This window comes from Chitinivibrionales bacterium (genome assembly GCA_035516255.1).
GTDB lineage: Bacteria > Fibrobacterota > Chitinivibrionia > Chitinivibrionales > FEN-1185 > FEN-1185.
On sequence record DATJAL010000017.1, the window covers coordinates 1 to 57,671 of the forward strand.

Sequence of the window (57,671 nt, forward strand, 5' to 3'; positions counted from 1 at the left end):
CAAGGGCGCGAAGGAGGCTCAAAACGTTCCTGAATTCCAGGCCAAGCTCCAAAAAATAACCGCCGTGGTCGACACGTTGCACGCCACCGAGCCCGGGTACTCGATCGGGGTGGTGCCGATTGACACGCTGGTGGGCTATCACGATTTCGTGCTGACCAAGACCACCACATGGACCGGCGACAAGGCCGCGTTCGATGCGTTCTGGGGCGACACAAGCACCTATCCCAAGAAAGGTTCAACGCCCCAGTATATAATCCTGAACAGGACCAATGGCGTATGGCCCGACGGCAAGATTTACTGGAGCCATGAACAGAACGGCGCAAAGATTCCACTTACGCAGACGAACATGAAAGTGCTCGAGAGCGAGCGGCTGTATATTTACATCGCGCCCCTGGATTCCAATTCCCGGTATTTCGATTTTCTCGAAGTCAATTCGAACGGCGTCAACTGGGCCGGCAATACCACCAGGGTTGACGGATGGAGGCTTCCGATCGCTTTCAGGCTGAAGACCACCGACGGCAAGGACACCATCATGGGCGACGAGTATGAAACGTTCTTTCAATCGCGCCAGGCGAAATTCGACGAATTCCTGAACGAGGTGCCCAAGGAATTCACCCCGCTTGCCAAAGTGAACTTCGCCAATATTTATTCGCCCCAGATGATGGCGGTCAACTACTACAACACCGGCGGCGTGTACGCGACGTATTTCGACGAGTATCAGGACTCGGTCATCGCCAAAAACCCGGGCGCGCCGGCAAAAACCACGCCCTGGAACATTCTGGCCTGCGCCGGCCCGCTGGGCGCTTCGCCCGATTATTGCGCCGCCTACAACAGGCATATTGGAACCTTGCCGCAAGGAGCGAATTTCGTGAACTGGCGCACCAACGACTCCGCGATGTATTATCAGACTGCGCCGTGCAATTATTTTTCAAGGTGGTGCCACCGCCGGGCGATAGACAATTTAACCTACGGGTTTGCTTATGATGACGATGGTGGCCATGAGTCATACATGAATCCTAACAATGTCCAGTGGATAGCGGTGGCGATCGGGTGGTAGACGCACGGAGTTCGCGCATAAATTATATAGGAAAAGACGCATTTACCGCCGGTCAATAATTTTCGGGCTTTTAAGCGGCGAAAATGGTTTCATCCGGTTGACCATTATATTACGTTAGATCTCAACATTCAAAAAAAAGGGGGGGGGGTCCATGAAGAGAACAGCGGTAACATGCCTGATGCTTGCGTTTTTCACGGGGTCGGTTTTTTCCCAGGCCGTCAGCATTTGCGGAACGGTCACGGACCAGAACGGACAACCCCTGACCAACACGGTGGTCAGGCTGGGCCAGACAACGTATGACAATGGGTATTGGGCGCAAGCCCCGTACTTGGCTAAAACCGACGGCGCCGGTCATTACCAGCTTGGGACCGGAGTCTGCCCGCCCGTCAACGTCATTTCGGGCGCCGCAATGCGGGGCGAAACCTTTTCGCGGCCGATGTATGTCGGCGGCAAAGTCCTGTTCAGCCTGCCGGCGGGCGATGCAATGGTGAGGATGAGCATCTACGACCTGGCGGGCAGGTTCGTGCGCGACGTGATGAACAAAAGTCTTTCCAGGGGCAGCTATTCGGTGTCAATCGACACACGCGGTATTTCCTGCCAGTTCTACCTGCTTCGGGTGACCATCAACGGCAGCGCGTATGTCATGAAATTGCAGCCTAGCTCGCACGTGGCGGGAGGGGCAGTTGTCCGGAGCGCTTCCGGATTTCAGACCCGGCTGGAAAAACTCGCGGCGATAGTGGACACGGTGCATGCCACCCAGCCCGGCTATTCGATCGGCGCCGAGACGGTCTCCTCCCTGACCGGGAACGTCAACTTCACCCTCACCAGAGTCACCACCTGGGACGGCACCAAGGCAGCGTTCGACGCCTTCTGGGGCGACACGAGCACCTACCCGAAGACCGGCTCGTACGTCATACTCAACAGAACAAACGGCAAATGGCCGGACAGTAAAATAGGCGTGACCACCAACAGAGGAGGCGCAACCACCCCCCTTTCACAAACCAACCTGAGACCGATCGGGGCGCTGTTCATTTACATAGCTCCCACCGATTCGAATATGAGATATTACGATTTCCTTGAAGTAAATGGCGGCGGCACCACCTTCTTGGGCAACACCACCCGTGTTGACGGATGGCGACTTCCCATCACCTTCCGGATAAAAACCTCCGACGGCAAAGACACGGTCATGGGCGACTCCTACGAACTCTTTTACCAATCGCGCGAATCGAAATTCGCCGAATTTATCAATGAGGTTCCGAAGGAGTTCACCTGGGAGGCCACACACGATTTCGCGAATATCTGGGCCCCGCATAAAATGGACCCCTTCCCTTTCCGGTCCACAGGACCCTATGGCAATTACTACGAACGGTATCAGGATTCGGTCATTAAAAACTATGTCAAAGATCCGGCATGGGTGAATAAGCCGGGCTACGGCGCTCCCGCCAATGATCCCGGCCCCTATCCGGCAGCGACGCAAGCCGACGATGTTTTCGCCTGCGCGGGTGTCCTGGGCAATTTACCCATTTGGGCGGCTGCCCTGAACCGGCATGTCTCCCATCTGCCGCAAGGTGTTGACTGTTATAATTGGAGCTACGTAGACACCGCTTATTATTATACGGACGCACCTGCCAATTTCTATTCCCGCTGGTGTCATCGGCGAGCCATCAACAACTACTGCTACGGCTTTCCCTACGATGACAATGGAGATCATGAGGCATATATTTCCATCGGCAACATCCAGTGGATGGCGGTGGCGATAGGATGGTAGCTGGAGATTCCGTTAAAAGTTGCCTTGCTTTCCCGAAAGATGAGGGAAGGTAAGGCAATTTTTTATACTGTTATTTAGTCATCCAACCTTACGTAAATAAAAGGATTTTTTTTGATCCTTTTCATGCAAAATCACGACTTTATATCCGGATAATACCGGAAAGGAGAATGGCATGAAGCAAATCCTGAAAAGGTCTATTTTTTCTTTTTTTACGGTTGCGGCGTTAGTAGCCCCTCAAGCATTCGGCCAGCAGACCTTTGACGGCTGGGCCATAACCCCGGCCCAGGACGCCAGGGCCGCCACCATGACATACGCGAACCCGTCAACATACCTTAAAATAGAATCGGACTTTGTCATTTCAGTGGATGCCGCGGGCGCACCCGCAAGCGGCATCATCCATTTCAAGAACGGCTTCCAGCGTGCCATGACCGCCGAGGAAATAGCATATTACTACCCGGAATATGGCGGAATAAACGCCTACTGGGACTTTCGCGATAAACAGGGGACCATTTCAACTTTTGACTTCGCCACCGATGCCATCCCGCAGACGTTCGTCGGCCGCCAGGTGCGGGTGATTTCCAAGGCTGGAAAACAGTATATCGGCCTGCTGAACCTGCAGCCGAGTACGCCCGGCTGGTTCTCGCTCAATGTCCGTGGCAATTCGGTAATGTTCGAGAAGAATGCGGTAAAGGAAATACAGGCATTCAAATAACTGTTATAACGGAACAAAGAGCGCGGCGACCCCCGACGCCGCCTATCCTGTTTATTTGATCCGTTGAATCTCCCGGATAAGCGACTTGTCTATTTGCAGCGGCTGCGCGCCGCCGGTGTTGAGCAAAACGCTTTCCGGATGGGATGCGGACATCGACAATATTCCAAAATAATCCGTCAAATGCGCCGCGGATTGGTCCTTGAGAAAGAGACGGACTTTCTTTCCGAAAACATCCTGCGGAAGGCCGTCGATTGAAGCGTAAGAAATTATTTTGCCGTTTTTCTCAGCGTTGTCCCAATACTCTTGCGGCCCGCCGAACTGTTCCCATAAAAGCCGAAGCTCTCCCCGGTTAAGCTCGCGTTCGACTTCTCCGTAATAGGTGCTTCTCTTGAACTTGACTACCCCTCTGGTCGGATTACCCTGGTTGTCCACAAAAAAGTCAAATTGCTGCTCAATTTGCAGCGAGGTCAGGGGATTGGTGACGGTCATTGAGGTCATGACGCCGTTTGCGTCCGCATGCGCCGCGCAGACATTGTTTTGGCAAAAACCCCGTTGAGACCACACTGCGATGAAAATGACAGCCGCAATGGAAAGTCCGCGCCGTTTCATGATGTCGATTTTCCTTCCCATGGTTTTCATGCCTACCTCCTTCAAGCGTCGTTAAAACCGCCCGCTCATTGCCGTCCAAATTTATTTGGCAAGCCCGCCCTCGCGTCATCTATGCTCCGCTCATAGCGTTTGACTTGGTTTTCAAATAAAGGTTGGTAAAAAAATCAGGCCTGTCGAAATAATACGGTCCGTTTTCCGCGCCGGCCTATGATGCGGCGGGGAAGAGGACGGCTTCGAAACAAGCCGCGGGAATATATCTTTACCGTCTTGATGTAAAAAGATAACCAGACCGCCCCGACCGTTCCTTCCGGAAGCTCTCTCGCGACGGAATAAATTCCGATTGCCTCATCACGGGAGAACCCGACCATAATTAATTTTCCCGTTACATTCTCATGTAACGAAAAATCCCCTTCCCGCCACTTTCCCCGTCTTCAAAAGCGTTTCCCTTCCTATATTATCATCAAATAAAAAATCCCCACATTTATTCTTTTGTAAAGGAGGGCACATTTCATGAATCTCCGCATCAAACTTGGTCTATCATCAACATTATGCATTCTTTTCGCATCAGTCGCGCTGGCGGCGCTGCCGCCCGGCTACAACGGCAAGATTTACGGCGGCGACACGCTGCTGGGCAAGCCCCAGGGCATCCCGGGCGTGATTAAAGGCATGTTCGTGGACAGCGGCGGCGAAGGATCGTCATGGCACTCCTGCTGCGCGCTGCAGGGTTATGCCGGTTACGATTACGACATCATCGGGTGGGGGACCAACGGCCAGAACGATTCGTCGGTCAACGCGACGCACCCCACGTCGCACCTTTCGTACATGGTGGCCGGGCAATGGATGAAATACACGGTGCACGTCAACATCAAGGGGACCTACTATGTCGATTTCAAACTGGCCACGGTCGGCTATCCAAACCTTCAGGTGCTTACCTATTACGACGGCGCGTCGATGAAGAGCGATTCCGTGCAGAACCTGCCCGTGTGCCAGACGCCGCCCGGCTGTCCTGAGCCGTGGCACGCCTGGAACTGCAACATGGCGGTCGACTCGGTCGATCTTGACACCGGGCTGCAGGTGGTCGGGATCACGTTCGCCCAGGGTAGCTGGAATTACGATTGGACAAGGTTCAGGCTCAAGGAAGAAGCGGGAACGCAGGTATCGGGCGGTTCCATGCATAGCGCCGGGCCGGCGGGCCTTGCTACAAGGCTGACCGGCAACCGGCTCGCGATTGGTTATAAGGGCGGCACTTCATGCTCAAGAATTTCAGTGGTGGATTGCACGGGGAGAACGATGCTATCGTCCATTGATGCGAACACGGCAAATGGATACCACAGCGCCTGTCTTGACATTAGCAAATTACGTCAAGGCATATATTTTGTCAATGTTGAGCGGAAAGAAAGCAAGGAAACGACGTCTGTCACGGTTACCCGCTGATTAGCAACAAAATTCAAGCTGATGACATCGAGCCCTCCCGGCTTCAAATAAAATGGGGGCCTTATTCTTTTCCCGCTTATGCCGCCCTCCATTTCAGGTCCACCACCTTCTTGCCCTCGTATTCGGGGCACCGTACGGCGATACCTTGTTGCGCCAGGTTCTTCATCAGGCACCAGTAGGCGATCCTGGCCTCGATTTTCCACTGGCTGTGTTCCTTGAACGGATACCTGCGCATCAAGTCGTGCAGGGACACCGGCCCGCTTTTGAGCAGTGCAAGCGCGGTCGCATTCATGTCATCTAGAAACTGCAACGAATGGCGCAGCACGGCGTCGCACCGGTCTTCTCCGACAATGGTACCGTAATGGCCGTTGGCCATCACCGCGGGGTGCTTGCCAAGCATCCATTCCAGCGTTTCGCGCATGTCGGTCACGTTCGACAGCGGGGTGTTGATGATCGGGTGGCCTTTGTGTTCCTGCAGCAGCGCGTCGCCCGCAATCAGTATCCGCTTCGACGGCACCCAAAAGGCGACGCTATCGGGCGAGTGGCCGGGGGCGAATTTCACTTCAACCGGGAACCCGGGGTCGAGCACTTGGCCGTCGGAAAACGTGCCCGCGACGGTGAGCTTCTGCTTCTTCAGGAACAATCCGGAAAATGCGCGCAGCAGGCCCGCGCTGAACCCGGTCACCACGTCACAGTCTTCGCCGAGGGAATCGACCATGTCCTTTTCGTTGTTCTTCGGATCGCAGAGGAGCCGCACGGCCGCCGGGTGCGCGTAAATGAACGCGCCGGTGGCGGCCTGGAGAAAACCGTCGGCGCCGACGTGGTCGGGATGCGAGTGGGTGTTCCAGATTTCGCAAATGTCAAAGGGATTCAGGCCGTCGCGCTTCATTTGTGGTACAACCGATTTCTCAAACACGTCGGTAAATTCTCCGGTGTCGATCATGACCGTTTTTTTCGGCCCCCGCAGTACGTGGATGGTCCTGGCGTGGGCGCACGTAAAGGAGGGCCGGTCTGGCTCCACATAGGTGAAGAGCTCCTCGCAGATCCTGGTTTGCTCGCCTCCGGCTCCCTGGTCGCCCACGTCGGGCTCCCCGCCGATTAATTTGGAAGTGCCGCAGCAGCCCGGGACAAACAGCCCCGCGGCGGCGGCGGCGCCGAGCTTGACAAATGTGCGTCTGTGCATTTTTACCTTTCTTCGGCGGGCCTGGATGTGGGCATGGAGCAGCGCCATTCGGCCGCATGCCGATAGTAATCACATCAGGAGGCAATCAAACTCTGCTTGCGACCGGTGGGTTAACTTGGAGAAGACGTGTCTCTCGGATAAAAACGATGACCGAAGAAAGCGGTCTCCGGGTTACCGCGGGTTGATCATTCCTGCCGATTCATACGAGAACAAATACGCATTGACCTTCATGAATATTTTTTAGCGTGATCGGAATTTAAAAATAGTATTAAAGTGTTCAAACGATCCACCATCAATAGCTGTCACGGGCCGCATTCCCCCCAGTACGGCCGTCACCGGCGAAGCATGGCAATATCATTCTCATCTATGGCCGGCTCGCTTAAATGATATGTATAATTATACTATTGAAAAGGGAGGTGCCTATGAAACCTGCCGGTTCAGCCCTTATTGCTTCATTATCCACGATCATGATTTTTACACCACTTCAGCCCAACGCCGCGACCTACTGCGTTGACAACGGCAACAGTCAGGCGAGTGACGCCAACGCGGGAACAGCCGTCCTTCCCTGGAAAACGATCCAGAAAGGCGCCAACACCGCGGTCGCGGGCGACAGCGTTATCGTCAAGACCGGCACCTACGCGGAGCGGATCACCTTTTCCGCCGGACATGCGGGAAGCGCGGGAAAGCGGGTGGTTTTTTTTGCGCAGCCGCGGCGCACGGTGTACATGCAGGGATTCAACACCGACGGCGCCGACTGGCTGAGGATCGAGGGGTTCGACATTACCAACAGTCAAGGCGGCTGGCTCAACGGCGGGATATGGCTCTCCAGCAGCCACGTGGAGGTCGTGGACAATTACCTGCACGATATCCCCGGCACCGCGATACAGGCGAGCTGGAGCGGCGGCATGTGGGACAGCGTTTACATCGCCAGCAACAGGATCTACTGCGTGAACGAGGGGATCGTCGCCTCCGGCAACGACTGGCTGGTGGAAAACAACGAGGTGGAGCGGCTCAAATATCCCGACGCGGGCGACTGCGACTATTCGCGGTTTTTCGGCAACAGGATCACGTTCCGCGGCAATTACTTTCACGGCGCGCTTCCCTCGGAGATCGGCTCCTCGCACACCGACGGGTTCCAGACCTTCGACGACAACGGCGAAAAGGCGAACAACATCACCATCGAAAACAACGTCGTGGTGAGCTTCCACGAAGGCATGATGCTGGGCATGAACAACGTCGGCGACGCGGTGAATTACACGATCCGCAACAACATCTTTCACGGCGGCGACCTCGGCGGCGCGTGGGGACTCTGCGTTGTCAACATCACCAACCTCAGGGCCGTGAACAACGCGTTCTGCAACATGATATACCACGGCATCGGGTTCAACGGAAGCAACGGCACCGGCGGCTCGACCGGCATGGTGAAGAACAACATCTTCTACAACAGCGGCAGCAACTACTGGGCCGATTCCGTGTCGACCGTGCAGGGCGGTTACAACATTATTTACGACACGGCCGGCGGCCTGAACGCCGGCGACTATGACCCGAAGGATTTGGTGAATGTCAACCCCAAGTTCGTCAATCCGCGGCCGCTGGTCAGGGACGATTTCAAATTGCAGGCTTCAAGCCCGGCCATCAATGCCGGGACCGCTCTGGCCGGCCTGGTGGACAGCGACATGGTCGGAACTCCTCGGCCGCAGGGTGCCGGGTGGGACATCGGCCCGTTCGAATACTTCCCCGCCGCGATCTGGAACAAGCCCGCAAGCCGTAACGGGGCGGGGGAGCCCATGCCTTTTGTAAAGCCGCTCCTCACGCGCGATGCGGTGCTGGCGCTGCGATCGAAGTTCCCGCAAATGAAGGTGTTCGGATTGAACGGCAATGCACTAAGGGACGGCGCGGTACGGTGCGACGGAATGTATCTGGTGATATTGACAAAAGGGGAGCAATGCTGGAAGGTGAGGGTGGTGCGATAGACCGACCAAGGAGGACAGTTCATGTCATTGGAAATCAAGCGGACCATGAAGATAACCATCAACGGTAGGGAATACCATTCACTTGATGAAGTTCTGGAACAGTTCAAGCACCTGATCAACGATGGGCTCAAGTCCGGTTTGGAAAAGGCCGCCGAGGGCGACGCGGCCGTGGCCGGGGAATTCCTGGGGTCCGACGTGTGCTCCTGCCTCCAACGCATCAGGAGATTCGGCGCGGCAATCCTTATTGTCAATATATGATCCCCATAAGCATAACCCGTGAAGAGGGAATGCACGGCGGGAATGAAGAAAGGATGGTTCCCATGAAAGGAATCCCTTGGCCGGCGGTTTTCTCTTTGGCGGCAATATTGACAAATACGCATGCCGCCCCGTATCCGGCAAATCCTCCGGTCACGATCTGCACCGACCAGGCCCTTTACTTCTCGAACTTGTGTTACACGTCCCGATAATAAAAATCCTGAAATATTGCGATTTTTCTCTGCAATAACCACCCCAAATACCTTATATTATATTTAGGGTGATCGGGTAGGCTGTAGTCTCAGTGATAGCGCTTAAATAGAACCGGGCAATATCGCAGGAAGCAGGCACGGCAGGGAACAAACAAAAACCATAAGGGGGGATCGATTATGAGACGGATGTTTTTGTATCTATTAGGGGCGGCTTTTCTCGTTAATGTCTGCATGGCTTCAGCGGCCACTTGTCCGGCATATGTCAAAAGATTGAATATCACGACGTATCTGGATTCCGGGTACGTTCTACCCGTAAAAGGCACGGTGGTCACCGCGGCGACATACGGGAATGGACTGTACAAGGCTGATTTGGGCACGATCACTCCGACGCTCATTCCGAATACCAATACCGGCAACTGCAACAGCACCCAGATAACCGAAGACGGACAATGGATTCTTTTCAACCAGGGCGGGCCCAACATTATTCGCATCGACGGCCAGTTCAAGACCAAGGTCCCGGTTACGTCCAGCGGCAGCGAGGGATGCTGCACTTTCTGGTGGAACGCTCCCAGCGGTAAATTGGAAATTGTCTATAGAGCCACCGACAGCGACGTGCATTCGATCCCGGTCACCCTTTCGGCGAACGCCGCTCCAACGTTCGGCACCGACCGTGAAATCATCAACGCCGGCGGGACAATCCAGTTTTCAATGGGTTGCGCCGCCAATCATTTTTTCACCAGGATCAACGCCGCCGGTTATGATGGCCCGAAGATGGTCACCATTCCCGCCACCGGCGTTGCCACCACCGCCGATTTCTGGACGCCCAGCAGCGATCCGGTAATAGGGTGCAAATGCACGATGTCGCATGACGGCCGTCTCTGCTGCTACAATCCCGGGTACGACCAACTTCAGTGCTGTCTGGCTGATGAATTTTACCTGCTGAGGCACAAATCGTTTGCGCTCCTTCCTTTTCAGGAAAAGACCGCGCCTTCGGTGGGGTGGGATGCCGGTATGCTGGGGCAGATGGCGGCCAGCATAAATTGGTGTCCGAAAAAATATTTGTTCCTTAGCGCCACGGATTCCTGCAAGGGCGCAAGCGCGGGCACCAGCAATTTCTGGTCCGATTTCAAAGGCTGGTGCTACACGAACGATACGAATTATATCGTCGGCGACCTGAGCTCGCTTCCCTATAACGGGGGCGGGAAAGATTCAAGCGCCCACGCCAATAATCCGGACTCGGGCACGATATGGCTTGTCCATTATCCCACCAACACGTGGACGTGCATTCTCAAGCCTCCGGCTCCGGTGAGCAGGACCACGCTCCTGGCCTTCCCGTCGGTATGGATTGACACCTCTTATAAAACAGGTACCATAACCCCGCAGCATGGTAACCGTCTGCAATACCGCGGTATTCCGCTGGAGGGTATAAGCTATTATTATGATATCAGAGGCCGCCGTATCGTGGTAAACGCCAGAACAACGCAAAAACTGTACTCGGGTGTCTATTATACCGTTTCCCCGGATGGAGTCATGAAGCGCATCGTGATTGGCAAATAAGAAATTGACATTTTCCATTTGGGGGATTTATTATGATGAGAAATGGTCTTGATGTGGTGGGCACGCGCCGGCGTTACAGCCGGCGCGTCCTTTGGACGGGCGTTTTTTTTGCAAGCATTCTTTGTTGTTGCAGCAAACCCACGGGGCCGTCTGGAGCACCGGCAATCACCACGCAGCCGGCCTCACAAACGGAACCCTACGGCCAGCAGGTCACTTTCACCGTTGTTGCCACCGGCAACCCGACCCTCGCCTATCAGTGGCACAAGGACAGCGCCAACATTCCCGGCGCCATCTATTCAAGCTTTACCATTGCGGCGGTGACATTTGAGGACTCCGGCTACTACGACGTGGTGGTCACCAACTCGGCGGGAAAGGTTATCTCGAATGCCGCGAAACTATCGGTCAATTCTGCCCTGGTAGCCCCAAACTTCACCTTGCAGCCGCTGTCGCAAGAGAAAACCATTGGTGAGCCGGTCACGTTCACGGCTTCGGCCGACGGTAATCCGAGTCCCACCTACCAGTGGCGCAAGGACGGCGCGAATATCGCCGGAGCGACCGCCGCAAGCTATACCATTTCCTCGGTCGTTCTGAACAGTGCAGGCTCCTACAGCGTGGTGGCAGCCAACTCCCAGGGGAGCCTTGCGTCAAACGCCGCTTTACTTTTGGTAACGGCCGGATGCCCCTTTCCGGACACGGCGCAGCACCTTGATCCGCTTGATCCGGCGTACCACATCATCACTCCGAACGGCGGAGAGACGTTTCATGTGGGCCAGCCGTGCACGTTGATCGTGTGGTCACGGCTCTCCGGTTCGGCGGAAATCGCCTTGGTTATCGGGCCGTCCAGTCTGACCCCGCCGGAGGATTTCGGCGCATGGGGCACGACCTTTTCGGCAGACTCATCCTACGACACCGTGGTCTTTACGGTTCCCGATTCCCTGTGGGACAAATATTCCTTTCAGAATGTCAGCAGCATCACCGATTCATGTTTGTTTAATGTCACCTACTATAAATATCCGCAATTCGGTGATTACTCGGATTGCTATTTCAGGATAGCGAAATAACGGATGAAAAACGGCGATGAATAGAAAAAGAGATGTTCGGCAACTCGGCACGGTCCTTTTTACCGCGGGCCTTGCCTTTCTGGTCTCGCATGCGCAGGCGCAGATCAAGGCGAGGATAGTTGCCACTCAAGACCAGGTCGCCGCGGCGTGCGGCACCACCAATGTCAAGCTCGTGTTTGGGTGCCAGAGCGGACTTTATTTTGTTGACTTTTCGGAAACTTCTCCGCAGATCAGCAGCATTTCTCTCGCCGATCCCGCCTATGTGCCCGACATTTCTTCGGACGGCAACTGGGTGGCGTACCAGACCGGCTCCAACGCCGAAGGCGGCCCTTCCACGGCCGTGGCAACCGCATGGATAAGGGCGCTTGCGGCAAGCGGTACGCCGGTGAAGGTGGCCGACACCGGTTATGTGCCGCGGTTCGTGCAGAACGCCCCGCCCGATACTCCGGAGGTCATCTACGCGACGAGCGTCGCGTGCCCTCAGGACACCTGTTACGCGCTCGGGCAGACGCTGCTAAAAAAAATCGCCGGCGGCGCGGCGGGACCGGCGGAAGTCGTTTTTGACAAGGGGAGCTATTACGGCGGGCTCTCATGGGACAACCGGTACCTGAATTCGGCCTGGGAAGGCGGACCGAACGCCTTCATGCTCGACCTGCAGGGCGGCAACGGCGTCCCCGCCGCGCTCCATACCATGCGGGTCAAGAAAAACGTCACGAACGCCGATACCTTCGTCACCGTCAAGACGTGCAACCCTTCGCGTTCCGCAAGCAGGATTTTCACCAATACCATGATGTTTTACGACTTCTCCTCCGCGGCCATCACGCTGGCCAAGTGCTATCACCCGATTCTCAAGACCTGGGGCACGCACCAGCTGCTGTTTATTTCCCGCAGCGATTCCGAAGATCTGAGGGTATACGATACACCGTATATGTCGCTGGTGCCCTTGAGCATTGCCCAGGGAAACGGCGAGCCCGTGGCAAAGGAATGGAACACCCCGGAATGGTCGAACCATCCGTATTTTGCCGTATCAGGCATGGTGGTCGACCGCCTCTTTTCCGCCGGCGCCGGCAGCTATGACCATACCCTCAACAGCGAGGCCGTATATCTTGTCAATCTGAAGGATTCCCTGTATGTGCGGCTCGTTGAAACCACCGACACCTCGCACGCTTCCATGGTATCCCTGGAGAATCCGTTTGTCTGGGTGCAGGTGCCTGCAGGATTCCAGGAAGACTCCACTTGGCTCAAGCAGACCATTTGGGAGCGGGCCGCCGGCGTCATCAACCCGTACAATCCTTCCGCGGACTACCTGCGCCGCTCCGCGGGCTCTCCTGTTGAGATCGTCATTTATTCGGTATCGGGGAGGAAAATCGCCAGCATCAGCGGCGTGCAGAATGCTTCGGTTGTCATACGGGAAAAACTGCGCGCCCTGAATCCGGGAACGTACCTGGTGGCCAGCAGAGACGGGGAAGGATTGCTTCATACGAGCAGGTGGGTGAACGTCAGATAACCAAGGCCAACGGATATTTCTTTTTAGTTGATTGACCCTTGCTTCCGAAAAGAGGCGGGGTTTTTTATTGCGTGGTAAGAATGACATCCGGCATGATATCTGTTCGTCGGAATCTTCATGAAATTCGCCCCCGAACGACGACCTTTTTTTTACTCGTTTACGAGGATAAACAAAATATGGCTGTGCGCCTTCTGCTGCGACTGCGCCGCTGAGAAAAACAAGAGTGGTAGTTGACTTATGCCAAGCGTTAGGCCGGACTGGAGGCCGCGCCAAAGCGCGGTGCTGCCCGGACACCGGCGGTCTTCCGCCTTCGGGCCGTGGCAGCCCGAGCCGAAGGCGAGACCATCCGGGTCTTAACCCCGCCCAATAGGAAGGGCGGGTTACACGGCCGCCGCGGCGGAGCCGCGGAACGCCCAGACTTATTTAGCGTGCGGGGCTTGGACAGCTCGAGCAGCTTAAAAAACACAGTATGCTTTACAAAAGAAAAACCTCCGCGCGACTGCGCGGAGGTTTTGTCAATTAGCCGTTCCTCAATATGATTAGTGCGTCGGCAGCGTCCAATACAAATTGTCGATAACAACGGTCTCACCTGCACCGTTATACGGGTTCATGCTGACGCCGAGGAAGTAGTCGACGTCCGACAAGTCACAGGTCGCGGCCCAAGCCGAAAGCGGAATGGCCACGTCATGCCATTGGCCATCGGGCTGAAATCCGTAATTTCCTGCGGATACCCACGTTTGGTTGCCCGTACTTTGCGTTCCCTTCTTATCCAAGTTTTCCACAAGAAGGTTGAAACCGGCGCCGGCCGACGAGCACTTTATTGACACGTGCAGCGTGCAGGCCGCATAGGACGTCATGTTTGCGGACAATAGGGTGCCGTTGTATGCCGCCCATCCAAACCCTTCCCAACCTCCAGAACTGGTTATCGCCCATGCTTTTGATTGTCCGTCCTCTCCGACTGAGTCCACTGAATCAACAGTACCGCCGTTCCAGAGCAGAAGCGGGACCGGCAGGTTGGGATTAATTGCCGTGTAACTTGTGGCCCTGGTCCCGACAATGCCGAACGCGGGAATCAATCCTTGGTAATACACGGCGGTCTTCGTCACCGTGGTGACCGGGACAAGGTCGTTGTAAATTACCGTGACCGTGTCGCTGTCCGCCGCGGCGATGGCGCCGGCGGTCGATGCGCCGTAGGAGAATCCGACCTTGCCGGTGAATTTGCCCGCGTTGGCCTTGAGCGTGACCGTGATGCCTGCGGTGTCCTTCGTGCTCTTGACCTTCACCGTAACAGTGCTGTCAAGCACGTCTGCATCGTCGACGGTGATGGTCATCTTGCTCTGGCCCGTGTACGAGGCGGAATCGAGGGTGACGGTGCCAGCGATGCCGTTCCACTTGGCGGTTTTCGTGATCGTGGCGGCCGGGGCGCCGTCTTTATACGCCACCGTGACATTGTCGTTGTCCGAGACCTCGATGCTGGTGCCGGCGACCGATGGCTTCAAGGTGAAGGCAACGGTGCCGCTGTAGGTCGCGGTTTTGCCTGCCACGGGATTCAATACCGCGGTGATCCCCGTGGTGTCGGTGGTGCTCTTGACCGTGACCGCGGCGGTGGCGGTGGTAAGGTCCGAATCGACGAGCGTAACCGTCATGGGCGCGGCAAAGGCCACGTAATTCGCCTTGTCAAGCGTGACCACGCCGGCAACGCCGTTCCACACCGCTTTGGCGATGGAAGATTTTACCGGATCGTTATCCGCGTAGGTCACCATGACCGTGTCCTTGTCCTTGACAAGAAGCGTATCGGCGTTGTTCACCCGCGTCGAGAAGATAATTTTGCCAGAATATTCGCCGTAATTCCCCGTTGACTTCAGCGTGACCAGGATCGTCGCGGGGCTGCTGCTGGTGCTGAGCGTGACTAGCACCGAAGGGTCGCTCACATCATTGTCGCGCACGGTGATGGTCATCGGCTTGATGACGGAGGTGTACGATGCGGCGTCGAGGGAAATGGAGCCCATGGCGCCTTTCCATATCAGCGTCTGCGTACGGTCGGCGGCGGGAAAAGCGTCTTTATAGGTTATCGTGACCAGGCTGAAATTGTCAACCAGGATGGTGTCCTTGTCCGAGGCCGAAACCGAGAACTTGAGGGTGCCGGTAAAAACGCCGCTGCTTCCTAAAAGGGTGAGCGAGGTGCCTACCGGGTCTGCCGTGCTGGTCACTTTCACCGTTGCGGTGGTGCCGGTGAGGTCAGCGTCTTTAAGGGTGACGGTCACCGACCCGCTTGTCCCTGTGAAAACGGTGTCACTCAAGGTTATCTTGCCCGCATGTCCGATCGGCTCGGTGCCACAGCCGCTCATGCATACGAGGGCGCACAATACGCCCGCTGCCAGAACTAAACCTAGAACCTTTTTCATCGTACCCCCTTATGGTTAAGAGTATTTGATAAATTGTTTGACGTTATTGACGTGGATATGATATATCCTTTGATTCAGTCTCAATGGAATTATGAGGCGCTTTAATGAGGGAACCCAACCCTGTACAAGGTAATATAATAAAATTTACCCGAAGGAAAAAATAGAAATATCTTCATAAAGGATAATCAGGTGACAGGTGAAAACCGGCTTTGCACGCTTGGCTCTCCCGATGGCCGGCGGCTGTTGACAAAAACGGCAGGAAACCTTATATTCACAAAAGGGCTGGCACAACGGATGCGACACCGATTGAAGGAATATAAAAATGAAACCTTTGCGGTTCATGCAAAACAATATCCATTCTGTATTACTTTTGTTAATCGTAATAGTATTTACCACTCCGTCACCCGCCGCGGTCCCCGACCCAACGCCGCAATGCCCGGCAGTCGCAGCCGGCGACCACGAGCAGTACCATCTGCCGCCGGTCGCCCCTGCCGCAGGTGTCTCGAGTCAAATCGACTGGGGCCAGATTCCCGCGACCGGCGGCTGGTACGGCGCGCAGGTCATGGACTCATGCCGGTATCGCGCCGATGGGTTTACGACATGGCACGGCAAGGCAGCCGCGCGTATCGAGGTCCAGCCCGGCGACGATCCGCTTGACCTTGGCGAAGGCACGGAGCGCGCCGAAATGGCGTTTCTGCAGGATTCAACGGGCAAACAGATCAACGAGACATCGGCGAGCGGCACGGTGTATTACGCGACGAGCTATTACTTTCCGTCAACCTGGGACGGGACGTTCATCAGGGGCAACAGCAATTCATGGTCGTTCGTGTGGCAGTTTTACGGATGGCAGGGGCTCGCGGCCGGCCGCGGCTACGACGCCGACCCCGCGGCGCAGAAATACTGGTTCGGCGGCATAAGCGCGCGGTTTTCAGACGGCGGAAACATCATCAAGGGAAAATGGACCGACTTCGTGTTCACGGTGAACTGGGGAACCGGGCGCCTGACCGTCTGGCGAAGGGACGAGGGCCAGACCGCGTTCACGCAGGTGCTCGATGCAACGGGCCAGGCGTTCTCGGGATCGATTTACATAAAGCAGGGCCTTTACCGCGGCGGCGACGTGAGCGGCCGCACCGACGTGCTCTGGGTGGGGCCAACGGCGCGCGGCTCGACGTTTTCCGCCGTGGAGATGTCGGCATTCGGGACGAACAACGGCAATCCGGTTATCATTCCTGTCTTGAAATCGCGCGGCATCGTGAATGAAAATGTAAAGGTCACTTATGACCATAGGACGGGATATTTCCGGATCGCCGCGGACAAGCCATTGACAATCGGCGTTTTCTCCGCAAGCGGAACGCTTGTTAAGTCACTCGATATGATGATGGCTGGCACCGCTATTTGGGATGGAACGGACAGCAAGAATACGCCGGTTCCTGCGGGGATTTATTTCTTCAAGGCGAGGGGAGCAAAAGATGCCGAGGTGGTAAAGGTTTTAAAAGCCGTCCGCTAGGGTAACACCATAAACATGATAACAACTGCAATTATCTCATAAAAGATTATCCATGAAAAAAATCAAATTGCCGCTTGTCATTTTCATCATCCTTGCCTTCTTAATTGCATTTGATCTCTCCGCCCAGGACCTCGGCATCACCTTCGGCTTCAACAGCTCGGCGCGCACGAGCACGGGCGGGACCTACAACCACAGCCTGTTTAGGCCCACGGGCCAGGACTCGGACTGGTGGAACGAGATGGCGGAGGAGATTTCGTACAGCGGCGTTGACTACATCGCGCCCGTGACGCGCGGGTACAGCCCCAACCATCCGAACACCGACGCGGGCGATCCGAGAAAACTGCCGCTGTTGTGCGCGGCGATGGACCACCGGCCGCTCGACAACACGTTCAAGATCGCGATCTTCGACGACAACGCGGCATCGTGGGCCGCCAACAGGAACCTCGACCTGGGCTTCGGGTACGGGTACAATCCTCCGTTCGACTGCGGCGACACTGCCAACTACAAGTACATCTGGGACTACGACCTCAAGGTGGCGATCCAGAACATCCCGGACGAAAAGCGCTACAAGATAAAAAACCGGATGGTGATCATATTTTGGAGCGTCAATCCGCCGTTCTGCACCAACCAGGGCAACGGACATATCAAGGCGATCGTGCTTTACATAAGGAAACAATGCCAGGCCGCGTTCGGGTTCAATCCGTACCTGGTGGCCGACGGGTCCTGGGTGAGCCAGGACCCGTCGTGCAACGACTCTGCGGTCATTGATGCGGTGCAGAACTGGTTTGCCGCGCCGGTCAATTCGTTCACGTTGTACAATTTTTTTGGAACCAAGGTGGGCGCCCTGTGTCCCGGCTTCCAGTATTCGGGCTCGAATGTTTTCATGGACCCGAACCACGGCAACCTCCTTGTCAACAACCTCACCGCAACGGTCCGTGCCGGCGCGCGGTTCACGCTCGGGGAGGGCTTCACCGACGAGGAAGAGGCATGCGCGTGGTGGCGGAGCAACGACACGGTGTATTACGATTATCCAAACCAGCGGCTCAACATCACGAGGCGCTTTACGGCAAGGGCGTTTGCCGGCACGCATAAAATAGAGGCCGAGGCGTGCGATTCGTTTTCCGGCGCTGCCGGCGCCGGCAGCGGCCTGTACCGGAGCGGCAACCTGAACATTGTCCGGTGCAACGACGCAAACGGCGGTTGGCAGGTGACCGGAACGCAGGCGGGTCTGTGGCTGCAGTGGCGGGAGCTGCCCCTGCCCGCAGCCACGAAATTCACGATCGAATACGCCTCTGCCGCTGCGTCGTCGGTGCGGTTCAGCGTGGACGGCGCGCCGCTCGCCGCTGTTTCCCTACCGTCAACGGGCGGCGCGTGGAGCGCGGTAGACGCCGGAACATGCTCCTTTGGGTCCGACGCGCTTCACACCGTGCGGCTCAGCGTGGTATCCGGTTCGCCGGATCTTAATTATTTTCTTATAAAAGACATGAGCTTGCCGGCGGCCGCGCCGGTGCGGGAAAGGAACCCCGCCGTTCAATACACCGGTGCCGGCCGTATGGTCTTTTTCGCAAAGGGCGCGGTTTCTTTCCTGAATGTAAATCCGGAAAACGAAGGAATATACCGCGTTGAATTGTTTGATCTGTCCGGAAGAAGGGTCTTGGTTTATGATTGCACCGTGACCCCTGCAACGCGGGTCCTGCGGCTCCCAAATGCGGGCGCGGGCGCGCGTATCTGCAGGATAATAAAAATAGAATAGAGTTGGAAGTTAAAGGTTGAATGTTGAAAGCAATAATACAGACAAGACACATTCAACTTCCAACTTTGAGGTGTTTTTTATTTTCTCTGTTTCTCTGTGCCTCTGTTGCTCTCTTCTCTTCATAAGGAAGCCGGACCTTGCCAAAAAAAACAAAAAACCAATATAATCCTGCTGAATCCATTTAAACGTCAGGACCCAGACGCGCTGTTCATGAAGTTCATGATCGCGCTCACCGTCGGCCTTCTGGTATGGATGGGTGTTTGGGGAAATAGAAGGTCTGTCCGGCAGGAGGACACCGAGATCAAAAGTGAGGAGGACGTTCCGGCTGAACGGACGGACACAAACCAGCTGGCGTCCGGCCTTTTTAAAGACCTGAAAGACAGCCTGCAAAACGCCGGGTATATACACCTTACGGAAAGCGAAAAGAAAGAGCTGAAGGAGCTTGTCGGAGGACAAAATCCCGCGCCCGTGGAAATCGTTTCGCCGATCACCATCGTTCAAAAAAAACCGCCGCAATCAAAAGCAGGTTGAATTCCCTTTTTGTCAAAATCGCGAATGCTCTGCAATGGCTTTGGTCTTCGAATAAACGCATCAAAAACGGGTATCTCCTCAGCGGGAAGATCGTACGGGCGATTGATGCAAGGGTGGTCCCGTATATTGTCAAACAGTGATTTTTCCCTTTCGATTTTGAATGTAAAAGAACTCTTGGTTTCATGGCGGATTAAAAGGTCAATCAATCCATATTGATAAATCCAGTCCACATGATTTCTTCGCTTCTTTTTTATCACATTTGAAGTATCGTTTTCAATTTTGAAAATCCAGCCATAGGATCGAAGAAGATTTCCTTCTCAGGGCCGGAAACCGGCCGGGCGCATTATTTGCTCTTATCTTTCTTATCGTATTAGCACCAGATCAGTCATTGAAAACGGTATGCGAAGAATACCATGAAATTCATAATGGATTTTTTCAGATCGTTAATGAAACAACTGCGCAGCTTGTGGAACGGAGCGTCCGGGCAGGCGCCCGGCAATGCCATGCCCACAGGCGATCGCGGTTCAATCTTATCAAACGTGGAGGTACCAATGGCCGCACGTGAAAACCCGACGCAGGGTCCCGATGCTCGGCAGGCGCCTGCAGAGGCTACGAACATCGGGGAAAACATTTCCATAGAGGGCACCATCCGCGCCGATGAGGACATCGTCATCGACGGGACGTTGAAAGGAAGCATTGAGGTCAAATCGCACCGGCTTACGGTGGGCGCCAAAGGCAGGATCGAAGCCGACGTTATTGCCGAGAACGTGCTCGTGGGCGGGAAGATGGCGGGCGCAATCGTCGCGCGCAACCAGGTGCACATCACCGCGAATGCGGACTTTACCGGGCAGGTGAAGGCCAGACGCATCGTCATCGAAGACGGCGCGTACATCAAGGCGTCCATCGAGCTTGAAAAAGAGGAAAAGGCAAAGCCCGCGGGCCCGACCCCGGCAAAGCCCCCTGAACCCGGGGTCCCTCCGCACGACCTGCAGGCCCAGAAAGCGAAAAAACCCGAAGTGGTCCAGAAGCAGGTCATCGGATAGGCGCATGGAGCAGCCTGCGCTTCGAGGCGGCGCAAGGGGCGCTTTCGCGGATTCGCCCGATGTTTTTCATTCCCGGATGCTCGAGCGGTACGGGGCGTTTCTTGAAAAACGCGGCAATACAACGGTCCTTGACACCGGACCGGTGTCGGGAACCAATATCGATTTCTTTCTCACCATGGCAGGCCGCGTTTTCGTTTTAGACCTTGCGCGCCGCGCCGGTCTTGACGCCGGCGCAGCGGTGAATCCATCGCGAATCCTTTCTGAAATGGAATTTGGTCCGGCCCTTTTCGACGGCATCCATCTGTGGGACCTTCCCGACCACCTCGAGAGCGCCGCGCTTGTTCAGGTGGTGCGGAAATGCCAGTCGCTTCTTACTCCCGGCGGTCTTCTCACCGTGATCGCGGCCGGATCGTCCGCCCTGCAGCCATTTTCCCAGTATTTTGAGCGGGTGCGCGGGTTCGACGTAAGGCTCAAACAGGACCGATCATGCCGCCTGCCCTGGATTTTCCGTTCGAACAGGGACATCGAGCAGGAAATGCGGCCGCTCGTGCAGATCGATTCGTTTCTCTGCATGAACGGGATACGGGAGTTCCTGTTCAAGCGCAAATGATCCCGATTCCTAACGCTCTTCCCGGCGCTCGTGCTCGCGTTTTTGGTTTTGGGGCTGATAACCGTCTTCGGACCGCTGTGGCCGCACCGCCTGATCTTCGGGCCGCGGTCGTTCCTCGTTTTCGGCGCGTGGCCGGACCTGTTCGGCGTGCGCCTCGGGACGTTTGAACTGGGGCCCCAGGTAGGGCCATGCCCCTTGGGACCGTGGAGCGGACGAGACTTGCACTTTGTAAAGGGCGTGAGGGCCCTGCATGACGCGCACACGCTGCGGGGTGACGATGGCTATGGGCGCGCCCACCGACCGCTGCACAAGGCTGATCCCGGGAGCGCCGTGGTAAAAATTGCCCCGCACTTGATCGGTCCGCGGCCGCAACCGCATTTCAACATGCCCCAAGACGTCGGCCGCGGTGAAATTTTCAGTGGCGCAAAACGTCCATTGCTCGCGCTTGAACCCTCTTTTGTAGCCGGGCGGAAACCGGGGCACCCAGCCGATTTCGTCGTCAGTCACGAACCAATCAACGCACGCGGGCGACCAATCGTATCCAGGTACCCACACCCAGCCCTCGGCAGCGTCGTCGTACCAGTAGCCGTAATGGCATACGATCCACCCGAACGGTTCGTCAGCGTCCCAAAACCAGCCTTCCGTAGTGTACACCCAATGACCATGCATGAAAGGCCGCCACCCCGGCCCGGCATCGGGCCGCCAGACCCTTCCCAAGCCGGGCATGTCGATCCATTCTCCGTAGTCGTTGAGCGCGCCAAACGTTATCCGCACCGAGACACCCGGTTCCTGCGCCGCAGCAGGCGCGGCGATTCCCAGAACCGATGATAAAACGAGAAAAACTAGAATTTTTCCGGATTGCATGGGACCTCCTTATGATTTATTATCACAAAAGATCGTTGCAAACCGTATGCCATGGGAGAAAATTAACGAACGAGTATTACTATTCGCCCCGGGGAAAAAAAATCAGATGATGGTCAGAATGAATTGATCGCGTTGGTTGTTTAGACATCGCCCCTGGTTCGAATCGGAGGGGGAAGAATCATTTGTATTGATTGACAATAAAGATGCCTTCAGAAGGCAGCGAGGCACATGATGCGAGAATTTTTCCATCACTAGAGCGCTCCTGTCTCAACAGAATAAAGATTAGCGGGCTCGGGCAGCCCGAGGCGTAGCCGGGACCGGAGTGAGGGCCGCCGCGACGAAGACGCGGAAGGACCAGATTTTTTATTATTTGCAATAGGCAATTCACTTCAAAATCAATTATTCCCGCCAATCTTAATCGCCAGGCACTCATGAAGAAACCTGTTGAGCGCGAAGCTTGACGACGTGCGAACGATCACCTGGTAGCCGCCGACCTCGAACGGTTCGTTTTTTTTCATGAGGTCGGAAAGCCCCGCCTGCGATTCCATGACGCGCAGAAACGACGCATCGGGCGAGAGCACGAGGGGCTTCTGCGCCTCGACCAGGATCACCGAAAACGGGATGATGGAGACGGAAGCCTTGCCGCGCACCTCGCCGGCCGCCTCCTTCTCCTGCAGTTTGATCATCCGCGCGCGGGACTCGGGCACGGCCGAATCGAGCACGTAGCTGATCCAGTCGAGCAGCTGGTCGCGCACCGCGTGGATGTCGGTGGCGTTGTTGATCGTGGTGATGCCGCCCGCGGTCTCGATGGCCCGTGCCAGACCGGAAATCTCCTTGAGGTAGTAGTTGCGCTGCGAATCGGGGATGTAGTACATGATCACGAGGTGCACCTTCTGGCCGTCGATCGAGCCGTAGTCGATGCCCTGCGGCGACCACCCGATGGCGCACAGCAGGTCGCCCTCGCCCTCGCGCCGCGCGTGCGGGCAGGCCACGCCCTTGCCTATGCCGGTGTTGCCGGTGCGCTCGCGCACCTTGACTTCCAGGACAATGTCGTTTTTGGCGGCGATGCCGGGAATGGCCTCGATGAGCAGGGCGAGGAACTCCAGCGCCTTTTCTTTGTTTGCATCGGGCAGCTCAACGAGGCGGCCCTCGTCGATGGCGGTAAGCAGGCTTTTCATAGGTCACGCTCCAAATCGTTTGACGAACCAGGTTTTTACGAGTTGCGCCAGCACGGCGTAGCATGCCACGAACGCGAGCATCCAGAGCCAGTAGAGCCCGGGCAGCGGCGCGAACCCGAGCGTGGAGGCGAACGGCGAATAGGGAAGATAGGCGGCGATGCACAGGACCGCGATGGTGGTGAGGAACACGCCGGCGCTCGGCCTGCTGGTGATGAACGGGATGCCGTTGGTGCGCAGCACGTACACGATCATGGTCTGGGTGAACAGCGATTCCACGAACCAACCGGTGTGGAACAGGTTCTCGTAGAATGTTTTCATCGCCGGAACGTCGGTGTGCGAGAAGTTCCAGCAGTTGAACGCGATGAGCATGAGAAAGAACGTCGCGTAGTCGAAAATCGAGCTGATGGGGCCGAGGAAGATCATGAACCGGCGGATGAAGCCGATGTCCCAGTTCTGCGGCTTTGACAGATAGGAAGGGTCCACGTTGTCGGTGGGGATGCTGGTCTGCGAGATGTCGTAGAGCAGGTTGTTGAGCAGCACCTGCACCGGCGCCATGGGCAAAAAGGGCAGAAAGTAGCTGCCGCCGAGCACGCTGAACATGTTGCCGAAATTCGAGCTCGCGCCCATCTTGATGTATTTGACCACGTTGGCAAACACGCGCCTGCCCTCGATGATCCCCTCCTTGAGCACGAGCAGGCTTCGCTCGAGCAGGATGATGTCCGCCGATTCCTTGGCCACGTCCACCGCGGTGTCCACCGAGATGCCCACGTCGGCGGCCTTGAGCGCGGGCGCGTCGTTGATGCCGTCGCCCAGAAAGCCCACGGTGGCGCCCTGGCTCCGCAGCGCGTTGATGATGGCCTCCTTCTGCAGCGGCGACAGCCGCGCAAACACGTCGGCCTCCTTGACGGTTTTGGCGAATTTCTCGTCGTCCATGCCGGAGAGCTGGCTGCCCAGCACGACGTCGCCGTGGTCGAGCCCCACGTTGGCGCACACGCTCTTGGTCACCAGCTCGTTGTCGCCGGTGAGCACCTTCACCTTCACGCCCGCGTCGCGCAGCGCAACAAGCGCCTGGGCGGCCGTGTCCTTGGGCGGGTCGAAGAACGCGAGGTACCCGAGGATGATGAGCCCGCGCTCGTCGGCGGCGGAGAACGCCTCCTTTTCCCTGGGGAATTCGCGGTACGCCACCGCGAGCACGCGGTAGCCCTCGCTGCTGAGCCGCCGGTATTCGTCGAGAATGTCGTTGCGCACCATGTCGATGAGCGGGTAGATGTCGTCGTCGATCTGGTATTTCTCGGCGACCTCGTTGATGCTCTCGACCGCACCTTTACAGATAAGAACATTGGTCCCGTCGTGCTCGATCACCACCGACATGCGCTTGCGCTCGAAATCAAACGGCAGTTCGTCCACCTTGCGGCAGGAGCGCTCCACGTCGAGGTCCTCGTGCGTGAGGATCGCCTTGTCGAGCAGGTTGCGCAGGCCGGTCTGGTAATAGCTGTTCATGTATGCGTAGCGCAGCACGTCCTCGTTGGGCCGGTTCGAGACGTCCACGTAGCGCTCGAGCACGATCCGGTCCTGCGTGAGCGTGCCGGTCTTGTCGGTGCAGAGGATGCTCATGGCGCCGAAGTTCTGGATGGCCTTGAGCTGCTTGACAATCACTTTTTTCTTCGACATCGACAGCGCGCCCTTCGACAGGCACACGGTGATGATCATGGGCAGCATCTCGGGGGTGAGGCCCACGGCCACCGAGAGCCCGAAAAGGAGGGCCTCGACCCAGTTGTGCTTGGTGATGCCCACGATGAGGAACACGAGCGAAACCATGACGAGCATGAACCGCACCATGAGCCACACGAACGACTTGATTCCCTTGTCGAATCCGGTGGTCACCTTTGCCTGGCCGATGTCGCGGGAGATCGACCCGAGATAGGTGGCACAGCCGGTCGCGATCGCGATGCCGCGCGCCGTTCCGCTCACCACGGTGCTTCCCTGGAACGCCGCGTTGGGCAGCGAGAGCGGGTCTTCGGCCGCCGTTTCGGGAGCCGCGGAAAATTTTTCAACGGGCATGGACTCGCCGGTCATGGCCGATTGGTTGACAAAGAAGTCTTTTGTCGAAACGATGCGGAGGTCGGCGGGCACGATGGAGCCGGCCGCCAGGACCACGAGGTCGCCGGGGACCACGTCGGCGAGGTCGATTTCGGCCTCCTGGCCGTCGCGGAGCACCAGGGCGCTGCTTTGCACCATTTTTTTAAGGTCTTCGGCGGCCTTGACCGACCTGCGCTCCTGGAACGACGAGAGCGCCACGCTGAGCAGCAGCATCCCGCCCACCATGGCTGCGGCGCGCAAATCGCCCATGGCGAACGACACGCCGCAGATCACGAGCAACTGGATCACCAGCGGGTCTTTCGCGCGGTCGAGCAGGTCTGAAAGCAGGGTGGTGCGCCGCGATTCAACCGGCACGTTGCGGCCGAAGGAGGCCAGCCGTTGCGCCGTTTCGCTTTTGGAAAGTCCGGTAGGCGAGGACCTGGCGAGTTTGAACGCGTCTGCCTCCGGGCAGCGGCAGGCCTCGATGAGCCCGCGCGACTGGGCCGCGGCCTTCTGCTGAACCTCCCCCGTTGTTCTGCGGCGCGTGAAGAATCGCGATTTTCCCTGAAGCATGCTGCAAACTCCGGCCGATGCCGTGCCTTCGGTGCGGCCGCCGAGGCCGAGAAGGCTTAAAAAACGCAAGCAAAAATTAGTACATGCACGCGCGGGACACTAAAAAGTATTTCAAATTTTTTTGGCGCCCGACAATTGAAGCGCCCGTGAACCGTTTTGTCCTTTGTAAAAGGAAAGATTAAATCCGGGCGCCCCGCCGCGAAGCCCGGCGGCGGTTCTCCTTCCGGGCTCGGCTATTCAGCCTCGTTGCCGGGCCGTCCGAAGTCGCCTTCGGCGAGGGGAACGCCCCGGCTTTACTTGTTTATTTTGTCAAGTATAATTTGATATTGCGTCCTGCTGACCGGAATCACGATGCCGTCCTGCAGCTCGAGCTCGTATTTGCCGCCGCCGTGGACAAGGATGCGCTTTGCGCCTTTAAGGTCGGCGATATACGACTTGTGCGTGCGGCAGTAGTGCGGCGGCAGGAGCTGCATGAGCGAGTCAAGGGACTTACCGTACAGTTCCACCGATCCGCCGGCACAGTGGATCTCCACGTAATCATCGGCGCCCTTGAAAAACCGCACCGAAGCGAGCGGAACGAGACGCACCGCGCCGAGGCTTTTGACGGAAAGGTATTTCAGCCCCGACGGGTGGAGCGACCGGGCCGCGCCGAGACGGTCGAGCGCCTTCTTGAGCCGCTCCCTGTCAAACGGCTTCGGCACGAAGTCGAGCACGCCGTAGTCGAACGCGGTCACGGCCTGGTCGGTGCTGGCCGAAACGATTATGGTGTGGAACGCGCCCGCGGTGAGCCGCTTGAGCAGGTCGAACCCGCTTTCACCGTTAAGGTTGAGGTCGAGGAACACGAGGTTGACCGGGTTTTGGGCAAGGTAATGTTCCGCTTCGGCAAGCGAGCCTTGCACCGCGACCGATGTGGCGGGCCCCGGCAGCAGCTCCTCCACCATGCGCTTCAGCCGCCGCGCCGCAAGCGCCTCGTCTTCGACAATGAGGATGTTCATAGAATAGTTCCTTCTGCATGATGATAAAAACACGGAGTTGGAAGTTGAAGGTTGAAAGTCACAGAAAGAATAAAACGCTTTTAACTCCGACTTTCAACTATAAACCATAGGTCTTTTCCATATTGCGGTGGTTATCTTTTCTTGTCTGTCGATAATAATTCGATGGAAACCTCCCACCCGCCCTGCGCCGGACCGCTGCGAAGGTTCCATGCGCCGGGAAACGCCTCTTCGAGGCGCATCTTGACATAACGGAGACCGGTGCCGTCCGCGCGGTTTGTTTTTGACGCGCTGCCGCCGGCGGACCAGTCGTTGAACAGGGAATAGCGCAACCCATGGGGTAGCGTTTCGCGCCTGAACACGAAGGCGCCGCCGTTTTTTCCGGCGCAGCCGTGCGTGAGCCCGTTCTCCACAAGGGTGTGAAAGACGAGCGGCGGAATTTTCTCTTCGCGCGGAACCTCGGCGGCGGCGAGCGTGTACTGTTTGTCGCGGCGCAGTCCCATCACCTCCAGGTGCAGCCGGCACAGCCGGAACTCGTCGGCAATCGGGACGAGTTTCTCTTTTGAAAAGTCGAGGACCAGCCGCAGCTCCTCGGCGAGCGCGTTGACCAGCCGCGTGGCCGTGGCCGGATTTTCCTCGAGCCAGGCGATGATGGAATTGAGCGAGTTGAGCAGGAAATGCGGCTGGATGTGCTTCTTGAGCAGCTCCAGCTCGAGCCGCGCGCTTTTGAGCTCGCTTTCCTGGCGCTTGCGGTTCTGCTCGGCCATCTGGCGCGACAGCGAAACCGTGAGCAGGACGATGAGCCCGCAAAAACCGAGCGCCCACGCGTATTCGACCCGCTTCTGAAACGAAATGAAAATCCCGGCAAAAAGGAGCGCGCAGCCGGCAAGCGCCAGGAGGCTTCCGCTTTTCTTCCGGACGATGTTCGCCAGCGAAACCGCGGTCGAGAAAAGCGCCGCAGCGTACATATAGAACTGGTTGAGAACGACGAAAGCGCCGAGCCATGAAACCGGCAGCAGCCCGAACATGATGAGTCGGGGCGGAACGATCACCCCGAGCGCGGCAGCTGCGATTGCGCCGGAAACCGTCCGCCGGCGCGGCATGGCGAACTCGAATAGAAAGAACACGGGCAGAAGCGTCATCATACAGAACCAGGGGATGTCGTTGACAAGCGCTACGGCATAATAATGCCGCAGGCCAAACGGAAAATAATGCACCGCCGTGTCGATGAGCAGGTACACGGCGCTCGACAGGCACAGGACGCTGAAGATCGCGTAGGGGAGCCCCTTGGTGCGGCCCCGCAGCACGGCCGCATGGAAAACCGCGGTAATGAAAAATATGCCGGCGCACAGAAGCAGCAGCGCCTCGGTGACATGCAGCCGGCCCGAAAGCAGTGGAAAATATCCTATCTGCAGCGGTGTTTCCATGAGCCCAGAAAAGGTATGCGCGTTGGACACGCGCAACGCCACCACATGCCTTCCCGGCAAGGCGAGGTGCGGCGGCACCACCGTGAACTGCGCTGACCGGCCGGGCATTTCATCGCGCATGGTCGCGCCGACCTTGCCGTTGCGGCTCAGGAGAGCGCCGTCCCAGTAAAGCTCGCTTGCGCACACCACGGCGCGCTGGTATATCGCAAGGGCCTGCAGCGTATCAAGCGGCTCGGGAATAAACAGGGTCTGGCGGTACCACACGATCCCTTTGCCCGGCGCGCCTTCGCGCGGCCACAAACTCCCCGCGATGCCGAGGCCCCAGCGGGAATCGTCGTACCCGGGGTTGCTCCAGGCGCTGCTGTCACCCTGTCTGGTTTTCCAGATTGCCAGATGCGTCACGGGTTTTTCGCCGGGAAAAAGATACACGGCGGTGGAGTCGGCGGGCTGCGCCGTTAAAGTTGCAGGCGGGGCAATAAAAATTGTGATCAAGGCGAAGTAAACAAAATATCTGTTCATGGGTGATGGAAATCGGAATTGTCAATTATATTTGTATATCACAAGGTAAAGATGCTCTGTTGTTAAAATAATTTACCGATGGCGATTGAAAAGCCGGGACGTGTTTTTATTATGACGAACGGTTTGAATACCTGCCGCATCGCCCGCCGCACGATCCTCCTTGTCACACCTCTCATTTACCTTCAATTTTCCGCCCACGCCCAGGTCTTCCGCGGGTATTATCCGAGCGGCACGGTTGAGGTGCGCGCCAAAACCGAGGACAAGAAACAGATCATCAAGGGATATTACCCCGGCGGTAAGCTCCAGGTGGTTTACGAATACGAAAACGGCAAACTCAACGGCACCACGCGGCAATATTACGAAAACGGCGTTCTGAAGGCCGAGGTGAATTACCTGAATGACAAGCGCAACGGTGCGGCCAAGTATTACTATTCCAGCGGCCGGCTCATGGCGCGGCTCGAGTTCAAGGACGACAAGGAGACCGGGGAATCGAAGTATTATGATGAGAAGGGGAATGTACTGCCGACAAAGAAGAAATAAAAAAAATAATCTGGTGGGGGAGGTCTCCCCCTCGCTGCGGCCCGGTCGTGCTCCAATTTTTATTCAATCATTTCGTACCCGTAAAGCACGCCCGGTCCTTCGCTACCCCCTCCTGGGTGCAGCCAGGTAAATGTAGCTGCAAGCCCAAACCTTCTGCTGGGCGCACCCTTGTGACGACAGTTGACTCAGTAAAAAGTTGATGCCGTTGATTGAATTCTTGTGAATACCGATTGGCGCAAGAAAATGTTATTGATTGATGGGAATTCGTCTGCCGCGCGTTAGGCAGGACTGGAGGCTGCGCTAGAGCGCAGTGCTGCCCGGCCCACGCCGAAGGCATTCGGGGGCCGTGGCAGCCCGAGCCGTAGGCGAGACCGGAAGGAGGGCCGACCCGAGCCTGAGGCTTGACGAAGGCGAGGGGAACGCCCAATTTATTTTATCAAAATATTATTAATTATGCCGCACGGTCCCGGCGGTGAAATTCTTGACCGTGAGCGTGCTGGTGCCGCCCTTTGCCTTGAACGTGAAATCGGCGGAAAAGGCGGTGTCGGCATAGGAATAGGAAAAAGAGTTGACCGTGACGGTCGCGGTCCCCGCCGAGTCGCTATAGGACGCTGCTCCATCGTTATAGGTGGCGGTAAAACCAGTGGATTGGTTGAGGTTCTTTGGAAATGCCGAATTTGTCGGGAACCTGAAAAGAAGCTCCAGACTTTGGCTTCCCGTCGCGCTTTTAACATCCACAAAGTACATCGAGGAAATAGTCGCAATGGTCATGGTCGCCGCCGCCGAATACGGCGTACCGTCGATGCTTGCCGCAACGGTAAACTGGGAGCCGCCCGGCGGCGGGGGTGTCGTATTATTCGTGGTGCCGGGAGAACTGCAGGAAACGACAAGCGCGCACGCCAGAAGCGCGGCGGCAACTGCGGTCAGGGCTTTCATTGGGGCCTCCATTAAAAATTTCTCTTCTATACTATAAAATATATTAGCACCGCTTTGCTGTGTCAAGTAGGAGCGCAGAGTCCCGCATTGTAAGAAAAACGGTTCTTCGGCCGTCTAATATAAACGAAGTATTGATTTCCTTTGCTTTGCCACCTATTTTGAAGTCACGCTCGACATACGCTGAAGGATCGCCACATGCCCTTTAAGCTCAACTTCCTGGAACGGCAGATTTTTCTTGAGCGCAACTGGGGACCAGGCCCCTTTATCGACATGCTGGCGCCGCTCGCATTCAAGGCGGTCGCCGCGGCGCTCAAGCTCGGTGTTTTCGAGGCGCTTAATGCGAACGGCGCCCTGTCCCTTGCCGCGCTCTGCGAAAAGACTCGCGCCGACAGGCGCGGCATGGCGCTGCTGGCTTCGGCGCTTGTCGGCCTCGGCTACCTGCGGGGCTCGGGCGCGTCACGTTACGCGATCACCGCCATGGCGCGCCGGTGGATGCTTGCGGGGTCGGCTTCCGGCATCGCGGGAATGGCCGGGTATTTCGAGGACGCGGCCGACCGCTGGACCTATCTTGACAAATCGATACGCGCCGGGGGGCCGGCGCAGGCGTGCGACGGCTGGCTCAACGGCCGCGCCGGGGCGTGGGAGCGTTATCACGCCGGCATGCACGGCGTTGCGCGGCTGCTGGCCGGCGAAATTGTTTCCGCCGCGGCGGTGCCGACGGGTGCAAAACGCCTTATCGACATCGGCGGGGGCCACGGTCTCTACAGCGTGATGTTCTGCCGGCGCCACCCCTCGCTTTCCGCGACGGTCTTCGACTGGAAACAGGCGCGCTCTCTTGCGGAAAAGACCATCGGCGAACACGGCATGCAAAACCGGATCAGGTTTGTCGCTGGCGATTTCTTCGAAGACGACCTCGGCGCCGGGTATGACGTTGCGCTGCTCTTTAACGTGCTGCGCATCTATCCGGAAGACAAAATCCGTTTTCTCCTCAAGAAAGCCGGCGCGGCGCTCGCCGCCGGCGGCAGGTTGTTCATCGCCGACCAGTTCTCCACAAAAAAGCTCCGGGGATTTGCAAAAGTAAACGAGGCCCTGGTTCTTTTGGAACTGTACAACAGCTGCGCCGGCGCGGTGCTGTCCTCGAAGGGACTCATGGCCATGCTGCGCGACACGGAATTCGGCCGCTGCCGGGAACTGTTCCTCAAGCGAGGGCCCGGCATCAGCATAGTCGAGGCGCTGCGAAAATAATGCCGCCCGCAGCTTGCCGACCGCTGAAATCCGACCGTTGTCCCACTCGTTGCTGTCTTCCGCCCTTCATGATATAATTCATATACCGCTCGATCAAAGGGGGATCCATGAACTATCATCACGCCGGATCGTCAATTATGAGGATTGTATTGACCGCCGCATGCCTGCTCACGTCTTCCGCATTCGGCCAGTGGACCCAGTGCACCGGTCCGTACGGCGGAACGATCAACGCGCTTTTGTGCGACAGCGCCCTCCTGTACGCCGCCACCGACAACGGCGCGGTGTTCCGGTCGGTAAACAACGGCGCCCTGTGGCAATACCGTTCGGAAGGGATCGGCGCCGGCGTATCGTCCGTCCAGGCGCTGCTCAAGACGACCGGGTATCTTTTTGCCGCGGGCGCGGGCGGCATGTACCGCTCGGCGGATTCGGGCGCGACATGGGCCGAGGCCGATTCCGGCCTGTCAAGCGATCAGATGGTCACCGCGCTCTGCGCAACGGACTCCTTCCTGTACGCCGGCACCGGCGGCAACAGGATATACCGTTCAACAGACAGGGGCGCTCACTGGGCGCGGAGCGACTCCGGCATGGACAGCAGCGGCCAGGGCGTGCGGTCCATCATCGTGTACGGGAACCGTGTTTTCGCGTCCGTCCACAGCGCCGGCATCTATTGCTCCGACAGCGCCGGGACCGCGTGGACAAAGGTCAACGCGGGCCTGGCCAACCTCCAGGTGTGGTGCCTGCTCCCGTGGAACGGTTACCTGTTCGCCGCGACCAGCATCGGCGTGTACCGGTCGGACGACAGCGGCGCGGTGTGGAAGCGGCTGGATTCCTCGTGGAGCTCCATCGTGTACACGCTCGCGGCGGGGAGCGGCTCGGTTTTCGCCGGCACGCTTGACGGCGTGTACGTTTCCACCGACAGCGGCGTCCATTTCAATTGGAGCAACGCCGTGGGGTTCCGGCCTGTCAAGTCCATCGCCTCATTTGGCGCCAAGACGTGGCTGGGCACCTACTGGGACGGCGTGTGGTACAACGGCGGCACCGGAACATGGGGCGAGGCCAACAACGGCCTTACCGGCATACCCGTTCTTTCCCTGGCTTCCGACCCGGGAGCGGTGTTTGCCGGGATCGAGTACGGCGTCGCGCGTTCCACGGACCAGGGCGCCACGTGGACTCGGGCCGCGGCACCCATTCCAAACGGCGTGGCCTTCGTCGCCATGGCCGCGGGAGCCGCGGGCGCGTTCGGCGGGTGCTATTACGGTCTGTACCGTTCCGTCAACAACGGCGCGGCGTGGCAGAACATGAGCGGCGGCCTCCCGGACAAAAATATCCAGTCGCTCGCCATCGGCCTCGGCTGGACGTTCGCCGGCACCGGGGACGGGTACCTGCTGCGCTCCGCCGACACCGGCGCGACCTGGACGGGCTCCGACAGCGGGCTGCCGCCGCAAGGGATCAAGTCCGTGCTCGTGGACGGCCAGACGCTCTGGGCGGGCACGGCCGCGGGCGTGTACCGCTCCGCGGACTCGGGCAGGACATGGGGCGTGGCCGACGACGGCATCACGGTCCCGCTCAATACCTATTCGTTGATAAAAAGGAAAGACATGCTCTATGCCGGAACGTTCTCCCAGGCCGTACTCCGGGCCGCCGACACCGACACGGTCGTGTGGAAGCGGGTCGACACGAACTGGACCGACTTCGTCCCCGCGCTCGCGATAAAAGACACCGTGCTGTATGCCGCGACCACGCTCGGCGTGGCCGCGTCCAACGACGGGACCTATTGGTCGGCATGCGGGACAGGGCTTGAAAACACGCCGGTGTACAGCCTCAGCGTGCTGGGCGGCGGGCTTTTGGCGGGCACCCTCAAGCGCGGCATATGGTTCAATGCCTTTCCCGCAGTGCATGCGGCCAGGGTTTCCCCAAAAGTAATAAACGGCATTACATTTATAAGGCGCGTTGCGGACAGGATTTATATCGACAACCATGGCGCGGACGAGGCGCGTGTTTCGGTGGTAAAGGCCGACGGCAGGCAGGTGATGTCGTGCGCGATAAAAAAAGACGGTTCAATGATGCTTCCTGATTTTTCGAAATCGGGGCATGCGCATGGAGTTTATTTTGTGTCAATAAAAGTGAGGGGTGCTTGCGTGGAGGCGCAGAAAGTTGTCGTGCCGTGAATAGAGCTGGCAGCTGAAGATCGGTAGATAGTTTATTGAGCATGATTTCGTCAATCTAAAAAATATCTTATTAATGCCTTCCCGGCGGGGGAGGCTTGGAGGGTGGAATGCAAAAAGCATTTCCCTTACCGGGTCTAAGGGCCGGCGAGGCCCTTCCATGTCTTGAATTTGCATTTATTCTTGATTTTCTTCTTTGTCTATCTACCGTACCACAAACCTGCACCGAAACTCATCCCCTCCCTGCGTCAGCTTTAATATATAAACTCCCTTTGCCCCGCCCCTCCATGTCACCGATTCCATCCCGCCGGGAATTCCCTGCTCCACAAATTTTGCAACCCGCCTGCCTGACAAATCATAAATCGCCGCGACAGCGTCGCCTTTGTCTGGTGTGTAAAAATTTATAGTGACACCTCGGTTGAGTCCTCTATACGGAAGCGACGCTGTCAAATGAGTCCGGTGCCGAGAACCCATGCTTGAAATCACCGGACTATTGTCAGTCAGCACAACCGTCGTCCTTCCCGTCAAGTTGACAAACACGCGCGCAATGCCGTTCGCGTCGCCGGCGGCCTGGCCCGCGGCGGCCCCGTTGACCGTGACCGTATAGGATTGGCCCGGGGTAAGCCCGCCCACGGCAACGGTGTCGGGCCCGCCGGCGGCGTTGTAGGCGGGCTCCGCCTCCACCGTGAATATGCCCGGCGAAAAGCGCCAGGCAAGGTTGGCCGCGATGGTGGAAGCCGTCAGGGTCTTTCCCGCCGCATTGACGTAGGTCCCCCGCGTGAGCGACGCGAAAACGGGCGCCGCGCCGCGCCGCACCAGGACGTTTGACGCATCGGAAGTGACGTCGCCCGCGGTAAACGCCGAGGCGCCGGTGCGCATGGCGAACATGTCGTTAAAGCCGGTGCCTTGCACCTGCACCGCGGCGGCGCCGATTGCGGCGGGCATGCCGCAGGTGAGCGACGGCAGGCCGTTTTTCTGCGGAGTCATCACCGCCGTGATGCGCGTGGATGCCGCGGTTACTTTCGCTGAAAGGCACGGCGGCGCCGTGAGCTCGGCCGGAAGAAACGAGGTCTGCAGCGATGCGGCCGGGGGCTCCAGAAATTTTATCTCCAGGCGCATGTTGAACGAATCGGCCACAAAGAACTGGCCGGGCTGGCCGCCGCTCCAGGTTCCCGCCTTGTGAAGCCGCCAGTCGTACACGTGCTGGCCCGCGCCCGCGCCCACAAGATCGTCCATCGAGATGAGGTACGTTCCCTCGACAAATGCGATATGGCGCACGAACCGGTTCACGCCCCAGTACAGCTTCGTGGCGTTGCCGGCCGCGATGGCGCTTGCGCCCGACAGCATGATGTCGTCGAGATGCCCGCATGAATCGTAGGAAAACGGCTGGTACCAAGCGTCGCCCTCGCGGCGCTGGCCCTGCGAATCGACCACGATGGTGTTGTGGCTGCGCGTGAGCTTCGCCACCGTGGGATAGCCGTCGTCATCCGCGAGCATGCGGCCGTTCGCGTACAGCATGAAATGGTTCTGGTCAGGATGGTCGTGCGCCACGTTTGCATAGCCGGTGCCGCGCAACTGCTGGAGACGGTTGCCGCCGGGCGGACCGCACTTGAACACTAAGGCCGTTGCGGTGTCGCTCCACGATCCGCGGATGGAAAACATTTCGAGGTCGGGCCAAAAGCGGTACAACGGCAGCGACGAGTACGGCCTGGGCTGCAGCGTATCGTCGTACCAGAACAGCCCGTATATGGAGAGCTGGTACGAACTGCCCGGAAGGTCGTGCATGAGCCGCCTGAATGCCGAGTCACTAGACGCGTCCTGCGCGCGGCCGATGGGAACCATCCACGTGTCGATGTTGTCGGGCGGGCCGTCGCTCGCGTCGCCGATGCCGAAGGTGTTTTTGAACCCGGGCGTGCTCATATACAAACGGTAAAGATGGTCTGAAACGAAATGCGGTTTTCCCGCGCAGGGATCAACGCCGGTGACGTGCTGGATGAGCCCGGCCGAGGTCACCACCCAGTGGTAGCCGTAGTCCCAGTAGCCGGGCCCCTCGTGCGTGCTGCCGTCGTCGGCGAGCCAGTGGGTCACCTGCTGATAGCAACCGGTGGCGAGGTCGGCCGCGGCCTGCACGTTGACGGCCGGGTCGTCGCCGTAGATCGCGTACGCCGCGTGCGCCAGCCCGTGGATGCGGTTGTGCATGTGGTTGTTGTCAAAGTCCTCGGTCCAGTAGTTTCCGATAAAGAAAGCGGGCATGATGGTGTCGATCGAGCGCTTGAGCGCCGCGCGCAGCTCGGTTTTCTCCGACGCGGAAAGCCGGTCGTACAAGATGTCGTAGGTGAGCGCCATGCCCGAGGTGATGTCCATGGGGATGAGGTCGTCGGTGAGCCAGTCGTTGCGCCGCGCGTAATAGAGTGCCCAGTCGCGCGCCGTGTTCGCGTACCCGGTGTCGCCCTCCACGACGTAATACATGCACATGGCGAACTGTCCCCAGAACCCGAACAGGTAGTCTTTCCACGTTCCGGGCGGGTCGGGCTGAACGCCCTCGTAGCCGGCGAAGCTCTGCTTGGAATGGTCGTAGAACCACTTGCACGGCCCCTTTGCCCGCGCCTTGATCCAGGCGGTGTCCGCTTTTGTAAAGTACAGCCGCGGGTGCTGGCCGGCAAGATCCGGTCGCATGACAAAGGTGTTGGCGGGCGGCTGGGTGACGATGGAGGGGTCGGCGAGGCAAAGGCCTGCCATAATAATAAGAATGATGATTGATGAATGAAAAGGGCGCATGATGGGCTCCTGTTACTGTTTGTAAATTTTCTTATAAGATAAAATAAAAATCTGGGCGTTCCTCCGCTACGCGGCTGCGGCCGGTGAGGCCCTTCTAGCCATTCAAGATTACCGCACCGCAAACCTCCCCGAATATCCATTCTTCCCGTGCATTAACTTCAATATGTAAACTCCTTTAGTTCGTCCCTTCCAAACCAGTGATTTCGTCTCGCCGGAATTCGCATACCCCGCCAATTTTGCTACCTGCCTGCCCGACAAATCATAAATCTCCGCTTCAGCATCCCCTTTATCCGGCGAGCAGAATCTTATAATAACTCCCCGGTCGTGTCCACTATACGCGAGCGACACCGTCATCGGGGTCCGGCGCCCCGCACCCAAATTTGAAATCACCGGATTCCCGTTCTCCGGCCTTGGGCCGTACCACGGCAGCGGGGCGCCGCTTTCGTACGCGCCGAGGTCGGGGGCGCCGCCCTTGTAGTCCTGGTTGATGCCGGCGATGATGACGCCTTTGTCAATCGCGGCGCTGCCGGGCCGCAGCGTGAGACAGTGGCGGTCGTACATGCTGTCGGGGCCGAGCGAAAACAGGCTGTCGAACAGGTCCGCCTTGTCAACAGCTATGGCGTGCGTCTCGATCCCGGTCGCGGTCGCGAAAGCGGAAAGCGAGTTGAACCGCTGCGCCGGGTCGAACCATTTGAACACCGGCGCGGCGCTGTTCACGGCCGGATCGAACCCGTCGTAGTCGACGCTCGTGCGCCAGTCGGGCGTCCAGCGCTCGGGCTGTGTGCACCCGCCCGCGTCGGTGCAGGGCATGGCCTCCCAGATGTAGCCGGTGCCGCCGGCCTGCACCCACAGGTTGTTCCTTGACATTCCGTACAGAACGTTCTGGTCGAAGATGTTGAGCGTGTTCCATCCCACGAACGTGTTGTGCGCGAGCAGGAAGCGGTCCACCACGCGGTACTTGAGAAAGTAATTGCCTTCGCCCATGATCTGGTTGCGGATGAAATACCACGGCCCGCAGAACATGGGCTGGAAGCTGAGCCCGTGGTTGCGCGGGTTGGTGATGCGGTTGCACCACACGCGCACGTTGGCGTAGCCGTAGTCGGGCTCGATGCCGTCGTCCACCACGTCGAAGATGTCGTTGTTGTAGAGGTCGCAGTTGCGGCTGGTGTACGATATGCCGTCGGCGGTGCGCGTGATGCTGTTGAAGCACACGGTGTGGCCGCTGGTGTGCATGAGCTCGATGCCCTCGCCGCCGAAGTCGCCCACCACGCGCGGGTCGATCTTGTCGCCCACGATGGTGTTGTCGGCGATGTACCAATCGTCGGAGCCTTCCTGCATGGTGATGTTGTAGTTGAACCCGGTGAACGAGCAGCGCGTCACCACGTTCGCGGTGGAGCCGCTCTGGCCGACGAGCGCGTAGGTCTGGGCCTGGCTGTTGACGAACTTGAGCCCGCAGAGCCAGATGTCGTGGCCCGCGATCCGTCCGTAATCGAGCACCGCGTCGCCGTCGCCCGCCGCTTTCCAAACGATATAGCCGGGCGCGGCGCCCGGCTTGTTGAACGAGAAATTCCCGTAATTGCCCGCGTGCACGAGCACCACGTCGCCGGGTTGTGCGGCGGATTGCGCGGCGGCAAGGCCTTTATACGGGTTTCCCGCCGAGCCGTCGCCGCCGCCCGCGCCCGGCGCCACGTGGAGCGTCCGGCCGTCCGTCGGGATCGCGGGCACCGGCCGTGTCGCTATTGTCAATGTTGTGTCCTTGCCGCCGCCGTCCGGGTCGGTCATGGACAGCTTCACCTCGTAGGTGGTGGCCGAATCGAGGAACATCACGCTGCCGGCGAGCATGTCGTAGCGGCGGTCGGCCGAATCGGTGCCGTCCCACCCGCGGAAGTCGTCGCGGAACAGCGGCAGAAAATCCTTCCACGCCGCTGCGCCCTGCGCGCGGTATTGAACGGTGCAGGCCGCATTGTGGTTGGTGTCGCCGGTCACGTCCCATTCGATACCGATGGATTTTATGGTCGAATAATACCTGATCGGGCCGGGCACGACGGGGCTTGACAAGAGAGCGGCAGGGGAAAGAAGGATTGCGAGGGCGATAAAAAAATATTCTTGATGACGGGGAGGCTGACGGAGCATGGTACCTCCTGAAGCCTTGGACGTGAAGAATCTTGTATGGTTATTTTAGAAGGGATCTTACTCTGATTGTACATTATAATTAATGACCATGCATCAAATTCTTTTTGATTTTGTCCGATAAAATGTTTGATTGCTTTTTTGTCTAGACCTCACCCCCGGCCCCTTCTCCGGATCGGAGAGGGGAGAACTGCCAATACAATTAAATTGCGGAATAAAACTATTGCCGCGCGTTAGGGGCGACCGCAGGCCGTCGCTGGAGCGCGGTGCTGCCCGGCCCTCGCCGAAGGCATATAGGGGCCGTGGCAGCCCGAGCCGGGGGCGGGACGGAGGGAGAACCGACCCGAGCCCGAGGGACGAAGGCGAGGGGAACGCCCAAATCTTATTTTATTACCTATTATGAATTTCCTGCTGCTCAAACTAAAATCCTCCTTTCCCCCCGGCCTCGGCACCATCCTGCTATTATTCTTAGCCACTCGGATTGTTCTCACTCTCATCGGCGTCGTGTCGCATGTCATCATAGACCCGTATCACGGCCACGAATTCGTCTGGCACTATTCAAAACACCTGTGGCTGAACATCTGGGCGGTGTGGGACTCGGGATGGTACCTTGACATTGCGAAAAACGGGTACTCGCTCTCGCTCTTGTCGGACCTGCCGAAAAACGTTGATCCCGGCCAGACAAGCTTCGGTTTTTTTCCCCTGTACCCGATGCTCATCGCCGCCCTCGGCTTCTGGAACGGCCATTACCTTGTCGCGGGGATTATTGCCTCAAACGCTTGTCTGCTCCTTTCGGCATGGTACCTGTATAAATTGGTCTTGCTTGATTTCCCCCGGCGGGACGCTTTGCTAAGCGTCAAGTATCTTTTTTTCTTTCCAACGGCCTTCATCCTTTCAGGCGTGTTCGCGGAATCGCTCTTTCTGCTGCTGTCAATCATGTCCTTTTATTTTTTACGCAAAAAACAATGGCTGCGTGCCGGATGCGCCGGAGCTCTGCTGGGTCTGTGCAGGCCCTCTGCGGTGTTCGTGCTTCCGGTACTGTGCCTGGCATATTTCTTGGAAAAAGGATACAAGCCGAAGAACATCAGGTGGGACGCGCTTTGTCTTTTGGGAATTCCGCTGGGATACGGCCTTTTTTCCCTGTTCGGCTATTTTGTGACCGGAGACCCGTTCTACTACACCACGCTCAAGCGCGCGGCGTGGGGGAGCTATTGGGCAAACCCCTTCTTTCTGCTCGCCCATTGCCTGGTGACGAACCAGATAGTGCCGCTTGTCAACGGATGGGCGGTTGTGATCGGCGCGCTGCTTGTCGCCTTGACCTACAAGAAAGCCGGGACGGTCAATACTCTGCTCGGCCTCTGCCTTCTCATCCTGCCGCTTACCGCGGGCTACATGGTGCTGCCGGGCACGATGCGCTACATGGCATCGGTGTATCCGCTGTTTATTGCCGGCGCCCTGCTTGGCCGCAACCAGACTGCGGACACAATCCTCACCGTTCTGTTTTGTTTGCTCCAGGGATTTCTCATGGCGATCTGGTGCAACGGGTTCAACCTGATCGTGTGATGCCAAAAAATCACCGCAAAGACGCAAAGGTCGCAAAGAAGAGTTACCTGAGGACTTGCCCTTCACAAGCCAACTTTTATTGTTGCGTTCTTTGCGGTGGAATTGTCCGAGCTATTGCGGAGAAAACGCGCCCGCGCTGTCGAGCCAATTAAAGGTCGAAATGAGCAGGTTCGTGTCGAGCACGCCGGGCGAGTCGACGAAGCGGCTGAAAAACCCGGCGATATCAGCGGAATTCCCTTCCTGTAGCACTGCCACGAATTGCCCTCTTGTAAAGGCCTTGTGGTCGTACCGCGAGCAGAGCACCCCGGTCTTCGAAAGCAGGGTCTGGCCGCTTCCGCTTGCCTGCCGCAGCAGTTTGTCAAGGATCATGTTTGCCTGCTTGCCTTTTTCATATACCAGGCCGATGCAGTTGGTCGCGGTGTCGGTGGCGTAGAGGTTCTGCCGCACATACGGCTGGGACAGGCTGACGGTTTGCGTGACGACATTTGCGGATAGATCGGTGGTCATGAGCTTCCGCAACTGCTGCCGGTCGGTGAGCATGCCGAGTTTGTAGGCAAGCAGGATGCCGAAGTAGGACGCGGTGCCCTCCTTCCACCAGGGATCGCCGGTCTCGCCGGTGCGGATGCCGACCCACTCATGAACGCATTCGTGCGCCACGATGCCGGGGATCCACTGGATGGGGTCGGCGCCCGCCGTGTACCTGAGAAAAAAAGAATACGTTCCCTCGAGCCCGCTGCCCGAATCAACGATGAAAACGGACTTTTGCGACTCGTGCGGGGGGAAGCAGCCGAGGCACAGCCGGTCAACGGCGCTGAACGTGGAACACGTTACCGCGGAAAACGGCGCCGGCACCGCGTTTGACGAAAGGGAAATAATCGACAGGCCGGACTGGAGCGGCGGCGCGCAGGTGATGTCGAGGCCATTCACCGCAAACTGCAGAAAAAGAATCTCATAAGGGGACCGCAGCGCCGTTCGGGCGTCTCCCGCGCCGGTCACCGTGCCGAGGCCGCCGCCATCCACGGAAACATACGCCTCCACCGGATGCCGCCACAGGCCCACGTCGTCAGACGCGTACCGCGGAAGGCAGAAAATGTACTGCCCCCGGTAATATCCCATGTTGCCGGTGCGGCCGGGGAGCATGGTGTTGTAGTTCGGCGAAGGGCTCGGCGCGTACGGAAAGGTGACTTCGTAGTCTATGGTGAGGTCTTTAAGCGAGGCGGGGAGTGAAAGCTGCTGCACCGAATCGTTGTCCCAGGGAATGCCGCCCAGTTTTTTGGCAACGGCGGTGCCGTTCACGGCCAGGCCTTGGATGTTGTCTTTTGTCAAAACAATCACGGGGTTGTCGGCCGCGAACGGCGGGAACAGGATGCGCACGCTGTCGGATCCGGAAAAATGCCGGAGTTCCGCGTGGACGTGAAGGGAGTCGAGGGTGTAAAAGGTCACCGTATAGCTGAGGTCGGGCCCGGATGCATTCTCCGGAGGGCGCGTGGGGCCCGAACAGCCACACAGAAAAAATGCCATGACCGGAATGATCCATTGCAGGAAACGTAGTATGTCGTTTGTCAACAATGAATCCTTGGGTCTTTTTGCCGCTGATGGCGATTCGAACCACATGGTGATACTGCTAATCAAATTATTACCGAGAGCATAAAACCTTTACACATGAACTTGCAGCCGACCGTTCACCCTGGGCAAAAATGAACAATCCGGCCTAAACCTGCATTTTGTCCCGTCCCACCTTAACCGGCGTCAGGCCGGCCAGGTCGCCGATCACGTTCACCAGCTCCGTGTTCGCCGGAACCACGACCTTTGCGTTGTCCTGCAGCGAGCTCTGCACCACCTCGAGGCGTTTAAGCACCTGCGCGTTGCCAGTGAAATATTTGTTCGCCGCCTCGTTCACCAGTCGTATGGCCTCCGCCTCGCCCTCGGCCTCGAGGATGCGCGCCTGCTTGATGCCCTCGGCCTTTTTGATGGCGGCCCGTTTTTCGCCGTCGGCCGAAGTTTCGGTGGCGGTCGCGTAGTCGATCGCGGCGAGCTTCTCGTTTTCGGCCTTCACGATCTTGTTCATGGTCTCCTGCACGTCCTTGGGCGGGTCGATCTCCTTGAGCTCGGTGCGCACGATGTCGATGCCCCAGGTCTGCGTTTCCTTGATGAGCACCTTGTGCAGATCCTCGTTGATCCTGCCGCGCTCGCTGTTGGCCGACTTGAGCGTGAGCGTGCCGATGATGTTGCGGAGCGTGGTCTTTGCGAGCGCGACGATCTGCAGGTTGACGTTGTTCACGTTATACTGCGAAGCCTTCACGTTCTCCTCGTCGGCCTTCACCTTGAAATACACCTGGGAATCGACCACGGCGTTGAGGTTGTCGTTGGTGATCATCTCGCGCGGCCCCGAGTCCACCATCTGCTCCGTGACATTGACCTTGAACATGCGTTCGATGAACGGGATGATCCAATGGAACCCCGGCATGGCGAAACGGTTGTATTTGCCCAGCCGCTCGATGAGTCCGCGGTAGGTGGGCCGGACAATGCGTATGCCGTTAAAAAATACGATGATGAAAAAAATGACGAGGACGGCTGTCCAGAAAGAATGAATGGCGTCCATCATGGCCCCCTTAAAAAGGTGTGCATTTTGAAAAAGGGTTTTTGCATTCGATTCAGACATTCAATTATACCATCGGGGATAGTGAAAGCGTCCAACTTAAAATTAATGGAGCCTCCCGGCTTCGCAGCCCGCAACGGCGGCATAAAAAGTACACTCTTTTATTTCCTCCCTCGGGCATCATGTAATATTTTTTCAAATGTACCCGTCTAATATGGAGGGCGTCATTTCATACCTCACCTTTATCAAGGGGCTGGCAAAATGAGAATACTGAAAATCCTTTTTATCACCGCCGCATGCGGAGCGGTCTCGCTGGTCCACGCGCAGACGCAGGTGGACGAGCTCATCAAGCTCAAACAGTCGGGCGTGGACGACGATGTCCTCATCGCGTACGTCCAGAGCGCGCCGCCGGGTCCGGCGCTCAACGCCGACGACATCGTGGTGCTGAGGGGCGCCGGGATATCGAACGCGGTGATCGCCGAGGCGCTGCGGCACGCTCATGCGAAGCCGCCCGCCGGACAGAGCGCCGTCGAAAGCACGGCGCCCCAGCCGCAGGAAAACGTGGATCAGACCGAGTTCGAAGAGGCCCTCAACCCCTACGGCTCATGGGTATGGATCGACGGCGTGCGCTACTGGCGGCCAGCCGCCGAAGTGGGCAATCCCGGCTGGGCTCCTTATATGTCAAGCGGCCACTGGGTATATACCGACCTCGGCTGGACATGGGTCTCCGATTATCCCTGGGGCTGGGCGCCGTTCCATTACGGCAGGTGGCTGCACCACGGCACGTACGGATGGGTATGGTGGCCCGACGTGACCTGGGGGCCGGCCTGGGTGCGGTGGCGCACGGGCGACGAATACTGCGGCTGGGCGCCCCTGCCGCCGTTCACAGTTTTCGTGCCGAACCACGGGTTCTTTTATCACGGCCGCTTTGTGCCCGACGATTTTGAATTCGGTCTCGCGGCCAACGATTTCTTCTTCGTGCCGTCCCGGCACTTTTGCGACAAAGACGTGTTTGCCTGCCGGCTTGACATACGGCAGCGCCACATCGCCTATAAAAAGACCGTTTACATCAGGGACAACTACGCGGTCAACAACGGCCGCGTCATCGGCCGCGGGCCGTCGGCGGACTTTGTCGCGCGCGTCACGCGCACCGTGGTCAGGCCCCTCGCGGTGGAGACGCGCGTCGTGGAAAAAACGGGCCCGCATTTCCGCGGGATTACCGTTTCGGCGGGAAAACTGGTGGTTGAGCGGCCGCGTGTCGCGGTAAAGGTGCCGCTGGCGTCCCCGCCTTCGGGCTCAAAGGCAACGAATCCTCCGCACCAGGAGCGAGCAGCGGTCAATGCACCGAGGGATGAGGGCAGGCCGAACCGGCAGGACGGAAACGCGGTGGAAAAAACGACGGAGCGAAAATCACCGGATGCCAACGCCGCGCCCCGGCAGAACGAGAAAAAGCAAGAGGGCAAGGACGAAGGGGACAGGGAGCATCGGGACCGCTAATCATGCCCCGTCCTTCCATTTTGCTTTTCGCAATTTTTCCACTGCTGCTATTTGGTTGCGTTGCCAACCAGATCGCTACGCTCCAATCCGGCACGAACATCAATGACGTGCGCAAAAGCCTGGGCAGGGAGAAGGACGTCATCAATTATTCCGACTACATTCTTTTCGCATACGAAACCGAAGATCCCGAGAACTACACTGTATTCAAATTTGTCAATGGTTCTCTTGCGGCGCAGGAGGTCGTACCGAAGTGGGTGGTGAAAGTCATCAACAAGTCCGAAAGTTCCGTAAAAACGAGCGTGCGCGATTACTGCGCCGCGGCGCGGACGCTCCAAAAGCAAAAATTGAACAAGGCCGCCTATGCGTTGATGAGAACCTATTTCGAACAAAATCCCGATTCGGGAATGGCCCTGATCTGCCTGACCCAGCTCTATCTCAACGATTCCCTTTTCGACAGCGCCGCGGCTGTGTACGACAACGCGCTTATGCAGGAAAAAAGGGAAAACGCGAGGTCGTCGCTGCAGAACAACAAGTTGGCGCTGTTCATCCGCGCCCGGCGATTTCAAAAAGCCGAAGACCTGGGCAAGGCCCTGCTTGCCGATTCAACAATGCCTTTCAAGCAGGGCATGCATTACAACATGGCCTGCATGTATTCGCTGCAGAATAAAAAAACCGAGGCGATACGGGAGCTTAAAGAGGCTTTCAACGCCGGGGATAAAGGCTTTACAAGAAAGCAGCTCGATCATGACAAGGACCTGGACAATATCAGAAAAGAGCCGGGGTATGTGGAGATTTACAAGAGGTTACCGACGGGAAAGTAACTACAATAAATCAAGAAAAGTTTGTGGGGGAGGTTTCCCCCTCGCTCCGGCCCGGTCGTGCTCCAACATTTCCTAACTATTTCGTTCCCGTAAAGCACGCCCGGTCCTCCGCTCCCCCCTCCCGGGTGCGGCCGGATACCGACGGCGGCGAGATTCACACATCCGTTGGGCGCACCCGCGGGGAGCGGCGGATTTTTTGGTGCCAAATCGTTTATAATCACCAAAAAATATTTTGGACAGCGGGCGGAGGGGATGGTCATGAGGTATCCTCGGGGCGGTTGAGGTATGCGTCTGTCAAAAACCCATGTGCTCCGTCAAGTAATAATAATGTAATATAACGAGAGATTGACAGAAAAGACGGAAGAAACATCATCCTTTTTGCATCTTCTTCGCCATGCGCTGCAGCTCGGAAACGGCCTTTTTGTTGTATTCGTGGTCCGGGTTGCCGCGCAGCGCGGTGCGCAGCTGCCACCACGAATCGAGCGCCTCCTTGTAGGTCTGCTCCGTGGGGCTCGCGTCGAACTCCGCGGTGGCGCACAGCGCGGTGTAATAGTACACCTCCTGCTTCAGCAGGTCGTAGTCGATGAAGGCGTGCGGGAGGTTCATGCATTGCGAAAGCAGCTTTTTGCAATCGTCGTAGCGCTGGTTTTTAAAGGCAAATTTCGCCTTTGCAAGCAGGAATTCCCCGTCGCCGATATTGTTGCTCTCGAGAAACTGGGCGAGCCGCCCCGTGTTCTGCGTCTTCTCGAGCGCGCGCAGCTTGAAGATGAGCGCCTGCGCCGTGTGCGCCTGCTCCTGGGAGAGCATGTCGTAGAGGCCGAGGATGGTCTGGTAATTCTTGGCCTTGAGCTCGTTTTCCATGATCACAAGGAGGTCGTCGGTGCCGTATTTTTCCTGCAGCAGCTCCACCTGCGAGGCGGCCTTTGCCGGTCTGGGCGCAGGCTTTTCTTCCGCCGGGCGGGCCGATGTCTTGACTGAAGGGAATTCTTTTCTGTGCGCCGGCATTGCCGCCGGTTCGGACACCGAAGGTTTTGCCGCGGCAAGCGTCTCGGCTGGCGAAGGCACCACCGGTTTCGGAACGGGCACGGTGACGCTGGGGACGCGGGCGGCCGCCCTGCGGTCCATGAAAAGCTTGTATTGCGGCCACAGGTACCGGTATCCGGCGGCGCCAAGCAGCGCCACCACGAGCGCCGCCGCCAGCGGCTTCCACGGGAAGCGCCGGCGCTCCGCCGCTACCACCTTTTTTCCGCCCCCGATGGCGATCTGCGCCGCCATGACCTCCTCGGGGGTCCTGCCGGTGATGTTCGCGTGTATCTTGTGCAGTTCGTCGAGCAGGGCGGCCGCGGAGGGCACGCGGTTCGCGGGGTCCTGCTCCATGCATTTGTAAATGATGCGGCGCAGACGGCCCGGAAGCCTGATGTGGTATTCCTCGAGGGGCTTGAACTTGTTTTTTGTTTTGTCGGCGATGAGCCTGGGAAAACTCGTTTGCGGGAACGCCACGATGCCCGTGACGACCTCGTACATGGTTACGCCGAGCGCGTAGAGGTCGGTGGTTTCGTCGAGCTTTTTTTTCTCGAGCTGCTCAGGCGCCAGGTACTGCAGCGTTCCCGCGACCAGGCCGTCCATGGTGTGGAACGAGACGTCGGCGGGCCGCGCGATGCCGAAGTCCATGAGCTTGACGATGCCGTTGTTGCAAATCATGATGTTGGCGGGCTTGAGGTCGCGGTGGATCACGCCGTGGTAGTTCTTGCCGTAAATGGAGCAGTCCTGGTTGTGCGCGTAGTTGAGCGCCCGGCAGATCATGATGCCGATGGCGGTGCAGACAGAGGGGGGCAGCGCACCGCGCTCGGCGATGAGCTTGTCGAGGCCGATGCCGTCGATTTTTTCCATTTCGATGTAGGGCAGGCCGTTCCATTCTCCCACGCCGTGGATTTCCACGATGTTGGGATGGCTCAGCTTTGCGCTGATTTTTATTTCGGTCTGGAAGCGCTGCTGCACTGTCTCGGTGGCGCCTGGGTTGATGATTTTTACGGCGCGGTACATCTCGAGCTGCGCGTTCCATATTTCGTAAACCGCGGCCATGCCGCCCTGACCCAAAAGCTTTGTGATGACTCCTGAGCCAAGCGGAATCTGCTGCTTGCCGTCGGGCAACGGTACAGGGGCCACCGCACCGGGCATCGTTGCCATATTTTTCACGATGATATGGTTTTCGCGATTGTCCATAGAAATAAAGCCATCCCATTATTCCCTGAAACCGCGGGTGGCAGCAGGGAAAAACATTCAATTACGTATAATATCTAATTATATAGTACCGGATATTTTTTTTCCTTGTTTTTTTTTGCAGGTGGATGCTGGCTTTTCCTGCTTGATAACAGTTGGCTTTTTCATTATTTTAAGACCGGGGAAACACCTGAAATTTTTAATGCATTTTCCGGTGACAAAACCTATGCTGCCGGAAAATGTGGGACGCGGTGCACTTCCTTTCTAAAACGCTTAAACATATTGTCCTAAAAAGGGGGAGAATGCATGTCGTTGATAAATTCCAAAATTAATCTTGTGAACTCAGTCATTGTTATTACCGGAATAACGCTCTTGTCCATTGCCGCTCCGGTGGGTGCCGCGGTTACCCTTACCCAGGGCACCATCAACTACAATCATGGAACCGTCAATCTCAATCCCGACCACACCCTGGGCAGCGGCGGCGGCAGCATTCCCACCACGCTCCCCACGCTCGTGCTGGAAAACGAGTATATTCGGGTCAAGGTGGTTCCGAGTTACGGCGCGCGCGTCATTTCTCTCTACTACAAGCCGTCCGGCCACGAGGAACTGTGGGCCGACCCCAATGCCGTGGTGATGTCGATGAGCTCGTTTTACTACAACTGGCTCATGGTGTGGGGAGGAATATTCCCCGCGTGGGGCGCGCCCGAGCACGGCAAGTACTGGTTCCTTCCGTGGGATTACAGTATTGTCAAGCAGACGAGCGACACGGTTTCCATCGCGATGTACATGACCGATTCCATTCCCTGGCGGCCAAGTTATTCGAGCGGCCATTCGGCGTACGGCGCCACGGGCATCAAGTGCACCTTCATGGTGACGCTCGTATCCGGCATGACGGGCATCGCCGTTGACGTGACGCTGGTCAATCCAAGCGCGGCCTCGGTTGGAACCGAGTACTGGACCTGCACGACCGTGTCCCCCGGCAGCGTGCCCACCAACCTTACGCTCACCGACGGCGCGCAGATGATCATGCCCTGCGACACCATCATCATCGTGCCGGGGTACGACGGCCTGAGGGCGCAGGAGACGCCGGTGACCGGCGACTGGTTCCTGTTCAACAAGCTCCGCTGGTGGAAGAACTGGGTCGAGCAGGGCATTCTCTACGCCTATCCGAAAAGCAACCTCTGGGGCATCATGAACCACACCCCGGCGAGCCCCGAGGCGATCATGCGCATCTGCGACAACAAGACGACGTTTTCCTGCAAGATCTGGACCTGCGGGTACGGCGGCCTGCCGTACTGGGAGCCGTGGGCCGGCATCTCGGACCAGTTTTACCATAAAGCAACGTTCGCCGCCGGCGAGACAAAGGCGTGGCATGAGTTTTTCTCGCCCTCGCTCGGCCTCGACAGCGTCACGCACGCCTCCGACGACGCCATGGCCAACCTCACGACCCCCAAGAGCAAATACGACGGCAGCGTGGACGACAGCGTGCGGGTGACGGCGCAGATGTTCCTCACGAAGCCGGCGCGCCAGGTCCATGCCGTTCTCACGCTCGACGGCGGCGGCCTTTCGCAGAGCCTTTACGATGCAACGGTATCGCCGGATTCGACAAAGGGGAACAGCGCCAGGGTTTCCATCGCCTGCAAGCAGGTGTACAACAGCGCAACCGCGCTGACGCTGAAAATTACGGATCTGCAGGGCAAACAGCTCCTCAACGCGGTCAAGCCGCTTTCCTTTGTCAATTGCGCCGCGACCGGCGTGTTTATGGGCGTTTATCCGCAGGGCATGGTAGACAGGAATTACGGGAAAATTGCGGTTTATACGGTGAGCGGGAAGTGCATCGGCGTCTGCACAGACAAGGCCGAGCTTGAATCGATGGCCCTGGGCTACGGAACGTACCTGATTCGCTACAGCAACGGCGTCATGCAAAAATATCTGAGATCGGCATCAAAATAAATTTTCCTTTGTTTCGGAAGATTTCAAACCCCTTCGCTGGACAAGTGCAAGGGGTTTTTACTAGAAGAAAACTTTTCGTCTATTACTTGTCAGTCAACAGCTTTCGCGGGCGAAGTTTCCCCCTTGGGTGCAGTGTTCTGTATGGATACCTTAGGAAAAATGAATTTGAGACGGATGTTTACAAGAAAAGCATATAGGATGATGTTTCGCGCCAGTGCGGAACTGGAGGGTGAGCAAGTGCGAATTGTCACTTTGTTCCCTGAGGTGAGGTAGTTGCGCTTCGCGTCTTTATTATGTCGTTTGCCTCATGCCAGCTACCAAATCGTCCGGTCGTCGAGTAGCCGCACTTTAGCGTGGCGTATCGAGACGCGGGCGGCCCCGCAACGAGGCGAACAGCCGAGCCCAGAAGGAGGAACGGTGCCGTGACCGGCAGGCGCCATGAATTGACTTGACTGATTGGAAATATCTTCATGCAGGCCGGAAAAATCATTTCATCACAACGATTTCTTTTCTGTAAGACGTGTTTCGTGCCGAGAGAAACGCGAAATACGTGCCCGATTCGCATCCGGTAACGTCCCATTTTATCGAATTTATCTTCGCCGAAATGGCCTTGGAAAAAACACATTGTCCTCTCAGGTTGTAAATATGCAGGACAAGCGGACCCTGCAAGGTGAAAATCGACGATGCAATGAAGAATTGTGTGAAACGGCGCGCCGGGTTCGGGGAGCATGAGAATGCCCCCTGCGATGACATAGAGGAATTCATCCGGGGAAGAACGGGACTGGGGAGCGGCCGGGGCAGCCGGTCGGCGAACGGATATTTGCAAAATGCGACGAGGTCGCCGCGCTGCTGCGCGGAAAAGGCGAGCACCGCGGTCTTCGCTTTTTTCGCCTCTCCGTCGTGCCACAGCACCGCCTCCATGATGCTTTGGGCCCGGCCGTCGTGGAGATAACTTTCCCTGCCGCCCGCATCGCCATTGAATCCGATCCCCCACAGCGGCGGCGTACGCCACTGGCTGCCCGACGCGTTTTCCTGGCTGTAATCGTCGGCAAGGCCGGCGCCCATGTCATGGAGCAGGAGGTCGGTGAACGGCTGGATCTCAAGGTTGTTGAGTTCGGGAAATTGGCTTGATGTTCCGGTGTGCATCGCCGGCACATGGCATTTGACGCAGCCCGCGTTTTCGAAAAGCGCTTTGCCGCGGATGGCCGAGGAATCCTGCCAGTTGCCGCGCGGCGGCGGCACGCACAGGGCCGCATACGTCAGCAGCAGGGCGAGACCGCTGTCGGAAAGTTCCGCGCCGGCAGCGCCGCCGCTGTCCGCGGGAAAATAGCCGCTGGTGAGTCCGATGCACCGGTTGGCGAGGTATGCAATTTCGCCCTTGAGGCTGGGGACCGACGCCTTCCAGCCGAACCTGCCGAGCTTTCGCACGCCGTCAACAGGGTCTATCGCGTAATTCGCACGGCCCGAAATCCCGTCGCCGTCCCGGTCGCTCGAGTCGGCGCGGACCAGGATGCTGTCTTCGGGCACCGCTTCGAGCAGTCCCGCCCCGCAAACCAAGGGGCTGACGCGGTAGGAAAAGACGACGGTGCTGTCGAGAGGCCCCTTGGTCATATTGACAAAAGAGACAGCCGGCTTGCGCAGGGTGTAGGCCTCGCCGTCGCTAAACGTGCCGTTCACGGGGGTGTACGACACCTTGACCTGGCCGTCCCCCGCGGCGCCGCTGGCCGCCTTGCATTGCAGCACGTCCCCGTAGACCGGGTGCGGCGCGATACCGCCCTGCTGCCGCACTCCCAGCAGCACCATGGCCTGCAGGGAATCTCCCGCGCTGTCGGCCGTGTGGCCCGCGCCTGCTTGAACGTGGCATTCATAGCAGCTCGCCTGAAGATAACCGGGTCCAAGGCTGCCGGCGGCGTAAAAGGGGCTCTTGTCAACAGGGGAAATCACCTGGCTTCCGTTGCAGTCCGGGTCGCTGGGGAAATTTTTCAGGTTGCCCGTTTTCCAATCGGTGTCGAACAGCGCCTTGCCCGAAAGGAAATCAGGCGACCTGCCCCAGCCCGCGTTGACGCAATGCTGGGTGAAACCGTAGCTGGGCTGGGTGATGTAGCTTATCGACGCGTCGCCGGCCGGGTTGGCCCAGGGGTGCTGAAACCGCTGCCCGAGTTTTCCGCTCCCCACATAGTAACGGTTGAGCGCCGTTGTGTAACTGCGAGTCCCGGCCGGATCAGTGAGGAGGAGCTCGAAATCGACCAGCTCGCCGACCGACACCGCGGCAACCGTGGTGGTGTACCATTGGACGCTCGGACCGAACGGCGACCCCGAGGGGAATTTCGGGTCGGGCCCGGTGTGCTGGTTGATGAGGAGATTTGCAGCGCCCATGTTCAGCGCGAACTCGGCGCGTACGCATATCGAATCAACCACGCTGTGATTGAACGCGTGGAATTCGAGCGCGGAACTGTTCATGGCGGGAAACACGGCGAACTCGATGCTGTCACCGTAATCCTTGAAAGACAACATATACGCCGTGTTCGTGAAATAAGCGTTGGGAAAATTGTCCGACCGGTACTCGTTCTCGTGGCGGTCCCTGAACCGTCCGCTCGCCGTCACGGTGAGCGGCAGTTTCGGCGAGGGCGTAAAAGGCTGCCCGAGAATTTTAGTGAACCATTTGGTGTCGTCGGAAAAAGTCCCTGTTCCGACAAGCGGCGAGCAGACAAGGGTGTAGTAAAAGTCAATCTGTGTATAGGCCGGCGCCGGCACGGTCGCGGTGTAATAGTCGCCGGCTTTTGTCATGGCAACGGTGACAAGCGGCGCGTTGCTTTTTATATAATTAAGCGAGACACCCGAAATAACGGCCTTTTCGTCCGAGGATTTGAACGGGAAATATTTGAACACGGCGCCGGAAGCGTTCTCGGAAACGTCCTGGGTGAAAAAATTTATATGGACAAAATTGTAGGTGACCGCCGGAGCAATAGTGAAAAATGAACATGCGAGGATGCATGCAGGAAGGACGGCTCTTTTTGTTTTCGACATGGTCCGCACCGGATAAGCGATCGAACGGTTTTTTCAATACAAAAAAAACCAAAAAGATCCGCCCCCCCGGTGTTAAATATACGCTATTAGGACGGGGTTTACCAAAATTCATGAAGCGAGCATCTCGTACCATAAGATCTGGGCGTTACCCTTCCTCGCATTGTTATGCGAGGAGGGGTCGGCCGTCCTTCCGGTCCACCCCTTCGGGTGCTTCTCCCTCGTCAGGGATTTCCAAGGGTCACAAGGGTCGTCGTCCTTCGGCTCGGGCAGCACCGCGCCCCTGCGCGGCCTCCAGTCTTGCCTAACGCACGGCAAAAAATAATCTGCCGTAGTTCAAATATTTTGCTTACGAATATGGTTGCGGAAGCTGCTATCTTCAAAAAGAACACTTGACTTATAATAATTATATTGCAGTTCGTTAAACGATGCAGAAGCCGCGGAACGCCCAATTTTTTAGTAAATTTTTAAACGGCGATAGGTAAAAATAAAAGCGGGCATTCTCCGCAAACGGGAAGAGGTTATGGCCGACGCCGCGCACCGGTTGGGGTGTCACGCCGCCGACAATTTGCGTTATAAGAATGCCCGCTGATGTATTTTGGAAAAACCAAGCGGCTGGAGCCTTTATGCGCAGTCTGCAGGAGACCCCCCTCTCTGCAAAAACGGCATTTACACAGGTAGAATCCGTGTTCAGCTCCAGACCGCTTGGTTATTATAGTGCCTTTTCCGGCGCGTTCCTCACTTTACAATTGAGACAAGTTTCTGGTCCGGCCGCTGGTTCTCGTACGACAGCTTCACCCAGTCGTCCGAACGGGCGGCCTTCGAAATGTGTATTTCGTCGCAATAGCCGAACAGGTATGCCCCGTCGTACCCGAAAATGACCCGGTCCTTGGGGTTGTCGGGACAGGCCGCAAACGTGTTGGATTCCACGCCGGTCTTCACGCCGTCGATGAAGAACGACGCCGTTTTCGAGGCCTGGCTCCATGAGAAAACGAGATGGTGCCATTCGTTGAGCGACAGCGCCGCGTCCGAAACGGCGGCGCCGCTTCCTTTTCCGCCGAACGACGGATGCAGCCCGCTTGAATCAGCCGCCGCGTCGCCGAGGTACAGCCGCTTGGCGCAGGAGTCCTGGGCGATGGCGGTGTCTTTCGACACGATGACACAGCGCTCCCGGCGCGGGTTGAGCCACAGGGCAATGGTGAAGTCGTTTGCGGCCATGGGGAGAATCTGTTTACTTACCAGAATGTAATCCGTGCCGTTGAAGTCACGGCCCGCGCCCGCGATTCCGGTGCGGTCAAGTGCGGTCATGAAATTCGCGCCGACGGCGTTGTTCTGCGTGGCGTCCTTGAACGGCGCGGACCCGGCCTCCTCGAGGTGATACACGCCGGAAAAGCCGAAGCCCGTGTCGAACACGGCGCTGCTTTTTGACGCGCTCGTTTTGCCGGAAAATCCCCATGTCATGGTGATGAATTGGTCGGACGAGCCGCCGAGCACGGTGTCGACGGAGACCCAGAGGGCGGCCTGCTTGAGCGCGGTGTCCCATTGCGCGATTTCGTAATTGAGCGGCGTGCCGTCCGCCTTTGCGAACCGGACGTCCCCGCCGTCGGGCCGGAACTTCGAAAAGTCAACGTCCGCCGCGGAGAGCCTCACCAGCAGCGGGAAATGCGTCACCGCGTTCTGGACATTCGCGCCCGTCGCCGACGTGTTGATGACGAGTTTTGCGGAGAAGATCAGATACGTTGTATCCTTTGGAATTACCGTGACGTTGCTCTTGAGCGTATCGGCCGGCGCGCCAAGGTTTTTCATCATGATGGCGGGAATGCTTCCCGGCGGCACCGAATCCAGCACCACGGAGGTGGCGGACGCGGGAACGCTCTTCAAGCACGTTGTTCCCGGAATGTAAACGGCCGCGCCCGACGCGCCGGCCGGGGTCCCGAGCGCGACGACCACGGTGCCGGACGGCTTGAGCGTGCCCGTCGAGACGGTGACGGTATCTTTCTTTTTGCATTCGATGCCCGTGATGAGCAGGGAGGTTCCGAAAACCGGGTTGTTCGCCATGATGTTGTAGGTGCCGGGCGCCACGCTGGCGAACGAATACGATCCGCCGGCGTCGGTGGTGTCGCGGGTGATCTTTTTTTCCGCGGTGTCTGTCGCCGGGTTGAACCCCGCCGGGATGAGCAGCACGTGCGCGCCGGCCGCGGGCGCGCCGGCCGTGTCGATGATTGCGCCCTTTACTTTTGCGTTTTCGGATGAGCTGGTGCCGCCCGTGAGCGTCACGGCGGTGCACAGGCACCAGCAGAGGCATGCGGCCGCGCACAGGGCGAAAAACAGCGCTCTCATACCGTTTTCCCCTTGTCGTGCGTGCCGATGTTCGAGACGTCCTGGCTGAGCGGGAAGATCTGGAAGTTGAACTGGTACACCCTGTTGCTGTTCTCGTCGCGGTTGACAATGGAGATCACGCGCTCCTTGAACGCCGCGAGCTCGGCGAGCAGCACCTCGTAGCAGGCCTCGGAGATGCCCATGGTGATGCCCGAAATATTTCTTGTGTCGGGCGGCAGCGATTCGTTGGAGTCGCGGGCGAGCAGGAGCATGGTGCTGTTGAACGAGCGCCGCGCCAGCGACACCACGTCGCTGCCGCTCGTGATGGCCGAATTCACCTGCCGGTAGGCGCCGTTCTTCTGTTTCTTGATCAAGTTGAGCCTCAGCAGCAATTGGACCGCATTCTTGGCGTCGCGCGGCGAAATGGCGGGCCGCAGGCTTTTCGCAATCAGCTCCCAGTTGTCGCGGAAATCGCGCAGGCACACGAGCTCCCGCACCGCGCTGTTGTACCACTTGTCGAAATAAATATACTGGTCGGCGGTGAGACGGTGCTCGTTCACGTAGTCCATCATCGACAGCATGACGCTGTAATGCTCCTGCTTCTCGTACGCCATGGTGGCCTGGTTGAACTGCACCAGGTGGCGGAAGAACACGGCCTCCTTCTTGTTGAGGCTGAGCGCGAGGATGAACTTGTCCATGGTCTGCAGGGTGAGGTTGCGCTCGCCCTCGATCACCTGCTTGAGGAACACCGGCGACTTGATTCCCGCCTTGTTGGAAAAGTAGCGGTATGAGAAGAAACGCGTGGTGCTCTTTTTCTCGTTGTAGTAGTCGAGGAGGAATTTGCGGTAGTCAATGTATTTGAAGATCTTTTCCATATAGGATAAATTTAACATATAATAAGGAAAAAGAACACCATAAAAAAGCGGGGAAATATGATTCTGTATTCAGTATGTATACAAGGGGGATTGTAAGGAATTGATTTAAAAAGGGATGGAAATTAGACAGGAGTTTTTTAGATGATGGTTTGAGTACAGAGATCGGGACGGACTTTATATCATTTGAAAATTCATTCTCGATCAATCTACTGCAACAAATTAATCATGACAAGGAACCAACCATAAAAAGCCTCCCGGGGGAGGTTGAAGGGCGGTGCAATCGCATTTTCCTTGGCGGGTTTAAGGGCCGGCCAGGCCCTTCCATATCTTGAATTTTATTTTTATCGACTCGAATAAATATCAGAAATACATCGTCACCCGCATCATATAATACCAGTCCCACGACCGCGGCACCATGTCGGTGTACTTGACAAATGAGGGCGGCCCCGGCGTATACCAGTTGCGGGGCGTGTGGTCGCTCGCCGCGGCCGCGCTGATGCGGAGGAACCTGCCGAGCCTTCGCGAGGCGTAGATCGACCATTTCCAGTCGTCGTCGGTCTTTGCCATCGAATCGTTCCAGCTTGCGTAGCTCAGCCCCGCCGAGCTGCCCGTGTACGGCACGGGCGAACCGTCTTTCCACATGAATTCCTGGGAGTTCCAGTACGGGTTTCTGAAATACTCGACTTCCACGGAGAGCACGTCGAGCAGCTTGAACGTGGGAACGTTGAGGCCGCCCATGACCGGAATCCGCTGCCTGACGTTGGCGTACCATCCGGGATAATCCTGGACGCCGAGGACCGCGGCCTCGCCGTACAGCTTCAGGTCTTCGGCGCCCAGCAGCCGCAGTTTTCCGGCAAACGTCTCGGCGAGCGCGCGTATGTCGAAGGTGGCGCGCGCCATGAGCTTGACTCCCGAGAACGTGTACCGCGTCGTGTCGCCGGTGTTCGGGTCAACATAGCCGACCCACTGGTCGAGGGTGGGATGGTAGTTGGTGTCGAGCGCGGGCGTGGTCTTGAACCTGTCCAAGACGATGAGCCGCGCAGCCTGCACGCCCGCGCCGACGGTGAACGCGGGATGGGGCATGTAGGTGGCGATGTAGGAAAGGTTCAGGTCGTGGAGCGGATACATGTCGAGTTCCGAATTGAGGATGAGGTCCTGCCTGAGCAGCCCGAGCGCCTTCAGGGAATAGCCGAGGTGCAGGCCGCCGAGTTTTGGTTTGTCAATTGAATTTTCGAACCCGGACATGATAACGGCCGGATAGCAGTTGCTGCGGAACATATATTCGCCGAGGTTCGTGGACTGCGGGTTGTATTTGAACGGAAAATAACCGAACTCGATCTGCGCCGTGTCGCCGGCCGCAAGGAGCCCGGGTCTCAGATACTGCATTGAGGCGTCGAGAAGCGTCGCGGTGAACTTCTTGGCCGTGAGTTCAGCGGTGAGAAAGTTTTTCTGGCGCACCGTGGAGACGTTGGCCGCGAACCCGACATGCAGACGGCCTTCCAGTCCGGGCAGCACCTGCCGCGAGAGCCTGAGTCCTCCTTCAAAATTGGCGAGCCATTCTCCCTGGAACGGGTAGTCGTAGCCCGTTTCGGTCGCGGACGACACCACCTGTCCTATGGTGGTGCGCGCCCACATCGACAGCGCCAGCGACGGGATTGAATCGGCGGCGGCCGGGACGGCCGCGAAACAGAGGGCGGTGAGGCACGAAATCGTCGTTTTCAGCATGCGTGTTCCTTTACAATGAAGAAACGTATTCGATGAGGTCGCTCAGGTCCTGGGCGCTCAGCTTGGACGCGCCCGGCGAATGCGTGGGCAGCTGGAGAATGGCGGCCAGGGAATCATAGGAGCCCAGGTGTCCGTACGGGCCCGTGCGCCACGCCTCAACGAGCGACGGCGTGTCCCACTGCGTGTTCGCGTCGAACGGGTCAGCCACGCCGGCGTTGTAAAATTTCATGTCGGTATAGAGCGGCGCGGGGTGGCAACTGACGCATCCGGCACTTGCATATATTGCCTTTCCCCTAATCGCCGCGGCGCTCAGCCTGCCCTTGACCAACCGGGGACTCGGAACGGGTTTGAGCCTCATGAGAAGCGTGTCGAGCGGCGCGGCGACCGCTTCGGTGGGATCGGTGAAGAGCTCCGAGATGATGCCGGCGCGTATCGAGCCGTCGGGCCCGCCCGCGGCCGGCCGCTTGCCCGC

40 protein-coding genes (1 of these 40 running past the window's edge) are annotated in these 57,671 nt (G+C 57.8%); 21 read left to right on the forward strand and 19 right to left on the reverse strand.

Translation table 11 applies throughout. The features are described from left to right. The 3 genes from VLX68_05835 to VLX68_05845 form a co-directional block, all read left to right on the forward strand. On the forward strand, positions 1–1,057 hold a 1,057-nt coding region (locus VLX68_05835), incomplete at its 5' end, for a beta-1,3-glucanase family protein (protein HUI91752.1). Positions 1,058–1,208: 151 nt separating this feature from the next. Continuing rightward, positions 1,209–2,825, forward strand: coding sequence for a beta-1,3-glucanase family protein (locus VLX68_05840; protein HUI91753.1), 1,617 nt, complete (start codon positions 1,209–1,211; stop codon positions 2,823–2,825). 172 nt (positions 2,826–2,997) lie between these two features. Beyond that, the gene (locus VLX68_05845; GenBank protein ID HUI91754.1) at positions 2,998–3,537 is read left to right on the forward strand and encodes a hypothetical protein; all 540 of its coding nucleotides are present in this window, start codon (positions 2,998–3,000) and stop codon (positions 3,535–3,537) included. A 51-nt stretch (positions 3,538–3,588) separates the two neighbouring features. On the opposite strand, the gene VLX68_05850 is transcribed toward VLX68_05845, so the two are convergent. Then, the gene (locus VLX68_05850) at positions 3,589–4,176 is read right to left on the reverse strand and encodes a hypothetical protein (GenBank protein HUI91755.1); all 588 of its coding nucleotides are present in this window, start codon (positions 4,174–4,176) and stop codon (positions 3,589–3,591) included. A 480-nt stretch (positions 4,177–4,656) separates the two neighbouring features. Here VLX68_05850 and VLX68_05855 point away from each other — a divergent pair, with 480 nt between their 5' ends. After that, positions 4,657–5,580 carry a T9SS type A sorting domain-containing protein gene (locus tag VLX68_05855; GenBank protein ID HUI91756.1) on the forward strand — a complete coding sequence of 308 codons (924 nt, stop codon included), beginning with the start codon at positions 4,657–4,659 and terminating at the stop codon, positions 5,578–5,580. 76 nt (positions 5,581–5,656) lie between these two features. Here the strand turns inward: VLX68_05855 and VLX68_05860 are convergent, their stop codons facing one another. Further along, positions 5,657–6,763: an MBL fold metallo-hydrolase gene (locus VLX68_05860; protein ID HUI91757.1), complete on the reverse strand. Its 1,107-nt coding sequence runs from the start codon at positions 6,761–6,763 to the stop codon at positions 5,657–5,659. Between the two features lie 422 nt (positions 6,764–7,185). Between VLX68_05860 and VLX68_05865 the strand changes: the two genes are divergently transcribed. From VLX68_05865 to VLX68_05885, 5 genes are all read left to right on the forward strand, one after another. Then, complete coding sequence (locus tag VLX68_05865) at positions 7,186–8,736, forward strand: choice-of-anchor Q domain-containing protein (GenBank protein HUI91758.1); 1,551 nt, start codon at positions 7,186–7,188, stop codon at positions 8,734–8,736. A 21-nt stretch (positions 8,737–8,757) separates the two neighbouring features. Further along, positions 8,758–8,994, forward strand: coding sequence for a hypothetical protein (locus VLX68_05870; protein HUI91759.1), 237 nt, complete (start codon positions 8,758–8,760; stop codon positions 8,992–8,994). A gap of 386 nt (positions 8,995–9,380) precedes the next feature. After that, on the forward strand, positions 9,381–10,760 hold the full coding sequence (locus VLX68_05875; protein ID HUI91760.1) for a hypothetical protein: 1,380 nt from the start codon (positions 9,381–9,383) through the stop codon (positions 10,758–10,760). 32 nt (positions 10,761–10,792) lie between these two features. Then, on the forward strand, positions 10,793–11,821 hold the full coding sequence (locus VLX68_05880; protein ID HUI91761.1) for an immunoglobulin domain-containing protein: 1,029 nt from the start codon (positions 10,793–10,795) through the stop codon (positions 11,819–11,821). Between the two features lie 16 nt (positions 11,822–11,837). After that, positions 11,838–13,328, forward strand: coding sequence for a T9SS type A sorting domain-containing protein (locus tag VLX68_05885; protein HUI91762.1), 1,491 nt, complete (start codon positions 11,838–11,840; stop codon positions 13,326–13,328). 539 nt (positions 13,329–13,867) lie between these two features. Here the strand turns inward: VLX68_05885 and VLX68_05890 are convergent. Next, complete coding sequence (locus VLX68_05890) at positions 13,868–15,733, reverse strand: hypothetical protein (GenBank protein ID HUI91763.1); 1,866 nt, start codon at positions 15,731–15,733, stop codon at positions 13,868–13,870. Between the two features lie 322 nt (positions 15,734–16,055). Here VLX68_05890 and VLX68_05895 point away from each other — a divergent pair, with 322 nt between their 5' ends. The 5 genes from VLX68_05895 (at position 16,056) to VLX68_05915 (ending at position 21,177) form a co-directional block, all read left to right on the forward strand. Beyond that, complete coding sequence (locus tag VLX68_05895; protein HUI91764.1) at positions 16,056–17,240, forward strand: heparin lyase I family protein; 1,185 nt, start codon at positions 16,056–16,058, stop codon at positions 17,238–17,240. Positions 17,241–17,292: 52 nt separating this feature from the next. After that, a complete protein-coding gene (locus VLX68_05900) occupies positions 17,293–18,993 on the forward strand; it encodes a DUF5010 domain-containing protein (GenBank protein ID HUI91765.1) in 1,701 nt (566 codons plus the stop codon). A 210-nt stretch (positions 18,994–19,203) separates the two neighbouring features. Then, positions 19,204–19,524 (forward strand): hypothetical protein, encoded by a 321-nt coding sequence (locus VLX68_05905; GenBank protein ID HUI91766.1) that lies wholly within the window; start codon positions 19,204–19,206, stop codon positions 19,522–19,524. A 551-nt stretch (positions 19,525–20,075) separates the two neighbouring features. Beyond that, positions 20,076–20,567 carry a polymer-forming cytoskeletal protein gene (locus tag VLX68_05910; GenBank protein ID HUI91767.1) on the forward strand — a complete coding sequence of 164 codons (492 nt, stop codon included), beginning with the start codon at positions 20,076–20,078 and terminating at the stop codon, positions 20,565–20,567. 4 nt (positions 20,568–20,571) lie between these two features. After that, complete coding sequence (locus VLX68_05915) at positions 20,572–21,177, forward strand: class I SAM-dependent methyltransferase (GenBank protein ID HUI91768.1); 606 nt, start codon at positions 20,572–20,574, stop codon at positions 21,175–21,177. Between the two features lie 9 nt (positions 21,178–21,186). Here the strand turns inward: VLX68_05915 and VLX68_05920 are convergent, their stop codons facing one another. The 5 genes from VLX68_05920 to VLX68_05940 all read right to left on the reverse strand — a co-directional run bounded on the left by VLX68_05920 (position 21,187) and on the right by VLX68_05940 (position 28,809). Next, a complete protein-coding gene (locus tag VLX68_05920; protein HUI91769.1) occupies positions 21,187–22,041 on the reverse strand; it encodes a DUF6600 domain-containing protein in 855 nt (284 codons plus the stop codon). A 395-nt stretch (positions 22,042–22,436) separates the two neighbouring features. Further along, a complete protein-coding gene (locus VLX68_05925; protein HUI91770.1) occupies positions 22,437–23,219 on the reverse strand; it encodes a PTS sugar transporter subunit IIA in 783 nt (260 codons plus the stop codon). 3 nt (positions 23,220–23,222) lie between these two features. Beyond that, the gene (gene mgtA / locus VLX68_05930; protein HUI91771.1) at positions 23,223–25,940 is read right to left on the reverse strand and encodes a magnesium-translocating P-type ATPase; all 2,718 of its coding nucleotides are present in this window, start codon (positions 25,938–25,940) and stop codon (positions 23,223–23,225) included. Positions 25,941–26,164: 224 nt separating this feature from the next. After that, a complete protein-coding gene (locus VLX68_05935; protein HUI91772.1) occupies positions 26,165–26,866 on the reverse strand; it encodes a LytTR family DNA-binding domain-containing protein in 702 nt (233 codons plus the stop codon). 131 nt (positions 26,867–26,997) lie between these two features. Further along, positions 26,998–28,809, reverse strand: coding sequence for a histidine kinase (locus VLX68_05940; GenBank protein HUI91773.1), 1,812 nt, complete (start codon positions 28,807–28,809; stop codon positions 26,998–27,000). A 111-nt stretch (positions 28,810–28,920) separates the two neighbouring features. Here VLX68_05940 and VLX68_05945 point away from each other — a divergent pair, with 111 nt between their 5' ends. Further along, positions 28,921–29,349: a hypothetical protein gene (locus VLX68_05945; GenBank protein HUI91774.1), complete on the forward strand. Its 429-nt coding sequence runs from the start codon at positions 28,921–28,923 to the stop codon at positions 29,347–29,349. 447 nt (positions 29,350–29,796) lie between these two features. On the opposite strand, the gene VLX68_05950 is transcribed toward VLX68_05945, so the two are convergent. Next, positions 29,797–30,285: a hypothetical protein gene (locus tag VLX68_05950; GenBank protein HUI91775.1), complete on the reverse strand. Its 489-nt coding sequence runs from the start codon at positions 30,283–30,285 to the stop codon at positions 29,797–29,799. 195 nt (positions 30,286–30,480) lie between these two features. Between VLX68_05950 and VLX68_05955 the strand changes: the two genes are divergently transcribed. Beyond that, entirely contained in the window at positions 30,481–31,530 is a 1,050-nt protein-coding gene (locus VLX68_05955) for a methyltransferase (protein HUI91776.1), read from the forward strand. Between the two features lie 107 nt (positions 31,531–31,637). Continuing rightward, positions 31,638–33,698, forward strand: coding sequence for a hypothetical protein (locus VLX68_05960; GenBank protein HUI91777.1), 2,061 nt, complete (start codon positions 31,638–31,640; stop codon positions 33,696–33,698). 201 nt (positions 33,699–33,899) lie between these two features. Here the strand turns inward: VLX68_05960 and VLX68_05965 are convergent, their stop codons facing one another. Together VLX68_05965 and VLX68_05970 are read right to left on the reverse strand one after the other, a co-directional pair. Then, positions 33,900–36,473: a DUF4962 domain-containing protein gene (locus VLX68_05965; GenBank protein ID HUI91778.1), complete on the reverse strand. Its 2,574-nt coding sequence runs from the start codon at positions 36,471–36,473 to the stop codon at positions 33,900–33,902. 108 nt (positions 36,474–36,581) lie between these two features. After that, positions 36,582–38,606, reverse strand: coding sequence for a right-handed parallel beta-helix repeat-containing protein (locus VLX68_05970; GenBank protein HUI91779.1), 2,025 nt, complete (start codon positions 38,604–38,606; stop codon positions 36,582–36,584). A 396-nt stretch (positions 38,607–39,002) separates the two neighbouring features. Here VLX68_05970 and VLX68_05975 point away from each other — a divergent pair, with 396 nt between their 5' ends. Next, positions 39,003–40,166: a hypothetical protein gene (locus VLX68_05975; GenBank protein ID HUI91780.1), complete on the forward strand. Its 1,164-nt coding sequence runs from the start codon at positions 39,003–39,005 to the stop codon at positions 40,164–40,166. Positions 40,167–40,277: 111 nt separating this feature from the next. Here VLX68_05975 and VLX68_05980 read toward each other — a convergent pair whose 3' ends face one another. Next, complete coding sequence (locus tag VLX68_05980; protein HUI91781.1) at positions 40,278–41,780, reverse strand: M1 family aminopeptidase; 1,503 nt, start codon at positions 41,778–41,780, stop codon at positions 40,278–40,280. 97 nt (positions 41,781–41,877) lie between these two features. Continuing rightward, on the reverse strand, positions 41,878–42,771 hold the full coding sequence (locus VLX68_05985; protein HUI91782.1) for an SPFH domain-containing protein: 894 nt from the start codon (positions 42,769–42,771) through the stop codon (positions 41,878–41,880). A gap of 255 nt (positions 42,772–43,026) precedes the next feature. On the opposite strand from VLX68_05985, the gene VLX68_05990 reads away from it, so the two are divergent. Together VLX68_05990 and VLX68_05995 are read left to right on the forward strand one after the other, a co-directional pair. Continuing rightward, complete coding sequence (locus VLX68_05990) at positions 43,027–44,262, forward strand: DUF6600 domain-containing protein (GenBank protein HUI91783.1); 1,236 nt, start codon at positions 43,027–43,029, stop codon at positions 44,260–44,262. Positions 44,263–44,264: 2 nt separating this feature from the next. Beyond that, a complete protein-coding gene (locus tag VLX68_05995) occupies positions 44,265–45,083 on the forward strand; it encodes a hypothetical protein (protein HUI91784.1) in 819 nt (272 codons plus the stop codon). A gap of 369 nt (positions 45,084–45,452) precedes the next feature. On the opposite strand, the gene VLX68_06000 is transcribed toward VLX68_05995, so the two are convergent. Further along, the gene (locus VLX68_06000) at positions 45,453–47,306 is read right to left on the reverse strand and encodes a serine/threonine-protein kinase (GenBank protein ID HUI91785.1); all 1,854 of its coding nucleotides are present in this window, start codon (positions 47,304–47,306) and stop codon (positions 45,453–45,455) included. 303 nt (positions 47,307–47,609) lie between these two features. Here VLX68_06000 and VLX68_06005 point away from each other — a divergent pair, with 303 nt between their 5' ends. Continuing rightward, positions 47,610–49,256, forward strand: a complete 1,647-nt coding sequence (locus VLX68_06005; GenBank protein HUI91786.1) for a hypothetical protein — start codon at positions 47,610–47,612, stop codon at positions 49,254–49,256. A 486-nt stretch (positions 49,257–49,742) separates the two neighbouring features. Here the strand turns inward: VLX68_06005 and VLX68_06010 are convergent, their stop codons facing one another. The 5 genes from VLX68_06010 to VLX68_06030 all read right to left on the reverse strand — a co-directional run. Next, a complete protein-coding gene (locus VLX68_06010; protein HUI91787.1) occupies positions 49,743–52,283 on the reverse strand; it encodes a di-heme oxidoredictase family protein in 2,541 nt (846 codons plus the stop codon). A gap of 735 nt (positions 52,284–53,018) precedes the next feature. Then, the gene (locus VLX68_06015) at positions 53,019–54,620 is read right to left on the reverse strand and encodes a DUF2341 domain-containing protein (protein HUI91788.1); all 1,602 of its coding nucleotides are present in this window, start codon (positions 54,618–54,620) and stop codon (positions 53,019–53,021) included. Further along, entirely contained in the window at positions 54,617–55,474 is an 858-nt protein-coding gene (locus tag VLX68_06020) for a TIGR02147 family protein (GenBank protein HUI91789.1), read from the reverse strand. Before VLX68_06020 ends, VLX68_06015 begins: the two co-directional genes overlap by 4 nt. Before the next feature lie 360 nt (positions 55,475–55,834). Beyond that, the gene (locus VLX68_06025; protein ID HUI91790.1) at positions 55,835–57,199 is read right to left on the reverse strand and encodes a hypothetical protein; all 1,365 of its coding nucleotides are present in this window, start codon (positions 57,197–57,199) and stop codon (positions 55,835–55,837) included. Positions 57,200–57,209: 10 nt separating this feature from the next. After that, a protein-coding gene (locus VLX68_06030; GenBank protein HUI91791.1) for a hypothetical protein crosses the window boundary here: on the reverse strand, positions 57,210–57,671 show its end. 1,422 nt of this gene lie beyond the right edge of the window; 462 of the gene's 1,884 nt are visible here — the last part of the coding sequence; the start codon falls outside the window, past its right edge — the gene reads right to left on this strand; its stop codon occupies positions 57,210–57,212.

Coding starts and splice junctions, on each gene's coding strand:
- VLX68_05970 (HUI91779.1), bottom strand. CDS start 38,606: ATGCTCCGTCAGCCTCCCCGTCATCAAGAATATTTTTTTATCGCCCTC.
- VLX68_05860 (HUI91757.1), bottom strand. CDS start 6,763: ATGCACAGACGCACATTTGTCAAGCTCGGCGCCGCCGCCGCCGCGGGG.
- VLX68_05865 (HUI91758.1), top strand. CDS start 7,186: ATGAAACCTGCCGGTTCAGCCCTTATTGCTTCATTATCCACGATCATG.
- VLX68_05960 (HUI91777.1), top strand. CDS start 31,638: ATGAACTATCATCACGCCGGATCGTCAATTATGAGGATTGTATTGACC.
- VLX68_05890 (HUI91763.1), bottom strand. CDS start 15,733: ATGAAAAAGGTTCTAGGTTTAGTTCTGGCAGCGGGCGTATTGTGCGCC.
- VLX68_06020 (HUI91789.1), bottom strand. CDS start 55,474: ATGGAAAAGATCTTCAAATACATTGACTACCGCAAATTCCTCCTCGAC.
- VLX68_05875 (HUI91760.1), top strand. CDS start 9,381: ATGAGACGGATGTTTTTGTATCTATTAGGGGCGGCTTTTCTCGTTAAT.
- VLX68_05870 (HUI91759.1), top strand. CDS start 8,758: ATGTCATTGGAAATCAAGCGGACCATGAAGATAACCATCAACGGTAGG.
- VLX68_05900 (HUI91765.1), top strand. CDS start 17,293: ATGAAAAAAATCAAATTGCCGCTTGTCATTTTCATCATCCTTGCCTTC.
- VLX68_05855 (HUI91756.1), top strand. CDS start 4,657: ATGAATCTCCGCATCAAACTTGGTCTATCATCAACATTATGCATTCTT.
- VLX68_05985 (HUI91782.1), bottom strand. CDS start 42,771: ATGATGGACGCCATTCATTCTTTCTGGACAGCCGTCCTCGTCATTTTT.
- VLX68_06010 (HUI91787.1), bottom strand. CDS start 52,283: ATGTCGAAAACAAAAAGAGCCGTCCTTCCTGCATGCATCCTCGCATGT.
- VLX68_05920 (HUI91769.1), bottom strand. CDS start 22,041: ATGCAATCCGGAAAAATTCTAGTTTTTCTCGTTTTATCATCGGTTCTG.
- VLX68_06015 (HUI91788.1), bottom strand. CDS start 54,620: ATGAGAGCGCTGTTTTTCGCCCTGTGCGCGGCCGCATGCCTCTGCTGG.
- VLX68_06025 (HUI91790.1), bottom strand. CDS start 57,199: ATGCTGAAAACGACGATTTCGTGCCTCACCGCCCTCTGTTTCGCGGCC.
- VLX68_05850 (HUI91755.1), bottom strand. CDS start 4,176: ATGAAAACCATGGGAAGGAAAATCGACATCATGAAACGGCGCGGACTT.
- VLX68_05885 (HUI91762.1), top strand. CDS start 11,838: ATGAATAGAAAAAGAGATGTTCGGCAACTCGGCACGGTCCTTTTTACC.
- VLX68_05905 (HUI91766.1), top strand. CDS start 19,204: ATGAAGTTCATGATCGCGCTCACCGTCGGCCTTCTGGTATGGATGGGT.
- VLX68_05840 (HUI91753.1), top strand. CDS start 1,209: ATGAAGAGAACAGCGGTAACATGCCTGATGCTTGCGTTTTTCACGGGG.
- VLX68_05955 (HUI91776.1), top strand. CDS start 30,481: ATGCCCTTTAAGCTCAACTTCCTGGAACGGCAGATTTTTCTTGAGCGC.
- VLX68_06005 (HUI91786.1), top strand. CDS start 47,610: ATGTCGTTGATAAATTCCAAAATTAATCTTGTGAACTCAGTCATTGTT.
- VLX68_05880 (HUI91761.1), top strand. CDS start 10,793: ATGATGAGAAATGGTCTTGATGTGGTGGGCACGCGCCGGCGTTACAGC.
- VLX68_05965 (HUI91778.1), bottom strand. CDS start 36,473: ATGCGCCCTTTTCATTCATCAATCATCATTCTTATTATTATGGCAGGC.
- VLX68_05925 (HUI91770.1), bottom strand. CDS start 23,219: ATGAAAAGCCTGCTTACCGCCATCGACGAGGGCCGCCTCGTTGAGCTG.
- VLX68_06000 (HUI91785.1), bottom strand. CDS start 47,306: ATGGACAATCGCGAAAACCATATCATCGTGAAAAATATGGCAACGATG.
- VLX68_05910 (HUI91767.1), top strand. CDS start 20,076: ATGGCCGCACGTGAAAACCCGACGCAGGGTCCCGATGCTCGGCAGGCG.
- VLX68_05945 (HUI91774.1), top strand. CDS start 28,921: ATGACGAACGGTTTGAATACCTGCCGCATCGCCCGCCGCACGATCCTC.
- VLX68_05950 (HUI91775.1), bottom strand. CDS start 30,285: ATGAAAGCCCTGACCGCAGTTGCCGCCGCGCTTCTGGCGTGCGCGCTT.
- VLX68_05995 (HUI91784.1), top strand. CDS start 44,265: ATGCCCCGTCCTTCCATTTTGCTTTTCGCAATTTTTCCACTGCTGCTA.
- VLX68_05895 (HUI91764.1), top strand. CDS start 16,056: ATGAAACCTTTGCGGTTCATGCAAAACAATATCCATTCTGTATTACTT.
- VLX68_05915 (HUI91768.1), top strand. CDS start 20,572: ATGGAGCAGCCTGCGCTTCGAGGCGGCGCAAGGGGCGCTTTCGCGGAT.
- VLX68_05975 (HUI91780.1), top strand. CDS start 39,003: ATGAATTTCCTGCTGCTCAAACTAAAATCCTCCTTTCCCCCCGGCCTC.
- VLX68_05980 (HUI91781.1), bottom strand. CDS start 41,780: ATGTGGTTCGAATCGCCATCAGCGGCAAAAAGACCCAAGGATTCATTG.
- VLX68_05935 (HUI91772.1), bottom strand. CDS start 26,866: ATGAACATCCTCATTGTCGAAGACGAGGCGCTTGCGGCGCGGCGGCTG.
- VLX68_05845 (HUI91754.1), top strand. CDS start 2,998: ATGAAGCAAATCCTGAAAAGGTCTATTTTTTCTTTTTTTACGGTTGCG.
- VLX68_05940 (HUI91773.1), bottom strand. CDS start 28,809: ATGAACAGATATTTTGTTTACTTCGCCTTGATCACAATTTTTATTGCC.
- VLX68_05990 (HUI91783.1), top strand. CDS start 43,027: ATGAGAATACTGAAAATCCTTTTTATCACCGCCGCATGCGGAGCGGTC.